A 57,671-nucleotide genomic window follows, 5' to 3' on the forward strand; every position below is an offset into this window, starting at 1 on the left:
CGGGAGCTTGACGCACAAATCCGCGGATTTACGCCAGCTCCGGGATGTTGGACGACGTGGAATGGTGACCGGGTCAAGGTTGGTCCAGCTGAACCCGTGGATGTTGATCTTTCCGTTGGTGAAATTCTGATTGGCGACGATGTTCTCCTCGGCACTGGTGAAGGTGCGCTTCGTTTGGAGAAGATAGCTCCTCCTGGAAAACCCTGGATGGATGCGGGGGACTGGGGCCGCGGAGTGCGTGAGACGGTAGTCTGGAACTCATGACTGAACGCCCCGATAACTGGCGCCCCGCGCGCATGCAATCCGATCCCGCCCGAGTTGTTGCCCTCGATGTCCTGGAACAGGTACGCGATGGGGCATACGCGAACATTGCGCTTCCCGCGACTCTTAGACGAGCGGACGTTCGGGGCCGGGGACGAGGCTTTGCCACGAACTTAACGTATGGCACGCTACGCATGCAGGGGCGGTGGGATGCGATTATCTCCCAGTGCGTTCAGGGCCGTCCTTTCGATGAGATTGATCCCCTTGTTGTCGACATCCTGCGGCTCGGTGCCCACCAGATCCTTGGACTCGACGTGCCGATCCATGCCGCGATGAACGAGACCGTGAACCTCGCCCGCAACGAGGTTGGCTCTGGTGCCTCCGGCTTCGTCAACGCGGTTATGCACCGCATTTCCGAGCGGACAAACGAGGAGTGGGACCAGGTTCTCGCGGAAGTCCTGGGAGACGAGGGACCTCACGCTATTCTTGGTGCACAGACCTCCCACCCTGCGTGGATTCTTGACGTGTACGAGAAATCCCTTGAAGCATCGGGTCGCACGACCGAGGATCTCGGCGACCTGCTTGCCGCCAACAACGAACCCGCACGTGTTGCTATTTCCGCCCGCGCTGTTTCCCGCGAGACCGTTCTTGCCGATGCTGAAGAAGCACGCGCCGTCACGACCGACGGTGTGCTGATGCCTGAGGCAATTGTGTTGGAAAAGGGTAACCCGGGTCGCATGCGTTCGATCCGCGATCATTCCGCGGGTGTTCAGGACGAAGGATCGCAGCTCGTTGCATACCTGACCGCGGGTGCTCCGCTTGAGGGAAGCGATAGCGAATGGCTTGACATGTGTGCTGGTCCCGGTGGCAAGACCGCCACGTTGGCTATGCTCGCAGCCGACCGGGATGTCACGATCTTTGCGAACGAGCTTCACGGGCACCGCCTCGATCTTGTTGCCGATGCTGTTGACCCGTTCGACAATGTTGTTCTCCGCGAGGGTGATGGTCGTACGCTTGCGAAGGAAGAGCCGGGTCGTTTCGATCGCGTTCTCGTTGATGTTCCCTGCTCCGGCATTGGAGCCCTCCGCCGCAGGCCGGAGGCCCGCTGGCGCAAGACCGTCGAGGACGCTGAGGGTATGCGGGAACTTCAGATTGGGCTGCTTGAAGCGGCACTCGATGCAGCTCGGCCGGGTGGCCTGGTTTGCTACTCCACGTGTTCACCGGACGTTCGGGAAACGCGAGAGATTGTGGACACGGTGCGTGACAGGGTCGACGTCCTCGACACTGTGGAGATCGGCAAGGATATGGTTGTTCCTGGGACCCTTGATTCGATCACCGGACCGTACATGCAGCTGTGGCCTGATATGCATGACACTGACGCCATGTTCGCTGCACTGCTCATCAAGAAGTAGGAAGAGGTAGCCATGAGCATTCTCATTTCACCGTCGATCCTGAACTCCGATATCGGCAATCTTGCCGGGGAGCTGGACAAGATCTCGGGAGCTGACTGGGCACACGTGGATGTCATGGACAACCACTTTGTTCCCAACCTGACCTGGGGTCTTCCCGTCATTGAGGCCGCTAAGAAGTATTCGTCGATTCCGATTGATGCCCACCTCATGATTGAGGACCCGGACCGCTGGGCACCCGCCTACATTGAGGCCGGCGCAGCATCCGCCACCTTCCATGCCGAGGCCGTCAAGGCCCCAATCCGGCTTGCTCGGGAGATCCGTGGCATGGGGGGCCGAGCAGGACTTGCCCTGAGCCCGGCTACTCAGATCGATAACTACATCGACATTCTTGACGAGTTCGACATGGTTTTGTGCATGACCGTAGAGCCTGGTTTCGGTGGGCAACCGTTCCTTTCCTCCGTTATGCCGAAGGTGGAGCGTCTGCGCGAACTCATTGACAAGAAGGGTCTCGAAACCTGGATCCAGGTCGATGGCGGAGTCAGTGCCGACACGATTGCTCAGGCAGCCGAAGCCGGTGCCAACAACTTCGTGGCCGGCTCCGCTGTCTACAAGGCGGAAGACGCAACTCAAGCAGTAACCGACCTCCGTGAGCTTGCCAGGAAGCACAGCCACTGACACTCATTTCACCCACCTAGGAGAGAAGCCTGAGCCAACGCTCAGGCTTCTCTCCTACGGGAGCTCATGCTCCATCCAAGACATCGCAAAAGATGGGACCGTGCACGGGAATAACGCGAGGCCGACTTCGCTTTTCGTGGCAAAGCTCCTGGGGATAAGCAACTTTTTGTGGATAATTCGACGCAATGCTTCTTGAGGGGCCCGCTCGTGGATCTCGGTATCCGTTGAGGAAAGCTCTGCAAAAGTTTTTGCTCCCCTTGCTCGCTGTATATCCGTGGACTGTGCTCGCTCATAGCGAGACGTGGGCACGGTCTCAGCCTTTCCCGTTTGCTCAGTGCTACGATGGTCTTGTGTTTCGGGGTCGGTGAAAATCCGAGCCGGCGGTTAAAGTCCGCGACCCGCGCAAGCGGCTGACGAGGTGAAACTCCTCGACCGACGGTCAAAGTCCGGATGGGAGGAACACGTTAGGCTGTCACGCCCTAAGTGCGTGACGCGTGCCCGCTGTCCCCGAAATGCGCGGAGGACAGGTGCGGCGACTAGCTCCCATCATTTTCGGGCTTGCTGTCATAGCTCTTTGGTGGGCTGTTGCTGAAAGCGGCATCATCGAATCCTATTTCCTGCCCCACCCAATCAAGGTATGGGACACTCTCGTGCTTGGGTGGACCGAAGGCGATCTGCGCCCTGCAACAGGAGAAACGATAACTGCAGCCGGTTTGGGCTGTCTCGTTGCCGCTGTCCTTGGTATCCCGCTGGGATATGCGATCGCCAAGTCGAAGGTCGTGGCCTCAACGTTTGGACCGTACCTGGCTGCCTCACAGGCAGTTCCTGCTGTCGCCCTAGCACCGCTGCTAGTCATCTGGATTGGGTACGGACTGCCGTCGATTACCGTGCTGTGTACGATCCTCGTCGTTTTCCCGGTTGTTATCTCAACCGCCCTCGGTATCCGAGAGCTCGACCACGAGGTTATTGACGCCGCTCGGCTCGATGGTGCCGGAGGCTGGGACCTGTTCCGCAGGATTGAGATGCCGCTGGCGATGCCATCCGTTCTTGCCGGCATTCGCACCGGCTTCACACTTTCCATTACCGGCGCTGTTGTCGGCGAGATGGTCATGGGCGGGGATGGTTTGGGGGCCGCCTTGGCGGCAGGCCAGGGGTCTACCGCCAACGTGGCTCATCTCTTTGCGGTTATCGCAGTACTTATTGCTCTTGCTGTCACCATTTATCTCCTCCTCACACTGTTGGAGCAGATTTCGGACCGGAACAGGGGTTCTTAATGAAGAAAACAGGTCTTAAGAAGCTCGTCGCAGCATTCGCGACCGTATCGATGCTTGCAGCGTGTGGGGGAGGAGACGAGGAGGACTCAACGATCACCGTTGGGCTTACCTATATTCCCGATGTTCAGTTTTTCCCGTTCTACGTCGCGGTAGAAAACGGCTACTTCGAGAGCGCCGGTGTTGAGGTCGATATCCGCCACCACGGGGCCCAGGAGTCGCTGTTCACGGCACTCGCAACGGGAGAGGAAGATGTGGTGTTTGTCAGCGGCGACGAAGTTCTCTTTGCTCGCGCTGAAGGCATGGATGTCACGTCCATCATGACGCTGTTTAGCGAATACCCGTCGACACTCATTGTTCCGCAGGACTCCGATATCGAGACCCCCGCCGATCTCGAAGGACGGTCAGTTGGGCTCCCAGGGGAGTACGGCTCCAACTATTTCGGCCTGCTCGCAATGATCGATGCCTACGATCTGGAGAACGTGGAGGTCGAGTCGATCGGTTTTACTCAGATGGCGGCGCTGTCCAGAGGAGACGTTGATTCCGTCATCGGCTTCGTCAACAACGATGCGGTTGCCATGGAATCCCAGGGCTTTGACGTTCGTACCATCGATCTCGCCCCGGATTTGCCCCTCATTGGACCCGGCCTTGCGGTCATGGAAGAGAATCTTGGTGAGAACGAAGACGAACACCGGGCGATCATGGCTGGACTGCAAAAGGCCGTGGAGTTTGCGGAAGAGAATCCCGAGGAGGCTCTCGACATCGTGACGAAGTACGTGCCGAGCATGACCGACCCGGAGGTCCGTGAAGCGGCCACGCTCACGTTCAATGCAACTCTTCCGCTTTACGTGGGTGACGGCAAGGTTGGCACCCAGGATGTCGAACGCTGGGAAGACATGTCGGAGTTCATGGTCGATGCTGGACTCATTGAGGAACTCGTTCCTGTCGATGAGGTCATGACCACCGAAATCACGGGCTGAGGCACGTATAAGGCTCTCACGAGCGGAGACGACTGGCTGATGCGAGCACCAGTGATGCAGTAACCAGGCTGGTGTCCAATCACCTGCTCATGCAGGGTAGGTACCGATGAGGCCGCTTCCTGACGTAGCGCGGGAATTGCTCAATATATTGAGCGGTGGTCGCGCCCGTCCCGCGGGACGGGTGTGACCCCTTCCTTGAAAGGCCGTAGGATTGAGGCGTGAAGAACTTCGAAGAACTGTTTGCTGAGCTGTCCCGCAAGGCCGTGGAACGTCCCGAGGGGTCGGGAACCGTGGCGGAACTTGATGCTGGGATTCATGCCATCGGCAAGAAGATCATCGAGGAGGCGGGCGAGGTGTGGATCGCTGCAGAATACGAGTCTGACGAGCAGGTTGCCCTCGAAGCGTCCCAGCTCCTTTACCACCTCCAGGTCATGCTGATCGCGAGGGGCATCACCCTCGACGACGTCTACCGCTACCTCTAAGGAAGAATCCGTGCTGCGAATTGCCGTCCCGAACAAGGGATCCCTGTCCGAACCCGCTTCCACTCTTCTGAAAGAAGCTGGCTACCGTCAGCGTCGCGATATGAAGGAGCTCGTGCTCCTCGACGAGGTCAACGGAGTTGAGTTCTTTTTCATTCGTCCCCGCGACGTTGCCGTCTACGTCGGCGCAGGAACCGTTGACGTTGGTATCACCGGACGTGACCTGCTCGTCGACTCTGAGGCACATGCAGTCGAACATCGCGCACTCGGTTTCGCTCGCTCCACGTTCCGCTTCGCAGCGCCCGGCGGTTCAATGTCGACGATCGATGATCTTACCGGCAAGCGAATCGCCACCTCCTATGACGTGGTCGTTCGTAAGCACCTCGAGGAGAAGGGCATCGACGCTACCGTCGTCCACCTCGACGGCGCAGTGGAATCCTCGGTGCAGCTCGGCGTTGCCGATGCGATCGCCGATGTTGTCGAGACCGGCTCAACCCTGCGGGCCGCTGGCCTCACCGTGTTTGCCGAGCCTCTCATGACGTCCGAGGCTGTCCTTATTCGCCGTGCGGATGCTGTTCCCGAAGGTCTGGAGATTCTCGATCGCCGGATCCAGGGCGTTCTTGTCGCCCGCGGGTACGTTCTTATCGACTACGACATTCACGCAGACCGCCTGGAAGAGGCAGTCGAGCTCACGCCCGGCCTGCAGTCGCCGACCGTTTCGCCGCTACACGATGGTGAATGGTTTGCGGTGCGTGCCATGGTCAAGAAGGACGACCGCAACAAGGTCATGGACGGGCTGTACGAGGTGGGGGCGAGGGCTATCCTCGTCACCCCGATCCTCGCATGTAGGCTGTGACCCGCGCTTTCCGCCCCAGGTTCGCAAGGATCGTCTGCATGGTGCTGGCGGTGGCTCTTATCCTGGCCACTGCCGCACTATTCGCCGTGTCCCCGTCCTTCGGGATCTACGAATTTCATGCGGTCGACTACATCGGTACCATCATCTTTGTGGCGCTTCTTCTCGGCCTGCTATGGATCCAATACCAGGTGCGGATCGAAGTGTACGACTGGGGTATTCGCGTCAAGAACCTGGTCCGCTCCCACGAGCTTGAGTGGCCTGAACTCATTGCCGTCGAATTTGGTGACGGTCCGTGGGTTCGAATCGACACCACCTCCGGCGAAACGATCAGCGCCATGGCAATCCAGAGCTCAGATGGTGAATTCGCGCGGAAGGAAGCGGTTCGGCTCGCCACCCTTATCGACTACCACTCCACCCCGAAGAAAATGATTAGCGCCAGTTCTCGGCGCCGATCAACCCGCACCGGCAATCGAGTGCTGTCCAACGAGCACGGATACTTCAGCGCTCTGTAGCTTGTGCCCAGCACCGAGTGGTCTGCAAAGCGTACTCACCGCCTGCGCTCAGCGGCTGCTTGTGACGGGAACGTCGAACAGATTTTTACAATACGTCCGCCTTTTCGCACACTATTGCTGACGAAAAGCGGCTGATCTGCGTCCTCGGATTGGCAGAGATTGCCCGGTCACTGTCCTATAGTCAACGGGTGAATAAGACCGAGAGAATCTATTCGTTCCTCATGGATAGGAACAACGATGCAGAGGACGAGCTTCCCGAGGCGGTACGTCAGAACGTGCCCCGGAACGGCCTGCGCCAGGTTCTCGGTAACTCTCTTCAGTCATCCGGCGACCAGATCGTCAACGCTTCAACCGTTCTGCCGTGGCTGTTCTCAGTTCTCGGGGTACCGGCTGCCCTCACTGGTTTCCTCGTTCCCGTACGGGAATCCGGGTCAATGCTCCCGCAAGCATTCCTCACTCCTCTCGTTCTTAAGGTCACCTACCGCAAGTGGGTTTTTGTCACCGGGGCGCTTGTCCAGGCCCTATCCGTGATGGGAATGGCCGGGACAGCGGCGCTCGCCGAGGGCATGACCGCGGGTGTCCTGGTCCTCCTGTTCCTCGTCGCGTTCTCCCTCGGCCGTTGCCTGTGCTCGATCTCCTCGAAGGACATTCAGGGCAGGACGATACCAAAGGGCGAGCGCGGACAAATCAATGGCCTGGCAACCATGGCCTCGGGTCTCGTTGCCATCACCCTCGGCGTGGCAATCCGGATCATCGGCGGCGGGGATCTTTCGGCCTCCCAGCTGGTGTGGCTACTCGTCGGTGGTGGGATCCTCTGGTTTCTCGTGGCGCTGGTTTATGCGGGAATCAGGGAGCCCGCCACCGAGAAGACCACCAAACCCTCGAAGACCGAATCTGATTCTTCGACAAACAAGTCGGGCAACACAAACAATCCCGGCAACACCAGCAAGCCAGACGACACAGGCGCCGCTAAGAAGGACTCCGAGCGTAACTGGTTGAGTCAGGTGGTCCACCTGCTTCGCTCCGACAAGCCTTTCCGCACCTTCGTCATTGCCCGTAGCCTCTTGCTTGTCTCGGCACTGTCGCCACCTTTTATCATCACCATGTCGATCCAGTCGGGAACAAGTGCCCTCGCCGGCCTCGGTGGTTTCGTCATTGCCTCCGGGGTAGCGAACCTTGTTGGTGGCAGGATCTTCGGTCGCGCCGCAGACAGGTCAAGCAGGGACCTCATGAGCTTCGGCGCTGCGCTTGCCTCCACCATCATTATCCTGACAATCCTCGCTCTGACCATCTTCGATATCTCCGGTGAATCCTGGATTGGCGCAGCCATCTTTATCGCCAGCTACTTCCTGCTCCGGCTCACTCACACGGGTGTGCGGGTTGCTCGCAAGACGTACCTGGTGGATATGGCGGAGGGTGATCTTCGGACCACCTACACGGCTGTCTCGAACTCAGCGATGGGAATCATTCTTCTCCTCGTCGGCGGCGTGAGTTCCGCCCTCGCCATCGTCCACATCAACTGGGCGCTCGGCTTCCTAGCAGTCATGGGAATCTTAGGAATCTTCGCGGGCAGGAAGCTACCCGACGTCTCACGTCAGGACTGAGACACTCAGCCCAGAGCCGCTATCGGCACACGAGCAAGCATCGTCACGGAAGTTACTCGGTGTTGGAGTTCTTCTTCGCGAGCACGATGTCGGCGGCGAGCACCCCGCCTGCGCCGGCGAAGGCAAACGAGGCATAGTCTTCATCGAGTCCTCGTCCCATGGTCCGCAATGGAACCGGGGATTGTTCGAGGGCTTTCCGAATGCCTGTCACCTCTGTGAGGGTGAGTCTGCCGGTGGCTTCCAGCAGTGGATAGCTCTCTTCGATGCTGGCACGTGTTTCATCGTCGATGGCTTCGCGGGTCGTGGGAACGAGAGCCGGCGTGAGTGCCACTTTGGTGTAGGCCGTGAGCGAGTGGTGCGAGATGCCCCGGTGCCGTGGCCTCGCATCGGCCCCCGAGACTCGCAGGGTGGCGATTGCCGTGCCGTCGAGGGCATTGATGGCGTTAATCGCTTCGCCGACAGCGGTTCCGGAGAATCCCCACGGTGTGCCCGTGCCGATGTTGCCGGGGCCCTGGACGATGATGGCGAGATCTGCTCCGACAACGTGCTTGGCGGTGAGTAGCGCCGTGTGAACGTTCACGGCCTCGTACTTACCGCCGAAGGACTGGCCTGCCGTGATGGTTTCAATGTGCCCACGGTCGACGAGGCTGGCAGCCGTCCGTGAGAAGGCCAGTGGGAGTGCCGCCGTGTCGGTGTGAATGTAGGCGATGGTGAGTTCGGGGAGCGGTGCCGTGCCGCGGCAACTATTGCGGGTAGCGCCGAGTGCAGATCGGCGACAACGCACGGCATGCCTTCCACGCTCTGTGCGTCGCAGAGGGTGTGATGATGGGGTGATTCCTGCTCGTCGACTCCGAGGACCATCGTCTGCTGGGGCGTGTAGCGAGCTTTCACCATGTGTCCCGGGCCGGTGCGCGGGGCGGGAGCCGATCGAGCGGTGCCACGACGAACAGATATCCGCCTGTTCCCAGGCCCCTGTCGACCGCGGTGGAGGAGAGAAGGACTCGTTCACCAACGGCAATATTGCCGACGAGGTCGGGGTAGGCGAGGGCGCGCATTCGCTCACCGTCACAGTCAACCCACCATTCGGCCGCCCCATGCCAGGAGCGGCCAGGTTCAACAACAGTTCCTTCACGCCAGGTCATCACCGAACAAGCCTAACCTGGGATAGTGTTGTGAACGTGACGAAGACACGTACATACGATCCGGGTAAGCGCATGTTTGTGCTTCTCGCTCATCTTGTTGACCGTCCACGCCTGCGGTCGGAGCTATACGAGCTGGGCTACGAGAAGTCGGGTGCTGACCGGGCAAAGGCTTTGAACAGGGATATCACGAAACTCAGGGAGTTCGGCTATCCGATTACTCACGACGAGGGCGAAGACAATGATCCGCTGTACTCGTTGGACCGCGACGGGCTCATTGGCGTTGATTTGAGCTCGGCCGATCTTACGTTGCTACGTCTTGCTGCTCAGTCGCTGACCGGTAAGGACGAGTTACACAAGGTTGCGCGCCGCACCGTTCAGAAGCTCCTCGGCGGAGCCTTCGTGACCGACGATCAGGCAACCGTCCGGATCACGTTGCCGGAGATGGGATACCTGTTCGACATTGTCGAAGCCATGGACCGCAGGGCCCCTATCGTCATCGAATACGAGAACCCGCGCACCCCGGAGCGCCGCTTCTACATAATCGAAGTAACCGGCGTGTGGGAAACCCTCGGCTCCTTCTACTGCAAGGGAAACCGGGTAGCGGTTGGTCCCACTCGGGGTGACATGACCGAGTGCGAGCCGGTTGAACGCAACTTTCGGTTCTCCCGAATCAAGAACGTCGAGGCGCTTGAGTCCACCGGTTACGAGGCCAATCCTCAGCTTAAACGAGCCTTCGATCCGGTCGACACCTCAATATTCCTCGCACCCGAGGCAGGTAATCACCTGCGGGACAAGAAGCGGGAGCGTGGCACCGACGGCAACGGGTGGACCGAGTATGCGTTTGAGAACGCCAACTGGCCACGCCTGCTCGACCAGCTCGCAGTAATCGGAACGGGTGCCCGGTCAACCAATCCTGATTACCGGGAACGCCTCGAACATATTGCGGGTTTGGGGAGTCATGAGGAAACCAGACGTCGTCCTGTTAACGGCAATCACGACTTTTATCGCTAACCGGGGTGAGACCACCCCGGGGGAGATCGCCGAGGTCTTCGACATCAAAGTTGATGAAGCCATCGAGGCGATCAAGATCATTAACCTAACCGAGGTAACAGACCGCGCCGGCAGGTATTTCCTCGATTTCCATGTCGATGCGAAGGAAACCGAAGACGGCACGGATGTCATTTATTCGGCCGATGATCGGATCACTTACTTCCCCACGGACTATGACGATCCCCGGGTCTATCTGACGCTGGGGGAGTCCGCCGTATCGATTGAGATGATCGACCAGCTGCTCAAGCTGTCGGCGCAGGGATCCGAGTCTGCGCAGTCGCTTCTGTCGGTGCGGGAGAAGATCCGGCAAGCTGTCGGCGGTTCGATTGGTGCCGAGCCGCCCACGCCAAGGGGATCGGATCAGGTGCTGGAGACCGTGTGGACATCGCTTCGACAATCTCGCATGTTGGCTTTCGACTACCACGGTCCGGCGGAGTTCGGTGAGCGCGTGACGCAACGGTTGGTGATCCCCTGCGCCGTGGTGTCTGAGGCAGAAGGCTACCTCGCGGCCCTGCAGGGTAAGTCGCACGACTTGCGCTGGTTCCGCCTGGATCGGATGTCGAACGCTACTGTCGGTGAGGAGTTCACGCAGACGGACGCGAACCGGGCTCGACGTAAGCTCCGGAACCACCCGGAGCTACACCCCACCGAGGGCGACGACGTCGTGTTTCGGGTGGAGCCGCAGGCAATTTGGTTCGCTGAGTCCACCCCGGGTGCGACCGTGACCGACAACGGCGACAGTATCGACATTACGTTCCGGGCGGTCTCGCCGACGTGGGTGCGGAACTCCGCCATCAAGGTCGGCACGGACCTCATCGACATCTTCCCCGCCGAGGTGAAGGACGAGGTTGTCAAGCAGGCTCGCCGGATTTTGGAGATCCAATGATCGCCTGGATTGTCGCAATTGCCCTGGTTCTGTTTGGACTGGGGTATGCCGGGTGGGCGACGTGGCGACTGTTCCGGCTCTACTGGGGCGGACTTGCCAAACTTGGCGAATCCGTTGGGGAAGCGGCCGAACGGATGAGCTCGGTGCAGGCCCCAATTATTCCGCAACGGCCGAAGGAAACGCCGTTGGAGACCCGCGCCCGGATTGCGGGAGAACGAGAATGTGGCCGAGCACGCAGGCTGGCTGGGACCATTGGGCGATGGCGGGGAGATTTGTCCGTTTAGACTCGGGTTACAATGTAACTGTGAACACTAGGGAGCGCTCATGAACCTCAGCGGCTGGGAAATTATCATCATCCTACTCGTCCTCATCCTTGTCTTCGGTGCTGCAAAGCTTCCGACGATCGCATCGTCGGTCGGCAAGTCGATGAAGGTCTTCAAGAAGGAAGTGACGGAGCTTCGCGACGACACCGATCCGAATACCCCGCCCAAGCAGGCGGACCAGTCCGGATCGAATGTTCCGCAGTCGAGCTACGACGCAACCTCTCCCCAGGTCGGGGATAAGGGACAAGACCAGACCAAGCAGTGACTGAACGGATCACGAAACGCCGTGATCCGGAGGGACGCATGCCTCTCGCAGAGCATCTGCGAGAGCTCCGGAACCGGCTAATTTATGCCCTTATTGGCATTGCACTCGCCTCTGTTGTCGGGTGGTTCCTCTACGATCCGCTTGCGGCGATCATGGTGGAGCCCCTCGACGGGATCAACGAACGGGGCGGTCATGCCGAGCTGAACTTCGGTTCCGTCGGCGTCGGCTTCGAACTGCATTTGAAGATGGCGGCCTTTATCGGCCTCTTCATCTCTTCCCCGTGGTGGATCCTTCAGGGCTGGCTCTTTATCGCCCCTGCACTGAAGCGCAAAGAGAAAATCATGGCGCTGAGCTTTACGGGCGTCGCTGCTCTTCTCTTCCTGACCGGCGGATTGCTTGGCTGGATGATCCTGCCGAGAGCTGTCGTGATTCTCACGGGCTTCGCGCCCGAGTTCGCGGTGAACCTGCTGGACGCGAGAATCTACTACCGGTTCTTTATGCAGATCATCGCCGCTTTCGGCGTCAGCTTCCTGCTGCCCGTGGTCATGGTTGGCGTGAACTTCCTTGGTCTTATCAAGGGCACGAGCTACCTGAAGGGGTGGCGGTGGGCTGTCATTGGATGTGCGGTCTTCTCCGCACTCGTTAACCCGCTCCCTGACGCATGGTCGATGCTTACCATTCTGCTTCCCATGCTTTTCTTCTACTTCATCGCTACCGGCCTGTGTATCCTTCACGATAGACGCAAGGCTAAAAGGCGGTCCGCCGAACTCGGCGAGCTCCTGGGAGATGAGAGCGAAGGACAGGATTGGATTCAACCCTAGGTCTGGTTATTAGTCCCACGGCTGGAAACGGCCGTGGGACTTCCGTTGGGAAGATCGTTCGTGACCGGCTATTTGACGCCGGTCATCGTGTTATCCCGCTGGGCGCTCCAACAGTCACAGAAACCCACGAAATTATTTCTTCCGCTGTATCCAGCGGTCAGATCGACGGCATCGTCACCATGGGAGGTGACGGAACCGTTCACCTTGCCGTCCAACATCTCGTCGGCACCGACCTGTTCCTCGGACACGTGCCGTTTGGTACCGGTAATGACATTGCCCGCGACCTTGGCCTCACCACCCGGTGGGAGACCGGTCTCGACATACTTGTGGACGCGCTCGAAAGTCGTGAGCCCTCTGTTATTGATGCCCTCGAGATCACCGGATCCCACGGCACTTCCTACGGTCTTGCCGTCGTGTCCGCCGGTGTCGATGCCGTCGTCAACCAGGCTGCCAACACGTACACACGGCCCCACGGACACGCCCGGTACCTGCGAGCAATTGTCTCGGAACTGCCCAAGTACAGTGCCCGCACCTACCGGATTGAAACAGACGGCAAAGTGGCGGCCGGAGAAGCGATCCTCGTCGCGATTGCCAACCTCACCTCGATCGGAGGCGGCCTCGCCATCTCACCCCGGTCCGTCTTCGATGACGGGATGCTCGACCTTATCGTGGCGAAGAAGCTCAGCCTTTCCGAGGTTGGCAGGATCTTCCCGAAACTCTACAAGGGCAAGCATCTTGAGGAAAACGTCGTTCATACGAAGCGAGTTTCCGAGGCGACTCTGTCCACTCTTGGCGAGGGCATTACCGCCATGGTTGACGGCGAAGAGATCGGGCCACTTCCGGTTACTGTGCGAGTACGTCCACGCGCATTGAGGTTCCTCCGCTAGCCTAGCCACGTGGGCATCTACCTCGACAACTATCGTGACGCTGCATTAGCTTCCGGAATCGAACTCGACGATTTCCAGATCGATGCGGCAAAAGCACTCGAGGAGGGCCACGACGTTCTCCTCTGCGCACCCACGGGTGCAGGCAAGACAATGGTGGCGCTTTTCGCGGTTGAACTGGCTTTTGCTTCCTCCACCACCTGCATATACACGACGCCCGTCAAGGCGCTTTCGAACCAAAAGTACCGGGAGCTAGCTTCCCGCTACGGCAGCGAATACGTGGGCCTCATGACCGGTGACGTCACGATCAACAGGAACGCCGACATTGTTGTCATGACAACCGAGGTGCTCCGCAATCTGCTGTATGCGGGGGAGGACATGACGAAGCTCGGCTACGTCATTCTCGACGAAGTCCACTACCTGGCTGACCCTGAGCGCGGGCCTACCTGGGAAGAGGTTATCCTCGAACTCGACCGCTCCGTCCGCATCGTCTCCCTCTCAGCGACCGTCGCAAACGCCGACGAGTTTCATGCCTGGCTGGAATCGGTACGCGGCAACACCACCCTGGTCCAAACATCTCACCGGCCCGTACCGCTCCTCCAGCAGGTTGTCGTCGGGAGGAAGCTCCACGACCTGTACGAAGGTGGCCCCTCCGCCACCCTCGGTGCCGGTAGAAACCCGAACTCGGGCGCTTTGCGCGCCATGGATCGGGCTAAGCTTCCCGAGCGCCTCGGACCGGGCCAGCGGCAACGCCTCCTGAGGCTCATGGACGATCGGGAACTCCTTCCCGCCATCGAGTTCATTTTCTCCCGCAAGGGCTGCGACAACGCCGTCCAGGACCTTGTCCGGGATGGCGTTGCGCTCACGAACAGGCACGAACGGAAACTCATTCACCAGGCCCTCGACCCGATCCGCGAAGAACTGTCCGAGGAGGACAAGGCCGTTCTGCGATTCCGGTCCTTTGAACGGGCCCTTGCCAACGGCTACGCCGCACACCACGCCGGCGTCTACCCGCCCTTCAAAGAACTCATTGAGAAGCTCATGCAGCGCGGCCTCATCAAGATCGTCTATGCCACGGGCACTCTTGCGCTTGGGATTAATATGCCGGTGCGGACAACCGTTGTTGAACAGCTGACGAAGTACAACGGTACGGAGTTCACCGACCTCACCGGTATTGAATACACCCAGCTGATTGGCAGGGCGGGCCGCCGCGGCAAGGACGACATCGGCCACACCCTCGTCTACGCCACCGCGGACATGGACCCCGATGTTCTGCTGTCACTTGGTGCGGGCGAACTTGAGCCTCTCATGTCGGCGTTCTTCCCGTCTTACAACACGGTTGTTAATGTTCTGTCCGAACACGACTATCAGAGTGCACGCGCGCTCCTGGCTCGTTCGTTCGCGCAGTTTCAGCGGAACCGCGAAGTCGCGAAACTTGAGGTGACCCGCGAGCGCGTCCGCCAAGCTCTGGACAAGGAGACCGCGGCACTCGAGGGGCTTTGCGAGCACGGGGACGTGGCCGAATATGCGCAGATCCGGTCCCGTGCTGGCCGAGCGTCGTCCGCCGCCCGTAAGAAAGCCAAGAAGGCCTACCGCCAGCGCGTCGCCGACTCCTTCGAGTGGGCCTACGGCGGTGAAGTTGTTGCCTACGCTTACGGCACGTCCCTCGAGTACGCATACGTCACCCAGGTTGATGGCGACAGGCTCCGGGTGGCGACATGGATGGGGGACCTCGTGTGGCTTACCCCGGACGCCGTTCGATCCGAGCTCCGTCACGTTGGTGACTGGGTGCTACCGGCGGGAATGAAGCTACGCGACCCGGAACACCGCGAGGTGCTTGGCGACCAGATCGTTGACATGGTGGAGGAACGCGTCGAAGTGGGGCTCGACGATGATCTGCTCCGTTCCTGGGACAGGGGAGCGGTCCGGGAAATCCCGGAACTGCTCGAGCATCCCGTCCACTCGTGCCCCGACCGTGACGAACATATTGAGGCGGCCACCGCCTACCTCTCCCTATCGGCAAGGCTGGAACAGCTTGCGGAGGTCTCGGAGTCCTACGACGACTCGGTTGGTGCCGAGTTTGACGCGACCTGCGATCTGCTTGCCGTTCTTGGGGTGCTGAGAGGCGAGCGCGGCGCCTACGAGCTCGGTGCGGGGGCGCGGCCGCTCCGTTCCCTTCATTCCAACGCTGACCTGCTGATCTATGAATGCTTGAAGGATGAGCACTTCGCAGGACTCTCTCCCGCCATGCTCGCCGGCATGCTCTCGCCCTTTGCCTTCAAGGACCGGCGCGGACGCTCCCGTCCACCGGCCGATCCACTCGCGTGGCGGGTGATTCGGCACAACCACGATTTCCTCACGGAACTGGAAGAACGATTTGGCCTCGACCGCCAACCCGAGCCGACACCGCACCCAACGAGTGCCGTGGTTGCCTGGGCCGAGGGGGCGACCCTTCAAACCTGCCTCAACATGAGCCAGTACCTTCCCGGTGACTTCATTAACGGTCTGCGCCGCACCACCGATCTGCTGACGCAGGTCATGCACGCCGCGGAGGGCACGCCGACAGCCGATACTGCCGCGGCCGCGAGGCGCCTGCTCGAACGTCCGGGAGTCACGCAGGCCATCTAAGTACCCCGCAAAAGCACGCGGGACCACCGGGCCTAGCGGGCTCGATCAGGGTCTTCTACTGGGGTTCCCATGCGCCGATGCGGCGGCGGTTCTGGCACCTTCGCTCACGTATTGGTGGGCATGCCGGAAGAAATCCGGATGTTCGGTTCATTTTCTTGGGCGGCACCCAAGTTATATGTTCCAAGCCACGCGGTGTTCTTCTCTCGCGCGTCGGCTTCGACAGGTTATGCGCAGGCGCGCATTGAAGCCCACCAAGCTTGAAGAAAGCCGGGTAAAGCACGAACGTTCTCATGTCACTTACCGTGCGGTATAGCGACGTTATCGGGTTGTTGAACACTTTTCGTTGAGACAAGACATCGAACAGGTATCATCTGTTGGCCGTCCGTTCATGAGATCTTGGCAGTCTGGTTGGGCTCGGCTTCTAGCGTTGAAACGCAATTACTCTTCTGCAGAAAGCAAAGGTATGTCGAAGAAGAAGTTCGTGGCGTCCAGCGCCGCGGCGGCCCTCGCGGCCAGCATCATTGCCCTGACCGGACCGGCAGCTGTCGGTGCCCCCGTCGACGCGAAGGACAGCCTGGATTCGCCGGCTCTCGTGTCGACGAATGAGTCTCCGACGGTTGTCGATGGAGCAACGGTTCCCCTGGAAGCCCGCGACGGCTTCCGGGTCCTCCCGTACCTCCAGCGCCCCGCCTCGGACGAGATGACCATCAACTGGTTCTCGGAGACCGGCGGCACGTCGACCATCACCGTTAAGGGCCCGGGCCTTCCCGAGGCCGGACTGACACTCGATGTCGAGGGCATTCAGAACCCCGTCAACAGCTACCAGGCTGGCGAGCTCAATCAGGGCGACCTGTCCCGCTCCACCGTTGGCGGCACCAACAAGAAGGGTGTTCTCCCGCAGGGCAGCTGGATTCGTGCGGACAACCCGTACAAGCACTCCGCTCACATTGAGGGACTCTCCCCGGACAGCACGTACACGTACTCGGTGAATGAGGACGGCTACGTGCACGAGGCATCGTTCGATACCTTCCCGGTGTACGGCTCCGACCTGACCGAACCGATCCACATTATTGCGTACTCCGATACGGAGACGGACCAGATTGGTCGCGTCACCTACCGCGAATGGGTTGAGACCCGCACCCTCGCAGAGGGCTCCGAGGACCGCCCCGAGCAGAACTCCGCATGGGATGCGAAGTACGGTTCCGCAACCCGCGACGGCAACTGGGCAGTAAACTACCCGGTGACCGAGGATGAGGCGCAGCGCTTTAACAACGAGATCATTGCGCAGCAGGATCCCGATCTTCTTCTCATTGCAGGCGACCTCACGGAGCGTTCCTCCTGGCAGACTCACTGGGACGAGTGGTTCCGCTACTTCGCGGGTGACCAGGGTCAGCTCCTCGAGTCCGTTCCCTCCGTTACCTCGCTCGGTAATCACGAGGTTTACGGCTACTGTGCAAGTGCCGACGACTGCACGCCTGTCATGAGGGCGCGTGCCGCCTACAACCAGGCAATCGACACGCACGGCTCCTCAAACGAGCACTCGCTCGACGCCTACCACCGTGTCGACTACGGCCCGGTCACCGTTATCTCACTCGACTCGACGAACGGCACCGACCAGAACCCGAACGACGAGACCCGTCCGCCCCTGATGTCCGGTGACGACTCGGATATCACCCCCGAGCAGTACGGCACCGACACGCAGAATGCGTTCACCCGCGACCAGTACGAGCGGGACTTCCCGCTGGCGGTCGATGAAGGCTGGTTCCCCGGCGTGAACCGCGAGGACCCGGTCGATCAGCCAAACTTCATGCCCGGTTCCGAGCAGTACGTTTGGCTCGAGGGCCAGCTGCAGGAGGCTCGCGCCAAGGGTCAGACCATCATCGTTCAGTACCACCACGTTGCCTACTCGAACGGCACCCATGGCACGACCATGAACCACGAGCAGGCCACCGATGCTCAGCCCGGTACCCCGATGAGGCACCTCCAGCCCATCTTCGAAGAGTACGACGTTGCCGCCGTGATCTCCGGTCATGACGAAATGTTCCAGTCCTCCTACGTTGATCTCGACGAGGATGGCGTTGGCGTCTACCACTGGGACGTCGGTGTTGCTTCCGACGGTCTGCGTGGCGATAAGCTCATTGCCGACCCCGAAGGTGGCGAGGAGCGTGTTCCGCTGAACTTCAACACGTCCTCCACCTGGATGGCTCAAGTTGATGAGCCGGAACTGTGGGAAACCAACGAGGCGGGCGTTAAGAAGCTGGTCTCCGGTGGTAAGCACTACGGTCACCTCGACATGGTCATCGAGCCCTACACCGGCACCCCGCTCGACTCGGGCGAGACCCCGGCAGCAGAACTCATCATGACCCCGATCGCGCTCTTCCCGATTCTCGACGACAACCTGGACCTCACAACCGTTGAGCGTCGCGAAATGCTGTCCGGTCAGCAGTCTGTCTACCTTGACGCCGACGGCGTTCCCATGGAGGGTGAGCCCACCGAGGCTCCCGTCGAGCCGGATCCGCTTCCGGAAGGTAACGCCTTCGCTCTCGTCAACGACTGGGAGTCCACCACCCACGACGTAGCATTCGCCTACGGACGCATCGGCGACGAAGTTATCGTCGGCGACTGGGACGGTAACGGAACCGACACCCTCGGTGTTCGCCGCGGCCACACCTTCTACCTCAACAACACCCTCGAGGGAGGCATCGCCGACGTCGAGTTCAAGTACGGCCGCGAAGGTGACGAGGTTCTCGTCGGCGACTGGGACGGCAACGGAACCGACACCCTCGGCCTTCGCCGCAGCCACACCTTCTACCTGCACAACACCCTTGAAGGCGGCAACGCCGAGGTCGAATTCAAGTACGGCCGTGACGCCGATGAGATTCTCATTGGCGACTGGGATGGCGACGGGTCCGACACGATCGCTGTTCGCCGCGGGATCACGTTCTTCCCGAACAACGCCCTCCAGGGCGGCGACGCGGAGACCGAGTACCGCTACGGACGCGACGGTGACGAAGCCTTTGGCGGCGACTTCGACGGCGACGGAACCGACTCCGTCTCGCTGCGCCGCGGCAATGTCTTCTACCTCAACAACGCCCTTCATGGCGGCCCCGCCGAGACCAGCATTGCCTACGGCAAGGCCGATGACGTTCTGTTCATCGGTGACTGGGACGGCGACGGCACCGACACCCCCGGCGTGAACCGCCCGAACTAAAGCTGACCGAGTCCACAACCGGCCCACGTCAGCTAACGCCCTCCGGCCCCGTCCTAACCGACCGGGGCCGGAGGCCTTTTCCGGGGCACCCAACCGGTTCTACGCACAGTTCAGGAACAACTCCTCCGAAGTTTTGTGGTGGAATGACATCCGTGCACACAGATAAGGAGTTTTGCTCGTTCACATCGCGAATCGTCGACCTCTGAGCACCGTGCTGATCGCCCTATCTTTCCCGCCAAAACCGATCGTTACCCGTGCTTTCACGACTCGCCGAAGAACGTCGGACACGCTGATCTTGGGGCGTGGTGATGGGGAGTGTGACAAGATCTTCACAGCCTGGCTTGCACATCGGCACCATCCCTCTTACCGTAGATGTGACGCACGGTTTTCCGTGTATCCCGTCGCCTCTTCGGTAGAAAACGTTGGACACTAGTCCACCGGTCCGAGGGAGAGGCGGCGGGATTTTTTTCGGTAGTGTTAAGGAGTGCGTTCGCTCCTGCTTCTCCTCGTCGCCGCGCTCGGCGGTGGCCTCATGTGGGCTTCCTTTGATCCGATCGATGTTGCGGCCCTCGCTTTCCCCGCACTCGTCCTTCTCGCCCTGGCTGTCCGCGACAGAAGTATGCTGTTTGGCTTTCTTGCGGGAACCGTATGGGGCCTCGCCTTCTTCCTGCCGCTCGTGTCGTGGTCGTGGACCGCGGTCGGGGAGCCGCTACCCTGGGTTGCCCTCTCCATATCCCAGGCACTCTTTATCGGACTTACGGGTGGAATATGGGCGAGGGCCTCGACCATGCCGACAATCCCGGCAGCAATTCTCGGAGCTTTCGCCTTTGCCGGCACTGAAGTCATCCGAACCAACTTCCCGTTCGGTGGTTTCCCGTGGGGAATGGTGGCCTTCTCCCAGGTGGGAACCCCGCTCCTGCGCACGGCGCCCTATATTGCTGCCGTCGGCGTCACCTTCCTGACCGTCGCACTCTCGCTCCTGCTCGCCTTGGGAGTTCGCTTCCTGTACGAGGGCCCTCGCGTCGAGGGCCTGATCCTGGTTCTCACCCCCGTACTTGCCGTGGCCCTGTGCGTATCCATTCCGCTCCCTGTGCGAGGCTCTGAGACGCTCCGAGTTGGCTGGGTACAGGGAGGCCCGGACGTGGGGGAACACGACTCTGGGAGGGCTTTGAACGTCACCTTGCGGCACGAAGAGGAGACGATGAGGTTACTGGAATCGGAGCCCGAACTTGATCTCATACTCTGGCCCGAGTCAGCATCCGATCGGGACATTCGCACCACCCCGGAGGCTATGGAAATAGTTCAACGAGTCAGCGCAGCATCGGATGTTCCGCTTCTTCTTGGTACCCAGGAATACATTGATGATGGTCGCTACAACGACTATTCCCTCATCTTCGAAGGGAAGTTCGTCGACCACTACTCCAAGTCCCGGCCCGTGCCGTTTGGCGAATTCATTCCCATGAGGGACTTCTTCAGGAACTTTACGGACGCCGTTGACCAGGTCAGCACCGACATGCTTGCCGGCGAAGGGCCCGCGGTTCTCGATGTTCCGGTGGGGGAGCGGACGGTGGCTCTAGCAGTTCCCATTTGCTTTGAAATCGCGGTCGACCAGGTCGTGCAAGATGCCATTAATGGCGGCGGCACGGCACTCATTGTCCCCGTGAACTCCGCTTCGTTCGGTGACAGCGCCGAGTCGTTGCAGCAGATGGAGCAGACAATCTTCAGAGCGGTCGAACACTCCCGATCAGCCGTCCAGGTTTCCACCGTTGGCGTCTCCGGTGTTGTCATGCCAAACGGGACCCTGGTCGCCCAGTCGGACAAGCTGGAAGCCGCTTCCGGTGTCTACGGGATCCCGCTTCGGGACGAACTCACACCCGCAACCCGATATGGTCACATCTATAGGATTGTTGCCCTTATCGGTGCCCTCCTGTCGCTCGTATGGGCGATTGCTCGTCGGAAGGAACGTTCATGAGACCGGTCGTCATCATCCCCACCTACAACGAGATCGACGCACTGCCGTCGACTCTCGACCGGGTGCGGAAGGACCTCCCGGAGATCGACATGCTTGTGGTCGATGACAATTCACCGGACGGGACTGGCGACTACGCGGATCAACGGGCGGAAGCCGATGACCGTATCTCCGTGCTACACCGCCCCGGCAAAGGTGGTCTTGCGGCCGCTTACATAGCGGGCTTTGGGTGGGCACTGGAACACGGCTTTACTCACCTGGTGCAGATGGATGCGGATGGTTCCCACCGCGCTCACGATCTTGTCACCATGTTGGAACGAGCGGCGCAGAGTGATGAGCCCGATCTCGTTATTGGCTCCCGCTGGGTTCCGGGCGGGGGAGTCGTGAACTGGCCGATGTCCAGGCAGCTCCTGTCTCGACTCGGCAACCTCTACAACCGGGTAGCCCTTGGTTTGCCCTATACCGATATCACCGCCGGTTTCCGCGTGTACCGAGCCGACACGCTCGCACGGATTGACCTCTCAGAGGTCGCGATCGTTGGCTACTACTGGCAGACCGACATGACCGAACGGCTCCACCGGGTGGGAGCTCACATTGTGGAATCTCCCATCACGTTCCACGAACGGGAAGCCGGGCAGTCGAAGCTGTCGTCCAGCATTTTCTTCGAATCGCTAGCCGAATCAACGCGCCGTGGCTTCCGCCATCGCACCGGCCAGGTCAAGAGGATGCTGACGAACTAATGCGTCCGTGAAGTGATAGTGGCTCTGTGTAGAATAGGGGCTTTGTGTAGAACTGAGCGCTGGCTGCATTGTGCCCGGGCAACAGGTCACGTGTAGACAATCTGTACGCTTCCCTGACAGCGCGGGTCTCGGTTCGTCCGCGGTGACGAGCTTGTTGCGCGGGATAGGTCTTTATGGGTCTTCGATTCAGGTCGTTTCGCATTCCAGCGAATCTAATTTTCAGGCATGAGAAAGGCCCGGGAGTGTGATCTGCTGATCTGCTCCCGGGCCACAAAGTCGCTGTCGACTACATGCGGCTTCTCATGCCCCGCTTGTTGATGAGTGCCATGCGCTCCTCGAGGAGCTCTTCGAGCTCTTCCATTGAGCGACGCTCGCACAGCATGTCCCAGTGGGTGCGCTGCGGCTTGGCCTTCTTGGTGTCTTCCGGTTCCTCGGCGTCCTTGAGGAGTGCGTTAGCACCGCAGTGGCATTCCCAGACGGCAGGAATCTCGGCCTCTTCGGCGAAAGTCTTGTGGAAGACGTGTCCGTTGGGGCAGGTGTATTCGTAGTCGGAACGCGCCACAAAGCGTACGCCCTCGTCTGTTTCCAGCGAGGATGCGCCAATCTTCATACCGCGTAGTGAACGTTCAGCCATTCTTCTCCTTTTATCTCCATTCTCTGCAACGCATTTTAGCTCTGTTTTGTTCCAAAGGAATCTGCGGCCCTGATAAGACCGAGATGGGAGAAGGCCTGAGGGTAGTTCCCGGCGAGTCTGCCGTGGGCTGGTGAGTACTCCTCGGCAAGCAGCCCCAGCGGGGATGCAACCCCGACAAGCCGGTCCATGAGGTCCTTCGCTGCGGCTTCTCGGCCGGTCTTGGCCCACTGCTCAACGAGCCAGAACGTACAAATGAGGAACGGATATTCGTTGCCTGTCAGCCCGTCCTTGCCGGACTGGGTGCGGTACCGGTGGAGGAATCCTTGATCGTCAACGAGGTCTTCCTCGATCTTTGCCATGGTGGACAGCATGCGCGGATCGTTGTAGTCCAGGTAGCCAACCTGGGGAGTTGGAGGAGGGAAGCATCAACCTCGGTGGAGCCATAGGTCTGGGTGTACGAGTTGATTTCGTCGTTCCATCCCTTTTCTTCAATTTCGTCCGCCAACCGGGCACGAAGTGCCTTCCAGTGGTCGACGGGACCATCGAAGCCGTGGTCTTCAACGGCCTTGATGGCACGATCAAACGCCGCCCATATCATCACTCGGGAGTGCGTGAAGTAGTGCAGGTCGCCTCTCATCTCCCAGATCCCGTGCTCCTTGCGGTCCAGGTTCTCTTCCGCGAAAATCAGAAGCTCCTTTTGGAGGGCCCAGGACCGGTGATCGTCAGCAACACCCGCCTTGCGGAGTTTGTCGAGTGCGATCATGACCTCGCCAACGACGTCGCCCTGGAACTGGCCTGCTGCACCGTTGCCGATTCTCACGGGTGCGGAGTTCTCGTAGCCGGGCAAGTGGTCAAGCTCGAACTCGGGAAGATGCCGTTCCCCGCCGAGCCCGTACATGATTCGAAGAGAATGGGAGTCGCCGGCGATGGCACGCAGGAGCCAGTCCCGCCATGCCCTCGCGCCGTCGGTGAAACCGTGAGCGACGAGCGCCTCAATGGTCAGTGAAGAATCCCGTAGCCATGTGTACCGGTAGTCCCAGTTTCTTGAGCCCCCGAACTCTTCTGGAAGGGACGTTGTCGCGGCCGCGACGATGCCTCCAGTTTTCGTGTCGGTCAAGGACCGCAGGATAAGGAGGGAGCGAACGATCTCGTCGGCGTACGGCCCTTCGGCATCGATCCGGGACGCCCAGGACGACCAGTTGGCTTCCGTGACGGTTTCTAGCATGTCGATCGGTTCGAGCTGTGGAGCTGGCTCATAGCTGGGCGACCACAGCATGTGCCAGGATTCGGCCTCGCCTTCGCCGAGGGTGAATGTGCCGCCGTGCGAATAGCCTTCCGGATCGGGCAACGGGCCCACGAGGTGGATGGCCGTTGGACCAGCAATAGCCGTGAGGCAGGGCTGTCCGTGTAATTCTGCTCGTTCTACCCACGGAACCGAAGCACCGTAGTTGAATCGGAACCGCAGGTCGTGAACGATCTCAACAGTACCTTCCGTGCAGGTAGCGGTTCGGACCAGGTCCGAGGACGTCATCTCGCCAACGTTGATTGGCATGAACTCCGTGATCGTGACCTTACCGGTCGGCGTTTCCCATTCGGAGTCGAGAATAAAAGTGTCGCCACGATAGGTCCGCGACAGTAGCGTGCCATCTCGAGGAGCCATCAGCCATCTGCCGTGTTCCTCCGTTCCAAGAAGCGCCGTGAAGAGCGCCTCCGAATCAAATCGAGGAAAACACAGCCAGTCAATCGAGCCGGCCTCGGAAACGAGGGCGCCGGTCTGACCATCGGAAAGGAATGCGTACTGTTCAATCGGTGTCGAAGCCATCCCTTTCACCCTACTGATCCAAGGGCGTTTTTTCAGTAGGGTTTAACCGTGAGTGAACGCAACGACCATTCGTCCAACACAGTAAACTCAGCAAGCCAGCCCGCTACCGAGCAGCAGGAACAGGTACGCGCTGGAAACAATTCGAGTCCCGCGACAACGATAGCGATCGTCGGGGGAGCGGGCGATCTTGCTAAGAAGCTCCTCTTGCCGGGCATCGCGGAGTACGCCGCAATGTCGGGAACGAACGTGCGAATCATTGGCGCCGATATGGCTGACGATGTTGACTATCCCGCATACTTCGCCGCAGCCCTGGAAGCCTCCGGGACGCCTACTGAGACCTTATCTTCCCTCATTGCGCAGTCGACCTATTTCCAGGTTGATGCAACCTCCGCCGCAGATCTACAGAAACTCATGGACGTTGCAACAGAGCAGCAGGTTGCTGGCCCAATTCTTTACTTCGCTCTGCCACCGATGATTACCGCGCGTGCGCTCAAGGCACTCGAGGGCGTGAAGCTACCCGATGGCGTTGTTCTCGCACTTGAAAAGCCGATCGGGGAATCCTTGGAGACCGCGCGAGCCGTGAATGAACAGTTGGCGAAGCTGGTTGGCGAGGAACAGATTTTCCGGGTGGACCATTTCCTTGGCTTGTCCGGGACTGTCAACATCGAGGGCCTCCGAGCGAGCAATATGCTGATCGATCCGATCTGGAATGCTCAGCACATCGATGAGGTCCGGATCGTTTTCAACGAAACAATCGGGCTCGAGGACCGTGCTGCGTTCTATGACAAAACCGGCGCTGCTGTCGACATGATCCAGTCCCACCTCATCCAGGTCATGTCCCACGTCCTGGCAGATGAAGATACGAGTCCGTCGGAGATTCTGCGCATGTCGAAGGCCGTTGAGGCCAGGCGGGGGAGATACACGGCGGGAACGGTTGGTGGCAAAGAGCTGCCTTCCTACGTCGATGAGCCCGGAGTCGAACCGTCACGGAATACCGAAACCTGGGCCCGCATCCAGCTCGCAGTCGATACCGACAGGTGGCGGGGCATCCCCATCATCTTGGAGTCCGGCAAGGGAATCGGTCATCCCCGCAGGGAAATTTCAGCTGTCTTTCGGCAAACCCAGGATGGCGCACCAGCTAATGTTTTGCGGCTTTCGTTCGAGTCGGATGAACTCGGTATCGAGGTTAATGCGAACGATCCGTCCGATCCCGATGCCTCGGAATGGAATGCTCGCATCACGCTTTCATCAGGGCTTGTGCCATCGAAGCTCGGTGCCTACGGCCGCGTTGCCAGGAGCCTGCTAACCGGAGAAAAGCACCTGCGTCTCACGGCCGCGGCAGCGGAAGAAGGATGGCGCATTATTGAACCCGTCCTCGAGAGCTATGACAGTCTGCCACTTGAGGAATACGAGGCGGGGACAACCCCGGGGCAGTAGTTGTCCTATGTGCCTGGTACTCTTCCGCTCTAGGGTTCTTTGTGACAGAGAATCTCGATGGGAAGGATATGGCGATGGCACAGCATCCGGCGGACAGCCACGACACCATTCGCGTGCGCGGCGCACGTGAAAACAACCTGAAGAATGTTGACCTGGACCTTCCCAAAAGAAGGTTGACGGTCTTCACCGGAGTATCGGGTTCGGGCAAGAGCTCGCTCGCCTTCGAAACGATCGCTGCCGAATCAAAGCGGCTAGTCAACGAAACCTATTCCGCCTTTATCCAGGGCTTCATGCCGTCCAATGCTCGGCCGGACGTTGACCTGCTCGATGGCCTCACGACCGCGATTGTGGTGGATCAGGAGCGCATGTCGACGAACCCACGGTCGACCGTGGGAACGGCAACCGACGCCAACGCACTCCTTCGTATCCTGTTCAGCCGGATTGCCGAGCCCCACATTGGCGGCCCCCAGGCATACTCGTTCAACACGCCCTCGGTCAGCGCCCAGGGCGGCATTACCGTTCAAAAAGGCAACAACCCCAAGCGGCAGCTCGCCACCTACAACGTAACCGGGGGAATGTGCCCCACCTGCGAGGGCCGGGGAACCGTTTCTGATCTGGATGTTGATCAGATTATCGATCGCAACCTTTCGCTCGAGGAAGGTGCGATCACCGTTCCCGGATATAAAGCTGGAGGATGGGCGGTGCGCCAGTTCTCCGAATCGGGCTTCGTTGATCCCGCCAAGAAGATCAAGGACTACACCAAACAGGAGCTCCACGACCTGCTGTACCGGGAGCCATCCAAGGTGAAATTCCAGGGAATCAACACCACGTACGAGGGGCTCGTACCGAAGATCAAGACATCCTTCCTGCAGAAGGACCGGGCTTCCATGCAGCCCCACATTCGCGCCTTCGTGGATCGCGCCGTGGCCTTCACCGCATGTCCGGACTGCGGTGGCACCCGGCTTGCCGAACACGCGCGCACATCGACGATTGAAGGCAAGTCGATCGCCGATGTGTGCGCTATGCCGATCGTTGAACTAAGAGACTGGGTGAAGGCCCTCAAGGTCACCGGCATCGGCCCCCTCCAAGACAACCTCACCGGCATCCTCGATTCCTTCGTCGACATCGGCCTGGGATATCTGGCACTCGACAGACCTGCCGGTTCCCTTTCGGGTGGCGAAGCCCAGCGAACCAAGATGATCAAGCACCTTGGCTCAGCACTCACCGACGTTACCTATGTCTTCGATGAGCCGACCGTCGGACTTCATCCCCACGACATCGACCGGATGAACAACTTGCTACTGGCGCTACGAGACAAGGGGAACACGGTGCTTGTGGTCGAACACAAGCCGGAAACCATCGCGATTGCCGACCACATTGTCGATATTGGCCCGCTCGCAGGCTCCCACGGCGGTGAGATCATCTATGAAGGGGACCTCAAAGGGCTGCAATCCTCTGATACCGTGACGGGCAAGCATCTGGCAGACAAGGTTGCCCTCAAAGAGACGGTGCGTAAACCGAGTGGCGCCATCAAGGTACGCGGGGCTGACACCCACAACCTGCAAAATATCGATGTTGATATACCGCTCGGCATCCTCACCGTCATTACCGGTGTCGCAGGTTCTGGCAAGTCCACCCTGCTGCGAAAGTCTCTTCCGGAAACGGAAGGACTGGTTTACGTCGACCAGTCGGAGATAAGAGGCTCCCGCCGATCCAATCCCGCCACGTACACGGGGCTACTCGACCACATTCGTAAGGCATTTGCTAAAGAGAACGGCGTTAAGCCGGGTCTCTTTAGCCCGAACTCTGAGGGTGCTTGCCAGGTATGCAAAGGCCTGGCAGTCGTCTACACCGAACTGTCGTTCTTCGAATCGGTATCTTCACCGTGTGAAGCCTGCGGGGGAGATCGCTTCCAAGACCACGTCCTCGACTACGAGTACCACGGCAAGAACATTGCCGACGTGTTCCGGATGTCGGTGGGGGAGGCAGCCCAGTTCTTTGCCGAGGCCGGCCCCAAACCGGCATCCACCATTCTCGACCGCCTCGTCAACGTCGGTCTCGGGTACGTCGCCCTCGGCCAGCCACTATCCACCCTGTCGGGCGGTGAGCGCCAACGGAATAAGCTGGCGGTGCAGATGGCGGAGAAGGGTGGAATCTACGTTCTGGATGAGCCAACCGCGGGTCTCCACCTCGCCGACATTGAGCAGCTTCTCGAACTCTTGGACCGCATGGTCGACTCCGGGATCTCGGTCATCGTTATCGAACACCACCAAGCCGTTATGGCACACGCCGACTGGATCATCGATCTTGGTCCCGGTGCCGGTACAGAAGGCGGTCACATTGTCTTCGAGGGAACACCATCTGAGCTTGTGACCAGCGCAACCACTTTGACGGGTAAACACCTGGCCGAGTACGTCCAGAAATAGTCAACGATCATTTTTAATGACGGTCTGAATGAATAGTTTAGATCTGACGAGACAAAAGCGCGATATCTCGCCAAAACATGCCGTTTACCGGAGAAGCCGGGATAAACTGGAGCGGTTACCAACCCCGGTGTCGAAGCTGGCACCTCGAATGCAAGGACAGTGGTTCTGTGAAGACCGTCGACCGGCCGTATCATCATGGCAACCTACGAAATGAGCTCATTCGCGTAGGGCTCGAGCTCGCAAGCGAAGGCGGTCTCAACGCCGTTGGTCTTAGGGAAGCATCGCGAAGGATCGGTGTATCCCCATCAGCCGCCTACCGCCACTTTGAAAGCCAGGCTGATCTTGTCCAGGCTGTACGTAACAGGTTGCTGGAATCCATGGACGAGAAGCTGCAACTCGCATTGTCCGAGGTCGAGGGGGAGGACGTAGTAAGCAGAATCCGCGCCCTCGGAGTTGGTTATTTCAAGTTTGCGCTCGACAACCCGAAGCAATTCGAGGTCTTCACCTTCGTCTTCCCGCTCGCCGAGGACTGGGCCACGGCAAGTGGCCGACCCATGCAGATCCTGACGTCGCTCATGAACGAGGTTAAACCCGATGCGGAAGACCTCTTTGCCGAAGCCGTCCCGGTGTGGGCTGCATTCCACGGAGCAACCTTCCTGTGTACCCTCGGCTCACTTCGCAATCACAGCGACGAAGAAAAATGGGCGGTTCAGGAAAGTACCGCCGATCTTGTACTACGGGGCCTCAACCTCATTCCGTAAACAGCAAAGCGTCCATTTCATAAGGGCGGCAATTCGATTCACGATCCTACGGTAAGAGCACGTCAGAGACCGCTCACGGTTAGCACGGCGACCGCTTTCAACTGAACATGATGTCTTCGTGCACAGCACGGCTGTCGGTAGGTCCACCCCGATCACGGCGCAAATTAGAGTTACTCACTGGTATCTAGAACTGCCCGACAAAATCTTTGTCGATTCCGTCCGATCGAGGATCACCACAACTATGGGAGGGGGTGGGCCACCTACGAAAGGGATTAGAATGATTCGATTCTTGAGCTAGGACGAACCTTCAGCGGCGATGCGGGTATGCGCTAATCAGACAGGTCCGGCTCGTACCTAAGCACGTCACCCGGCTGGCAGTCGAGGACTTCGCAGATTGCCTCGAGTGTGGAGAAGCGTACTGCACGTGCTCGCCCGTTCTTTAGAACTGCAATGTTCGAAGGTGAAATGTCGATAGCTTCAGAGAGGTCACCGACGCTCATCTTCCGTTTAGCGAGCATGACGTCCAGGTCAACGACGATTGGCATCAGATCACCGCATCCAACTCGGTCCGGTTGCGGACCGCCTCAACAAGCAGACCCCTCATGACAAGTAGCAGGAGTACGACTGCCGCACCGAGGGGGAGAATAAGCACGAGTGCCATGAGGAAGATGGGGCCGCCAAATCCCATGAAGAACAGCAGGTGTGCAAGTAGGCCAGTGACAATGATGATTGAGATGGCGATGCTGACAATGAGCTGGTTGACACGTTTGATCGACTTATCCTGGAAGATCGTCCGTTCCTCAACCATGCTGAGAAGTTGCCAGACGATAATGACGGCGGCTTGAAGTCCGACAAGGGCGAGAACAGCGCCGATCGAATAAGGCACAACCAGCGGTTCCACCTCGGGAGTAGTGGCTCCAATTTCAATCATCATGAACACGGCATAAACCTGGGCCAGGGCCAGGGAGAACAGCAGGAACACGAGTGCAGCTTTGAGAGCGCTGGTTAAACTGTCGGGAATCATAACCTGAGAATAACTCGATATCTATCGATAAACAATAGATTCCTATTAATTAACGGAAACTTCGTCAATAGTTTGTCCGAGACAGACCGGTAGATCCTCAATTATTGAGCAGCGAGATTCTCAGCCAGTGCCCGCCGGCCCTCGCAAAGGAGAACCGGTAACCGTCATGCGTTTCGACTGTTCGGACCAGCCCTCGTCGAGGGTTTGTACGCAGAACTCAGGCGCTATCGGGCTCTGCACCGCGATTCCAAGATCAGCGTCGATGTCGCGTTTGGCGCCGATAAAAACAGCACGCAAAAGGCCTCTGTCCGGGAATAACAGTCGCGAGAGGATCTTCTTCGCCCAAGGCAACATTTCAACGCAATTCCGATAATGCATATTATGTCATTTTACTATTTGAATGGCGCCCGCTTCTTCTCTTATTCGGGAAGCACCACTCCTCCGCTCGGTTTCTCGTCATGACGCGGTTGGTTGTCACAATGAGAGATCAGTGTGCGCGTCGAGTGTTAGCGCGTGCGGGCTCGATCGAGTCGCTGCTTCTCCCAGTCGGCGCGTAGTACCGACATCTGCACGACGTCGTAGCGCAGGCCTTTCCAGGAACGTGCTTCCGGGATTCGGGAGCATTCCTTCAAACCGAGTCGCTCGCCGGTCTTGATCATGGGTTCGTTTCCGGACCAGGTGCTGAGCGTAACGACGTGCGCGCGTGTGTGGTTGAAGGTGTGATCGATCCAGAGCCTGCCGGCTTCGGTGCCGATGCCTTGGTTGCGGTATGTGGGGTCGTAAATGACGATACCGATATCCCACCAGCCACCTCCCCTGGGCGGTAATTCTGAGCGATTAACTGTTCCCACGCGTTGCCCATCGGCCTCGATGATGGAGCCGAACCTCGTGTTCAGCACCTGGGCCTGCTTGAACTCTTCGTAACTCAGTCTCCTGATGTGGTCGTGCAGGAATGGAGAATCCCATTGCTTCCATTCCGCATCATCTAGTTCATGGCGCCAGTGCCACAGCCACGGCCAGTCGTCCTCATACTCCCTCCTGAGGTTTACCTTCATAACAACAGATTAGTCCGAATGGCGCCCTACGGGGGTATTAGCGGAAACGATCGATCATGCTGGTTCTCCGATTTAACGGTATCCGTGGTCGTTACATGCACGATAAGGGGCCTGGAGTAGTTAGAGCACTACCCCCACGAGGGCACCGATCGCGTAGGTGATGAGCATGGCTGCCAGTCCCCCGATGACGACTCGGACGATGGCTCGCCCAACGGGAGCACCACCTAGGCGTGCGGAAGTTGTTCCGGTAATAATGAGTGCGATAACAACGGCGACAATCGTCGCAACGACTCGAACGGAGTCTGGCGACGCCACCATGGCGATCAGCGGAATGATAGCTCCAACAACAAAGGCGATCATGGAGGCCCAGGCAGCGTGCCAGGGATTCGTTAGTTCGTCGGCATTGATCCCTAGCTCGTAGCGAGCGTGTGCTCCGATGGCGTCGGAATCGCTCAGCTCAGCAGCAACGGCAAGCGACGTTTTCTTGGATAATCCTTCTCTTTCGAAGGTGTGGGCAAGGCTCAGGCGCTGGTTCTCGGGATTCTCATCAAGGCGTTTTCTCAGTACGTCGATTTCCGCTTTCTCGGTATCGCGCTGACTTGAAACAGAGACGTATTCCCCCACGGCCATAGATATCGCGCCCGCAACCAGACCCGCAACGCCCGATGCAATGAGTGCCTGATCAGAAACCGCGGCACCCGCCACTCCCATGACGATGCCGGCAGTGGAAACAATGCCGTCGTTTGCTCCGAGCACACCGGCACGTAGCCAGTTGAGCTTGCTCGATAGCCCGTCTGCCTTTGACTCGATATCGGTTACCTGTGCCATGGTGTCCTCCACTCCCCCTCAGATGCTTGGCAATCACCTGCTCAGTCCTGAGCCTAGGCTCATAATCGGTTGTTGTCACCGAAGGGAAGGCTCACCTTTCACTGTTATGGAGTGGTTTTAGGCTACCCTCATCGGCCTGTCATAACTGTTTGTCGAACACCGAATCGACAACGGTAAACCCCGCCATCTATCGATACTTGTTTCGCTTGTGACGGCGGCACCGACAGGAGCCAGGACCTTGCCGACAGCGACCGAACCGACGCAACTTACGGGCCTCGAGTTCATAAGTGGCAACATGGTGCATTCCCGCACACCGATACGGTCATTCTCGTAGTCTGCCCATATGACCTGGTTTAAGCACGAGGCGTCTATCATCGATCGCCCAAAGATTGAAGAAATGTTGCTTCGCACGGTAGCGGAGTCGAGGGAAAGGCTCGGAATTGAGAGACTCAACCGGGTACTTCTCCTTCCGCCCGATATTACCCGAGCGCATGCTGGAGTCGGCTGGATGACCGAGTTTCTCTACCACCATCTGACCGAGGCGGGTGCCGATGTTCATGTGATTCCGACGCTCGGGCAGCACGTGCCACACACGCCCGAGGACAACACGTGGATGTTTGGATCCGTTCCCGAGGAAAAGATCCATGCCCACGATTGGAAGAACGGCGTCACCCATCTGGGCATGATTGAGGCGGAGTTCGTGAAGGAGAAGACGGGCGGGCTTGTTGACTGGGAGATCCCGATCGACCTGAACACCATGACGGTCACTGAGGACTGGGATCTCATCATCAACATTGGGCACGTCGTCCCTCACGAGGTTCTTGGCTTCGCCAATCACAACAAGAATTATTTCATTGGGCTTGGCGGTAAGCGTCTGCTCGGCGGCTCCCACATGGCATCAGCCGTTTACGGCATAGAAAACAACCTGGGTAACCTGCTTACACCGGTCCGTGCCTGCTTTAACGAAGCCGAGGAACGCTACCTTGGCCACCTTAAGGATGTCTACATCCAGGTCGTCATGGACTATAACGATGACGGGGAACTGGTCCACACAGGTGTTTATGTTGGTGACGACCTTGAAACCTACTACGACGCAGCACGTGCGTCCCTTGCGCAAAACATTACGCAATTCGATAAGCCGGTAAAGAAGATCGTGGCTGTCATGCAGGCGGACGAGTTCCGGGCAACCTGGGTTGCCAACAAGGCCGTGTACCGCACTCGCATGGCAATTGCGGATGGTGGGGAGCTTCTCGTTATCGCCCCCGGCGTTGAGCGTTTTGGGGAGCAGCCCGAAGTGGATGATCTTGTCCGTAAGTACGGCTACATAAGTCAGGCCGAAGTCCTTGAGCTCTTCGCAACACAGGAGGATATGCAGGACATCCCCCACGGTACAGCGCATCTTGTTCATGGCTCCTCCGAGGGCCGATTCACCATCAGGTATGCGCCAGGAAAACTGACCCGGGAAGACATTGAATCTGTCGGCTACGAGTACATGGATGTGAACGAAGCCCTCAACCGGTATAACCCCGAAGTTATGAAGGATGGCTGGAATACCATGCCGGATGGTGAAGACGTCTTCTATATTTCCACGCCGTCAGCTGGCCTGTGGGCGACAAAGGACAAACTGGCTCAGCGCGCAGATCACGAAATGCACAGTTAACACCGCACTCCCCCTTCTACCCCGTCTTTCTACCCCGTCCTGAGAGTCGTTGGGGAGGAGAAATCTTTTCTTCCTCCTCCCCAACACCTTCCCGCCACTCCCCTGGCTGGGCGTTATTCTCGCCGTTGAAATTCGGGTGCCAAACGGTGGTCGGGTGGCCGCGGCACACATTCTCTAGGACGTAGATCCCGTTTGCTGACCCAAGGTTTCACAGAAAAATCTGTTCTACGCAGAATTTCTTGGGCTTTGCCATCAGTTGCCATCACGACTGCAACAATCCGCGCGTACTTTAAGAAACCGGACAGAAACTCTCCCCCACTGCGGTTTATGGCGAAGGTAACACTGCTACCAGCGCGACTTATCGACTGACAAAGCCCGAGGATATAGGGCTAGTTTGCACCGAAATTCACCGGTTTGAGCTACTTACATGACATGAAATGGCTCGGCATGGCAACACACGGCAACACGGCGGAATTCAGCTCTTGGGTAAATAGTATGAGGGCACGAAGCTACCAACGATTGTCAAATGCATTCCAGATACTGACAATCCCCACAGTGTCGGTAGCAGCGAAACGCAAGGAAGCGAGGCGCTATGAGGCGACATACACGATTGATAGGGGCGGCGGCTGGAACCGCGATGCTCCTGGCAGCGTGCAGTGGCACTCTGGAACCTGGACAAAACGAAGGGGACGTCCTCCATCTGGCATTGAACCAGACAGAGACCCACCCTTCCTATATTGCTTTGGACCACTGGGGTGACTACTTGGAAGAGAACACCGACGGTAGGTGGACTCTGGAGATTTACCCCAACGAGACGCTCGGCGCACAGGCCGAGGCTCTTCAGCTGGTTTCCGATGGGTCGGTGGAATTGGCCATCGTCTCCGGCCCCCAGCTCGAGAATCTGAACAAGGATTTCATCGCACTGAACCTCCCCACCACCTTCGACAATATTGATCACCAGATGAAGGTGCTGGCGGATGACGAAGTCGTGGGCGAGCTCTTTAACTCGTTGCGCGAGACCAATAACATTGTTGTTCTTGGTGGCTTCACACAGGGTAACCGTTCCGTCTACACGACGTTTGGTCCGGTTGAGACGCCCGATGATCTGAATGGCATGAAACTGCGTGTCCAGGAATCGGAGCTGAACCTGGCCATGGCGGAGGCACTCGGTGCCTCGGCAACTCCGATGGCGTACGGCGAGCTCTATTCCGGTCTTCAGTCCGGAGTCGTTGATGCTGCAGAAAACAACGAGGTTTCTTACGCAACACAGCGTCACTACGAGGTTGCGCCGCACTGGTCGCAGACTAACCACCTGGTGGGTCTCGACTATCTCATCATTAACTCGACAATGCTGGACTCCATGACCCATGAAGATCGGGAGATCTTCATGGGGGGCTGGGATGAGGCGCGTGCCCTCCACGTCGAGCTGTGGCTCGAGGCCACCGATGACTCAATTTCCCAGGCCGAAGAAGATGGCGCCACGATCCATATCGTTGACGAAACTATCTTCGATGAGGCCCTCGAGCCGCTCGTCGATCAGTTCCTCACGACCGATACTCAGCTTGAGGTTTACGAAGGGGCCCGCGCCCTGTCCGAGAAGGATGTGGAGTAATCATGGCTCTCCTAAAGAAAACTCTTGACAGAATTCTGTACGTCATTGTGACGATCCTGTTCGCAGCCCTTGTTGTCATCGTTGTCTGGCAGGTCTTTTCCCGCCAGGTCCTCAACGATCCCTCCACCTGGACCGAGGAGGGTGCCCGGATCACGTTTGTGTGGTTGGGTCTCTTCGCGGCAGCCCTGGTATTCGGTGAGCGCGGACATGTCGCGGTCGAGTTCCTCGTCCGTAAGCTCCCGGATAATTCGGAGCGTGCGGTGGCAACCTTTGTTCAGGTTGTGATCCTGGCCTTCGCCGTTATTGTTTTCATCTATGGCGGCTACCGAGCCTCTCAGAACGCATGGAACCAGGAACTTTCTGCTCTGCCGTTCACCATGGGCCAGATGTATCTAGCCCTGCCCATCAGCGGTGTTCTCATCGCCTTCTACTCGATCTACTACATCATCGGCATGGCCCTCAAACTTGAGGAAGCGTACGGCGACCACTCCGACGAAGACGTCGAGGTTGCTCTCGATCCTGAGACCGCCGAAGCCGCTCGAGCCGAGTCTGAGCTGGTCGATCCAGTAACGCCGCGCTCGCCCGATACGTCTAAGGAGGCATGATGGATCCGAATACCCTTGCTGGTCTTATCCTCATTGTTGGCATCATCTTTGGCATTGTTGTCTCGATCCCAATTGCCGTCACCATCGGTGTCTCGACCATGCTCGCGGCGGTCCCGCTGCTTGGTCTCGAGCAGGCATCGCTTGTCACCGCCCAGCGCATGTTTACGGGCATCAACTCGTTCCCTCTGCTCGCGATTCCGCTGTTTGTTTTGGCGGGCGTGATCATGAATAACGGCGGTATTGCCGGCAGACTCGTTGACGCCGCAAAGGTGCTCACGGGTCGCATGCCGGCGTCGCTCGCACAGACAAACATTGTTGCCAACTCCCTGTTTGGTGCCGTCTCTGGCGCTGCGGTGGCCTCAGCCGCCGCTGTCGGTAACGTCATGCATGGCCGCATGGTCAAGGATGGCTACGACAAGCGCTTCGCCGCTGCCGTCAACGTCGCCGCGGCGCCGTCCGGCATGCTCATCCCGCCGTCGAACACCTTTATCGTCTACTCGCTGGTCTCTTCAACATCGATTGCGGCGCTGTTCATGGCGGGCTTGATTCCCGGCATCATGTGGGTCCTTGCCTGTATGCTCGTCGTTTATCTGTACGCACGAAAGCAGCCGGGCCGTCTTAAGTCCGAGGAGCGCGTGTCGTTCACGGACGGCATGAAGATTATTTGGCGCGCAGTTCCGTCGCTCCTCATGATCGTCATCGTTGTCGGTGGTATTCTCGGCGGCCTCTTTACCGCAACCGAGTCCGCCTCGATTGCCGTCGTGTACTGCCTCATCCTGTCGATGGTTTACCGCACCATTAAGATCAAGGACCTTCCCGATATCCTCGTCGACGCCAGCCGCACGACAGCAATCGTCATGATGCTCGTAGCGGTCTCCACGGCCCTGTCGTTCGTCATGTCCTTTGCCCGCATCCCCGAGCTCATCTCCGATGCTGTTCTGGGAACAACGGACTCGACCGCAGTTGTCCTGCTGATCGTCACAATTATCTTGCTTCTCGTTGGCACCTTCATGGACCCAACCCCCGCCATTCTCATCTTCGTTCCGATTTTCCTTCCGATCGTCACGGAGCTGGGTGTCGACCCGGTCCACTTCGGTGCACTCGTTGTCATGGCACTGTCGATTGGCGTAATCACGCCGCCTGTCGGCAACGTCCTCTTCGTCGGTGCTAGAGTCGCAAGACTCCGGATCGAGCCTGTCACCGGCAAGCTCTGGCCATTCCTCATCGCAATTGTTATTGCGCTGTTCATCGTGGTCTACGTACCGGTCCTGTCGACGTGGCTCCCAACAACCATGGGACTCCTATAGCCATCGCGACACACGCTGCCTTACGCGTTTAGTGGTGGGGTGGTTCGGATTCGTTCCGGGCCATCCCACCACTTCGTCTATCCACCAGGTTTATCGACGACACTGCGCTCATCTTCACAAGCCACTCGGCTGACAGCTCTGCCAAGCTGATGAAAGCCGCGCATCCCCGCCAAGCCGCTGTCCAGCTCAGGTAGGGATGCAGCTGGTCCTCTCCCCCACCTCTTCCACGAAGCCACGAAGATGATCGGCTGATATCCCGCCAATATCAATCGTGAATCAACCGTGTCTGTGTATGGAATTGTTTTGCAAAATACCGCGGATTATTCCCGGAATCCCCCCTTAGTGAATTCCTCGACAATAGTTTCGCTTTTAACTAATTCCATGTTTGGATTAGTTCGTTAGTTCATCTTGAAAGGAAGACACATGAAGGTTGGAATCATCCTCGGTTCGATCCGCGAGGAGCGAGCAGGCGAGCAGATTGGCAAGTGGGTTTACGATGAGGCTGTCAAGCATGGCGGCGCCGAGTTCGAGCTTGTTGACCTGCGGGAGTTCAATGTTCCCCTGCTGACCTCGTCCACGCACCCGGCTATGGCCAACGGCAAGTATGATTCCGCCGAGGTTCAGGCGTGGGGCGACAAGATCAACGAGTTTGACGCCTATATCTTCGTGACCGCCGAGTACAACCACGGTGTCCCGGGCGCCTTCAAGAATGCCTTTGATTCCATCGCCAACGAGTGGATGAACAAGAGGGTGGCATTCGTCGGCTACGGCGCCGCTAATGGTGTGCGCTCGATCGAGCAGTGGCGGACCATCGTTGCGAATATGAACATGTGGGACATCCGTTCCACGGTCGAGCTGAGCCTGTTCCTTGACTTTGGTGACAATGGCTTCGAGCCGCTCGATCGTCGCCCCGGTGAGCTCGGTGTTCTTATCGACCAGCTTGTCGCCTAGTAGCGACTCGGTGCTTGGCTGAGCTTTCATCCAGCATTGAAGAGGGTGCGGCACGGAGAATATCTGTGCCGCACCCTCTTTGAGTTTTCGACATGGCAGGTCATCGCCCGCTGTTTTCTTCAGGCGCGCAGCTAGCCCTGCATCGTTCAGCACTGTCTAGATCGGCCCGATAGACCGGCTATGGCCCAGGACTTTAGGTCTAGACATCTTGGTTTTCCGGGATTTCCCTGTGCTTTACCTGGTAACTTTTGGTCGCACGTACCCCAATTCATACCGCCGCAATTGGGCACCAACTATTGTTGAAGTCATGGATTTTGTCACGAAGGAACGCTCAGACCTCATCAGCACATTCGAACGGATCGGGCCCGATGCGCCAACGCTGTGTGAAGGTTGGGATACAGAAGATCTTCTTCGGCACATGGTGACCCGAGAGATCTACCCCCACATCACTCTCGCGGCAAAGGTGCCGTGGAACTTCTCCGATGCGATTCGTGAGAAGAATGATCATCTCGAAACCGCATCCTTTGATGAGCTGCTCGATATCTACCGCAAGGGTCCCCAAAAGTATTCTCCTCTGCAGGTTTCTGCGCTCAACCGAGCCTTCAACACTCTCGAGTATGTGATCCACCACGAGGACATCCGGAGGGCGCAGACACCTGAGCTGGGTCGGGTCCTGGATGACGAAGATCAGAAGGCCATCTGGGGTTCTCTTAAGACAACCGGCCAGGTGTCATTCGCTATGGCACCGGTGCGGATCATTCTCCGCTCCCCGAGCATGGTGAGTTCACCGCACTCACCACCAAGCGTCACGAGAACGCCGTGACAATCGTGGGCACGCCTCTTGAGCTCGCGCTCTACACCTTCGGTCGGTCCGTCGCCCAGGTCGAGCTTGAAGGCGATCCCGAGGATGTTGAGAAGGTTAAAGGCATGAAGAATACCCCGGACGAGTAACGCAATGAGGAACTCGTTGGGAAGCTATGTCGGAGGGCGGGGGAACGATATGCCGCTCTCCGTACTTGCCACAGTCAGCCGCGGTGCACGGTAGCTCGGCGCGTAGCTCTCCCCGGCAGATCTGTGCGCTGTCAGCGTCTGATGCTCGGTCATGGATAGCCGCCCGATTATCTGCCGGAAGGATTGAGCGTGGGAATGTGGCTACCAGCCGCTCAGTAGTCCACGCACATATCCACGTACAAGAGGCCGGTACGACGTAGCCCCGCCGAAGCGGGGCTCACTCAAGCATTCTAGAGGCTGTCGTTATGAGATATTGCGGCGGGCGCGGCGCTCAGCCAGCTCGTCCTTCACGTTGGCTGCCATTTCCTGCTCGGCCTTTTCGGTGGGGAGCTCGGACAGCGAGAATTCGATCTCCTGCCAGACGCGACCCAGTGCGATTCCGAATACGCCCTGGCCACCGTTGACGAGATCGATCACTTCGTCGTTCGAGGTGCACTCGTAGACGGAGGCACCGTCGGACATGAGGGTGATCCCCGAGAGGTCCTGAACGCCGTACTTGGACAGCTGGTTGATTGCGACCCGGATCTGCTGGAGCGATACACCGGTGTCGAGAAGACGTTTGACAACCTTCAAGACTAGAATGTCGCGGAAAGAGTAGAGACGCTGTGTTCCCGAGCCTTTCGCGCCCCGAATGCTCGGGGATACAAGGCCGGTGCGGTCCCAGTAGTCGAGCTGCCGGTAGGTGATACCGACAACCTTGCTGGCAACCGGTCCACGGTAACCCTCGGTCTCGTCCAGCGGCTTGTCCTCACCGAAAAGCGAGGGCTGGAAGAGCTGGGGATGTGCGGCTTCGTTCACCACGGCCTCCAATTTCTGTCTAACTTCACCTAACGTTAGGCTCCCAGGATTGCTCGGTCAATCACCTGGGCCATAAACGATTCGGCGTGTCGCACCTCAAGCTTACCTTGAGATTTATCAGTCGAGTTCGACTTCGATGTTCTCGACGAGAAGTGCCTGGTAGAGCTTGACCACGAGGGCCGACATCTCATTTCCCTGAGCGAAAGCACGCTCCCGTGCAACTGGTGACTGCTTCGCCAGTTGGGCTGCTAGTGACGTCGTAATCATCGTGGCGTGATTGTGTGCAGAGTTCTTAACTGCTCTGATATTTCTCAGATCAAGTCCGAGGTCGGTGATCATCTGCGAGTAGCGGACGATGTCGACGGCGTGGCTCGTGAGGCGACCGCGGGGGTCAACTTCGACAACGCCGAGGCGTGCCAGTTCCTCGATGTCCTCGACAGGAACACCCGTGAGTTCGGAAACCTCCGCCTTGGTCAGTCGCGTGCCCGGCTTGGGACGGGGAACATCATCGTGCTCGACGGCACGCATGCGTCCGGGGTGGCCTTCGCCGGCGCGACCGCTGTCAAGCTGGCTGAGGAGCTCACCTATCTGCGAGAGAGGCAGGTAGCGATCGCGCTGCTCGGTGAGGATGAACCGAAGGCGCTCGACGTCGGCACGCGAGAAGAGTCGCTGGTTCGATGATGTCCGGTGCGGGATCACGAGATCGATGTTCTCGAGGTACCGGATCTTCGACACGTTGAGCATCGGGAATTCGGCGCTCAGTATCTCTTTGACCTCACCGATCTTCAGCGTCGGTTCGTGAGAGACGTCAAAGGGCCACGAAACCTGCTCCGGATCGTGGCTGTGAAGGTGCTGTGTTGCTTCGCCCATTACTGGGCGCGGTTCGGGGAGGCGTGGAAGGTCATTCGGTACTTGCCGATCTGTACCTCGTCTCCGGTAACAAGTCCGACTTCGTCGATACGCTCACGGTTCACGTAAGTGCCATTAAGCGAGCCGTGGTCACGCACATAGAAGGTGCCTTCGTGGCGCAGGAACTCGCAGTGCTGGCGGGAGACCGTCACATCATCCAAGAAGATGTCGGATTTGGGGTGACGTCCCGCCATGGTCGACTCGCTGTCGAGAAGGAATCTCGCACCCTGGTTGGGGCCGCGCTGGACGAGGAGAAGAGCCGAGAACGGCGGAAGAGCCTGAACGGCAGCAAAATCCTGCTCGCTCATTCCTACCCTGCGTGCATCGAGCTCGCCAGTGTCTGGGGAGCCGGATAGTGCAGAGAACTGTGATGTTGCAGTGGGATCATTCCCGTTGCTTGTCATCGCGACCTCCTCGCCGTTACCGCTTTGTAATATACTACCTGGTTTTGCGGGAAATTTCCCATGGCCACTTTTGTCGTTCAGGGTTCGTTCAAGGTGTCCGTGGTCTAATTCTCGCGCTTTCTACTGCCAAGCCGCAATGATGGGACGCAATATTCTTCGAGCAGTTTTCTCCGCACCCCGATCAATATCCAGAAAGTGGCGCCATAGCCGGGAATGTCACCTTCGTGAACATCGTCGGCACACTCCGGTTTAGCCCAGTGGGCAGGGGGCTCTTTTGGGTTTCGCGGGCTCGCACAGCAACGCGCTTTCCAGCGCGTTCACGAGCGTCTTGTGAGGCTACATCGGGATTGTTATCAAGAAGTAATCTGTCCCCCGCTCCGCGGGCTTGCGGAAACGGGGGACAGAATGCCCACTTGGTTGACGCGGGGTACGCTCTACGTCTTTGTTACGGCACAATTCTCGCAGTGTTAAGAATGTGTGCCCGGGCTGGTTTGGCGGTGCGTTAACGTTCCTCCGGTAGGAACCTCGTCGTGCCTGCGAAGGTGTCACGAACACGCTTGTCTCGCAGCCGAGAATCGAGGCCGTCGAGCACGATCTTGCGGAGGGCGGAGGGTGCGTTCGCGCCGTCGCCTTCGAGCCACTCCTGGGCCTGTTCGATTGTTTCCTCTCCCTGCGGGAACAGGGCGTAGAGGATACGCTCGGCGAGCTCCTGGGTGCGTTCTCGCCAGACCGGGAGCGCGATCGAGAAGAACGGGTATTCCTCGGCTTCGTAGGTGGCGGTGGCACCGGCGAGCAATGCCGACATGCGGTTATTAGAGAGGGACTCTTCTAGCGCCCTGCGGTAGGCCTCGCGGCGGTTGCCGGGGATTGAAGCGACCGCCTGGGAGTGAGCGACAATATCGGCTTCGCTGGGGTTGATGAGCTCGGCTTCGAGGTCCGCCTCGCTGACCGAGCCTGTCGAGGCAAGGCCGATGAGTAGCTTCCACCGTTCGTCACGGTCACCGCGGACGGTGTCGAGCGCTTCGCGTAGCAGGTCTTCAGCTTCGGGGAGGGCCGCGCCAGCGACGGCGAGGGCGGAGCGCCACAGGTAGATCCGGTCCTGATCTTGGTCGTCTATCGCCACGCGCCATGAGTCGTCGCAGATGCCGAGCCAGATGGTGCGCGCCGTGTCAGGATCCATTGTGTAGTGCTCGACGATGTACTGGCAGTTGCGGATCATCTGGCCAAGCAGAGTGGAGTCAGGTTCGGAGTGGAAGCGGCTGACTGCTTCGACGTACCGTGCCGGGTCCAGTCGGCTATCGCGGACGGCCTCCCACAGGCCAGACCAGACAACGCTGCGCGCGAGTGGATCGGCGATCCGGGTGGTGAGGACCGTTTCAAGCTGCTGCTCGTCGAGAGCGACGATTGCGTAGGTTTGCGCTTCGTCGTTCGGGATGATGACATCGCCCTCGAGATCGACTTCTGCGGTGTTGGTCAGTTCCACGGTGGTGCTGTCGACGCGGACGAGCTCGGCCCCTTCTCGGGAGTATCCGCCCACGCTGATCCGGTGGGGGCGCACAATTGCTTCGCCGGACAGCGGCTGAGTACCCGTCTGGTTAAGCGACTTTCCGTTGACCTCGATGAAAGAGGCTCCCGTGGTGTGGAGCCACTGCTCGGCCCAGGCACGCAGGTCCCGGCCCGACGTTTCCTCGAGGGCAACAAGCAGGTCATCGAGGCTGGCGTTGCCGAATTCGTGGCGCTTGAAGTAGATTCTTGCGCCTTCGAAGAAAGCTTCTTCGCCCACGTAGGCGACGAGCTGACGCAACGTTGCGGCACCCTTGGCGTAGGTGATGCCGTCGAAGGCCTGGTCGGCTGCTTCGAGATCGACGATGTCGGCGACGATCGGGTGGGTGGTTGGGCGGTTGTCGTTGAGGAATGCCCACGCGGCGCGGCGGGCGGTGAAGGCAACCCAGGCTTCCGTGTATTCGGTTGCCTGCGTGGAGGCCCAGGCTCCCATGTACTCGGCAAACGATTCCTTGAGCCACAGATCGTCCCACCAGACCGGGGTGACGAGGTCACCGAACCACATGTGGCTCATTTCGTGCAGGATCGTGTTGGCCCTGCCGGCGCGCTGTGCGCGGGTCGACTGGCCACGGAAAATGTACTGCTCGGTGAAGGTGACAAGCCCCGGGTTCTCCATGGCACCGAGGTTGTATTCGGGTACGAACACCTGGTCGTACTTGCCCCACGTGTAAGGGTAGTTGAAGGCCTTCTCGAACACGTCGAGGCCGGACAGGGAGATGTCGAAGATCTCTTCGTGGTCAAGATACTCGGCCAGCGACTGACGGCAGAAGATGCCGAAGCGCGGGTCCTTTTCGGAACGGAGCTCGTGATAGGGACCGGCCACCAGGGCCGTGAGGTACGTGGAGAGCCTCTTGGTGGGTGCGAAGACGTGTCGCACTCCCCCGTCGACCTCGGTAGCCGAGACCTCTTCGGTGTTGGTCAACACCGTCCATTCTTCCGGCGCTGTGATCTCGAAGGTGAAGGAAGCCTTGAGGTTGGGTTGTTCCATCGTCGGGAAGACGCGGCGGCAGTCGGCTGGCTCGTACTGCGTATACAGATAGACGGAATTGTCGACGGGGTCGACGAATCGGTGGAGGCCCTCGCCCGAGTTGGAGAAAATGCCGCGAGCATGCACGGTCACCGTGTTCTCTTCGGCGAGGCCCTTGAGGTAGATGCGGGACCCGTCCCAGTCGACCTCGGTGTCGGTGCCGTTAATGATGACCTTGGAGACTTCAACGCCAATAAAATCGAGGAACGTTTCGTCCCGTTGCCCGCTAAAGGTCAGGGTTTCTTCAATGTCGAAGGTGTCTTCGCCCCTCACATCGAGGAGCACCCGGTAGGAATCGATGGTGAAATTGCTTCGTGTCGCCGCTTCTTCGCGTGTTAGGTTCTCAGTCACCGTGTCATCGTAGAACGATTGACACAGTCTTTACCACATCTCGGTCCTATAGTTTCCCGAGCGTTGAAGTGGGCGTACTGCTTTTACCGAACTACGATAGGACGCACAGAAGAAAGGCCTGAGCATGATCATTGGTATCCCCGTCGAGATCAAAGACGACGAAGCGCGCGTTGGTCTCACGCCCGCAGGAGCGGCAGAACTGACGGCCGCCGGTCACACCGTCCTCGTCCAGTCGGGCGCCGGCATGGGAGCCCGTTGCTCCGATGATGCCTATCGAGATGCTGGAGCCGAAATCACGGACTCCGCCGAAGAGGTCTGGAAAAACGCCGAGTTACTGATCAAGGTGAAGGAACCGATCGGGCACGAGCTCGAATATCTGCGTGAGGGGCTGACGGTCTTCACCTACTTCCATCTCGCAGCTGACGAGGAACTGAGCCGCCGGGTCGTTGACTCCGGTGTCACGGCTATCGCGTACGAGACTGTCCAGCTTCGGAATAAGTCCCTTCCTCTTCTCATGCCGATGTCCGAGATCGCGGGCCGTCTCGCCCCGCAGGAGGCCGCCCACCAGCTTATGAAGCCTTTCGGTGGTCCCGGACGCCTCATGGGAGGCGTTCCCGGCGTGCCGCCCGTACGTACCCTGATCCTCGGTGCGGGCACCGTTGGTTCTCACGCAGCGAAGGTCGCCGTCGGCATGGGAGCAGACGTGACAATCATGGATGTCAACACCGAGAAGCTGCGCGGACTTGACCGGGAGTACGGAACCAAGATCCGCACCCACACGTCCTCCCCCGCACACATCCGGGATGAGGCGGCCCTCTCCGATGTCATCATTGGCACGGCATTGATCCCTGGTGCCCGCACACCCCAGCTCGTCACCGAGGACATGTTCGACAGTCTCAAGGACGATGTTCTCCTCGTTGATGTCGCAATCGACCAGGGTGGCTGCTTCCAGGGTTCCCGCCCCACCTCCCACCACGACCCGGTGTACCGCACCGATAACCGGATCTACTATTGCGTGGGTAACATGCCGGGCGCCGTGCCAGTTTCCGCCACGACGGCCCTGACGGACCAGACCCTGCCCTACATCAAGGCCCTTGCAAACGGACCGTTCGCTGCCATGAAGGAACGCCACGATCTTGCCCTCGGCCTCCAAGCGACCCGGGGCAAGCTTGTCGAGAAGGGCGTGGCCGAAGCGTTCGATCTGCCCCTCACCGAGCTCGAGACCGTTCTTGATAACGCCGCCGACTAGATTGAGTCTCCGCAACGACCAGCGGAATAAAACAAACTCATAATCGAATCGACTGATAAGTAAACAGTCGGCGGTGCCCAGGGGTGCCGCCGACTTTGTCTACAACATCTGAATCACGTTCCCCTACACATGTTGGCCTTCAGGGCCGGACGGTAAGGAATTTATCTCACGGCGTGAATCATCCACGGGTCGCCGCTCCAATCAGGTGGTCTGGACGACAGAAGCGTTGTAGGTTGGAGAGGTGAGTAACGTAACCGTAGCAATCTCCCCGGACTGGACCATCGATCTCGACATCCCTGGCATCACCGTCCTGGAGTGGGATTTTAAGTCGCCCCCGCCCGCCGATCACATTGACATTGCTGTCGCACCCCACGCCACCACTCCCGATCTTGTCGAGCGGGTTGCCGACACTGGCACGAAGCTCCTGCAGCTTGGTTCCATTGGATACGACTCGATCCCGAAGGAACTTCCAGGCGACCTACTCGTTGCTAACGCTGCAACGGTTCACGAGACCGCGACCGCAGAGCACACCATGGCAATGTTGCTGTATGCGGCCCGCGAGGTGGACCGCTCTCTGGCCTCCCAGAGCGAAAAGACGTGGGACCAGTTCGACACTCTTGGTCTTGCGGACACCACGATCGTTCTCGTCGGCATCGGTGGCGTCGGCACCGCAATCGCCCAGCGCCTCGCCCCGTTCGAGACCAACGTGATCCGTGTGGCCTCCCGCCGCCGCGAAGACATGTACGGCCAGGTGTACGATATGAACGACCTGCCGGAACTCCTCCCCAAGGCCGACTCCGTTATCGTTGTTGTCCCGCACAACGAGCAGACCGACAAGCTCGTTGATGATGCGTTCCTGTCAGCCATGCCCGATGGTTCAATCCTCGTGAACGTTGCCCGTGGCAAGGTTGCCGACACCGACGCCCTAATCAAGCACGCGGACCGTCTGCGTATCACTCTCGACGTGACCGATCCGGAGCCGCTTCCCGACGGCCACCCTCTGTGGGACAAGGCGCTTCTCATCACCTCTCACGTGGGAGGCAACACGCAGGCTATGCTCCCCCGCATGAACCGCCTCGTGCGCCGCCAGGTCGGCAACTATCTGACCAGCCAGCCGTTCGTGAACGTCGTGCGCGGCAACCAGCACGGATGACAACACCAGCGAGTATCTGATACTGACCTATCAGAGCCGTGTGGGCCGCAATATGCGGCCCACACGTGCGTCTTGGCGAGTGCTTGGGGCTAGGCTTCCGCAGAAGCTCAAGCCGGGTGCCCGACGGTGCTCATCAGGTAGCAGGATCCGGCTATGGTGATCAGCCAAATCCCGCTAACGGGTTATCAGTCGGTGATCTGTAGGAGCGCGTTCTCGATGAGTTCGGGCATGGCGGGGTGGATCCAGTACTGGGTGGATGCGATGTCGGCAGCGGTTTGTCCGGTCGACATGGCTTGGATAAGTATTTGGATGAGGGTGGGCGCGTGCGGGCCGATGATGTGGGCGCCGAGGATCTTGGTCGTGCCCTTCTCGGCAATGATCTTCGTGAACCCTGTCGTGTCCTCCATCGCCCATCCGTAGGCGATGCCGGCGTACTCTTGGCGGGCTACCACGATGTCATACCCTGCTTCTCGCGCCTGGTTTTCGGTGAGCCCAACGGTTGCGATCTGGGGGTGTCCGAAGACCGCGGAGGGGACGAAGCGGTGATCTGTTTCGATCATGGAATCCGGGTGGAGGAGGTTGTGCCGGACCGTCTTTGCTTCCTTGTTTGCCACATGCTTGAGCTGGTACTGCGACGACACATCTCCGAGGGCGAAGATTCCGTCAAGGACTTCTCCGGCCGGGTTTAGAACGCGCTGGTACGTGTCGACAGCCACCCGGCCGTCGGTGCGCATGCCGATCCCGGCGGCAGCGACGTCAAGATTGTCCGCGTTCGAGACCCGTCCCGTGGCAACGAGGATCTCGTCGGCGGTGACCGAGCTGAGCACGCCGTCAACCGTACCCGTGATTGTCACGGAGCCATTCTCATTGCGGACGACCTTCGATGCGGCAAAGCCCAGCTTGACGTCGTACGTGTCGCCAGCAAGTCGCGTGTACGTCTCGGCTACGTCGTGGTCCTGGGCCCGGAGCATGACCTGAGAGCGGGCAATCAGGGTGACGCGAACACCGAGGGACGAGAATACGTGCGCCATCTCAGCCGCAATAAACCCGGATCCCAGAACGATCATCGTGGCAGGCAGTTCCTCGAGCCTCATGACCGAATCCGAGGTGTGGGCGCCAATGGCTTCAATTCCTTCGACGTCGGGGAACGACGGTCGCGAACCGGCTGCGATAACCACACGGTCGGCGGTAATCTCTTCATCCCCATTAGCCGTGGCCACCACCATGGTTTTCGGACCGGTGAAGTGGCCGACGCCGCGGTACACGGTCATGTTCCGATTGTCCTCGTGGGTCACCCGATACTCTTCGCCCGACTCGGCAATTGGGTCGATGCGACCAAAGATGCGGTCGCGAATCGCGGGCCAATCAACCGAGTTCAGTGTCTGATCCACACCGAACCGGGCAGAGTTTGCAGGAGTGGCAGCAACTTCGGCAGTGTAGGCAAACATCTTGGTCGGGATGCAACCGACGTTGAGGCAGGTGCCGCCAAAGGTTCCCTTCTCCACGAGTGCAATGGACAGGTCATGAAACTCTGGGCCCGGGAGCGAGTTACCTGAACCGGTGCCAATAAGGAGCAGATCGTAATGGGTCATATGGACACCCTAGCCATATGCTCAGCCACAGCCCTAGAGCCCCGCTCTCATTACGGTCTGGGCGAACAGCCAAGGCGAACCCAGTATCGAATTAATTGGGGATGACTATCCGCCCTCATTTCTTATCTGCACGTTTGTACAGCTCTTCTTAACCACACGCGTGCACATCTCTTCTTAACCGCACATTTGCAAGTGGCGTTTACTGCGGAACCGTGAAGAAGGTGTTCGTTCTTGGCGGTGCATTTATCGCCGTTATCGCGTGCTCACCGATCCGTGCCGGCTTCGATCTCCTCCCCTAGGAGGCTCTCTCGCCGTCCACTCCGAAACTATCCACGATGGCACGCCTCACGTACTCGACAGCAATGCGGTGCAGCACGTGGATAACGTGAGCTTCTTACCTGCCCCGTGGATGATGCGGCCAGGGCCACCCCACGTCGAGCCGATTATCATCGTGCCCGCCTTCGTGAATGCTCCGTTGGCCAGCCTCGAGGAAACCGCCGCGTAACAACGATACGGCGCCGACAAAGAACGTCGGCAGCTAAATGCGGACTATGCCCCGCTATCCAGATCACCTATCAGAGTGCGGGTTACCTCGTGGGAGGGATTGTCGAGAACCTCGTCCCGATTGCCGATTTCCACGATCTTGCCTTCAGCCATGACCGCAATGCGGTCGGCGACTTGGCCGATAACGCCAAGGTCGTGGGAAATGAACAGCTGGGTAAGCCCGCGGGACTGCTGTAGCTCATCAAGCAGATCAAGAATCTCGGCCTGGACCGTGACGTCAAGGGAAGATACTGGCTCGTCGGAAACAAGGATTTCTGGCTCGGTTGCCAACGCTCTGGCAATTGCAACGCGTTGACGCATGCCACCGGAGAGGTGAAGGGGACGGCGATGCACGGTCTCGTGCGCTAGGCCCACGTCGTCAAGAAGTCCGTAAACCTTCTCCTTCGTGGCCTCGCTAGCCCTCTTCCACGATGGTTCGCCGCCGAGAGAAACAGCATCCGCGAGAATCGAACCAACGCGGGTACGGGGATCGAAGGACGACAGTGCGTCCTGGTAGATGATTGAGATCTTCGACCGGCGCTGACGCCGTTCCTGTTCGGGGATATCCGACCAGGGCTCGCCCAGAAGCGTGACTTCACCTCTTGTCGGGGTGTCGAGTCCCAGGAGGAGACGAGCAAGGGTTGTCTTGCCCGAGCCGGAGGCCCCGACAAGCCCAAGAGTCTCCCCCTTTTCCAGTGCCACACTTACTCCGTCGACCGCGTGACGGTCAGGTAGAGAACCCTTGCCGGGGAAGATCCGGACAAGGTTTGTTCCTTGAAGTACGGCCTTGGCAGGAGCTCGAGCCGGGCGCGTTGCTCGCATGGGGACGGATTCGATGAGCTGGCGGGTCTTTCGATGCTCCGGTGCGGTGAGCACCCGGCTCGCCGGGCCTGATTCCACGATTTCCCCGTCCATCATCACGGACACATCGTCGGCGATCTGTTCGACGATGGAGAGGTCGTGAGTGATGAGAAGGAGGGCCTTCCCCTCGTCCCGCAAGGAACCCAGCAGGTCAACAATGTGACGCTGAACCGTACGGTCAAGAGCCGTGGTCGGCTCATCCGCAATTATGATCGGCGGGTCGGCCGCGATTGCTGCGGCAATGAGCGCGCGCTGGCGTTGCCCACCGGAAAGCTGTTCGGAACGCTGGCGTGCTCGGTGCTGCGGATCGTCGAGCCCGACCTTGGTGAGTAGCTCTACTGTGCGGAGCGGAATATCAGCGGGCTTGGTATCCGTGGAGAGCCGCAGAGCATCCCCCACCTCCCGGCCGATAGGACGAAGCGGATCGAGCGAGACAAGAGCATCTTGGAGGACGAGGCCGATGTCTCGGCCCCTGGCCTTCGTCCAGGTTCTGTTCTTCGCGTCGATCATCTCCTGATCGTTCAGGCGCAAACTGCCGGTCACCGAGGAACCGGTTCCCGCCAAACCCAGGAGACTCCGGGCGGTGACGGATTTACCTGAACCTGATTCGCCGACGAGGGCGAGGCATCGTCCGGGGACGAGGTCGAAGGAAACTTTGTTGACCACCTGGCGATCGAACGAGACCGAGAGGTCGCTTACGGAGTAGATCGGTTCCATCATGCCCTCCTCGACGCTGCGGAGATCGCTCGTGACAGAACAGTTGTCGATACGGCGGTCAGGATGATGGCGAGGCCCGGGAAGAAGGTTAACCACCAGGCGCTCGAGGTCAGGTAGGTGCGACCAGCATTCATCATTGCTCCCCACTCGGGCGACGGTGGTGATACGCCAAGGCCAAGGTAGGACAAGGATGATGCCCACACGACTCCCTGGCCGATGCCAAGGGTGGCGATGACAAAGAGTGGGACGACCAGGTTCGGGAGGATCCTCCTGCGGAGGATCTGGCCCGGTGTGCGGCCGAGTGCACGATCCGCCTCGACGTAGCCGGAGCGAGCAATCTTTACCGTCTGGGTGCGGATCATCCGGGCGTATCCGGGTGCGGTGGCCAGGCCAACGGCAATCGTGGATGTGACAACGCCGGGGCCAATGGCCGTGATGAGGAGGAGGGCGAGGACGATGCCGGGGAGAGCGAACAGAACCTCGATAAAGCGGCTGAGCGTGAAGTCGAGCCAGCGGGGACCGAGTGCAGAACCAATGCCGAGAATGATGGCGAGAATGAGACCTATGCCCGTGGCTGCGACGCCGATGACGAGGGAATCACCGGTGCCGTGAACGAGGCGGGTAAACGTGTCTCTCCCCGACTCGTCGGTACCGAACCAGTGCTCCGCTGATGGTGCCTGGAAGCCGGAACCGGGATCAACGGCGAGCGGATTGCCGGGAGCAATGAGTCCCGGGAAGAAGACACAAACAAGAAGCAGGGCGATAAACGCGGCGGACAGCCAGCCTCCCCAGCCGAGACCGGCACGGGACTTTGTTTTGGCAAGAACCGGGACGCTCATGCGGCCTTCCCTACCCTCGGATCGACAGCGGCCTCAACGAGATCAACGACAATGGTGACAAAGCAGTAGACGGCCGCAATCACCATGAGAATTCCGATAACGAGCGGCATGTCCCGTACCCCGACGGCAGATAGCAGGGTCTTACCGATTCCCTGGCGTGCGAAGACTTCTTCCACCACAACGGCACCGGACATGAGCGAGCCAAACGCCCATCCGGCCAGGGAGATGGCGGGGAGGATGGCGTGGCGGAGCAGGTGGCGGCGGAACAGGCCGATGGTGGTTTCACCGCGAGCACGAGCGGAGACCGCAAACGGCGCCTCCATCGCATCCATCATCGATTCCCGCATCACCTGCCCCAGGAAACCTGCGGTGGGTAGTGCGAGCGTGAGGGCTGGAAGCACAATTGAGATTGGGTCTCGGGTACTGACGGGAGGGAGGACACCCAACCAGGTTGAGAAGAAGACAATGAGGACGATGGCAAGCGCGAAGTGCGGGAGCGCAGCCGAGACAACCTCGATCATGGAGATGATCCGCCACGGGAACCTGCCAAAGACGCTGATGAGAGCCATGACAAGAGCGAGGGCCCAGGCGAGACCGAGGGCCGCGAAAGCCAGCGTCAGGGTTGCGGGCAGCTGCTCGGCAATGACGTCAATGACGGGGTCGTCGAGCGAGAAGCTGATTCCCCAGTCGAGAGTGAAGATCGACTTCAGTTGGATGAGGTACTGGATGACGAGGGGCTTGTTGAGACCGTGGGTTTCGATCGCTAGCGCCACCGCCTCATCCGAGGCATTGGAGCCCGGGCCGAGGATCGCATCGACCTCGTCGCCGGGGATCGCCTTCATCGCTAAGAAGACGATGGTGGCTACGGCCCAGAGGACAAGAATGAATCCTCCGAGCCGTAGTCCGGTCGCTTTCGCGACTCGTGTCACTCGTTAATCCAGGCGTCAGCGAACCACGGAGTCGACAGGTTTGTCTCGAGCCGCAGCCCCTGGACGTCCTCGGAGTACAGAACGCGGGTCTGCCAGTCGTACAGCGGCATGACATAAGCACCGTCAACAATAATCTGCTGAGCCTGTGCGTAAAGATCGGCGCGCTCGGCCTCATCTGTCGTCTGGTTCGCCTGTTCCAGAAGTGCATCGAGCTCATCGTTACGGACGTTGATGTTGTTGGCGTGGTAGCCAGACGGCGCGGGTTCGATGCCGTCGGAGTGGAAGATGATACGCATCACGTCGGGGCTTGACTTGCCGTACGGGGCGGTAATCGCATCGAATTCCCAGGCGCCGGCCGCCGCGTACCAGGAGGCCAGATCCATGGGATCGATCGTCACATCGAAGCCGACCTCGCGGGACTGGGCCTGAATCTGTTCGATGAGCGACTGCTCGGCAGGGATTGACTGGTGCGTTGAGACGGGGATCCGAACGGTGAGCCGTTCGCCGTCCTTGGTGCGGATGCCATCCTCGCCCATCTCCCAACCGGCCTCGTCAAGCAGTTCGTTGGCGATTTCCTGATCGCAGTCGAACGCACCATCGTCGTGGCTGGTGCCGTGCGGGGTGCTGGAAGCAACCATGCTCGTCGACCGCTCTACCGTCCCGAAGAACAGCGTTTCGACACCCGTTTCGATATCGGAGGCGTGCATGAAGGCCTGGCGGACAAGCGGATCGGAGAAGGTGTTGCCGCCGGTGTTGAGCTCAAGGCGGGTGGAGGCACCGGAGCGGACACCAAGCAGGTCCTTGATCGGGCCGTCGGAGGCCCGGGCCTGAGAAATCGTGTCGGGTTGGGCCGAGTCGATGACGTCGACTTCACCGGCCTGAAGGGCAGCATAGCGGGAGGTAGCATCCGGCATGAACCGGATCTCCAGTGTCTCCAGGTAGGCGGGACCTTCGTGATCGGCGGTGGCGGGTGCGCTGTTGTAGTTCTCGTTGCGCGTGTAGGTGATCGAGTGCTGCTTGCTCCATTCGGAGACGATGAACGGGCCGGTGCCGACCGGGGATTCGCAGTTCTCTTCCATGCCGCGCTCCATGGCGGTCGGTGACTGCATGGCAAGCCAGGTCTGTGCGAAGGATTCCATGAGAGCAGCATCCGGCTCGGTCATGTGGAACACGGCCGTGTGAGCACCGACAGGCTCGACCGATTCGACGTGCTCCAGGGCCAGGTAACCGGTTGAGGACTCGGTCGCAGGGTCCTGCAGATGCTCAACGTTTGCCTTCACTGCCTCGGCATCAAACGGGGTTCCGTCGGTGAACTCAACATCCTCCTTGAGCGTGAAGGTCCAGGTCATGCCGTCTTCGGACATCTCCCCCGACTCCGCAAGCCACGGCTCGATCTCGCCCTCTTCCGTCATCGTAAACAGCGACTCGGTGACATGAATACCCGCGATCTGCTGAGGCATGTTGCCGCCAACGTGAGGGTCCAGGCAGGTGGGTTCGGCGTCGCCGGTAGCGAAGGTGAGAGTGCCACCGTCAATGGGCTCTCCCCCGTTGCTTTCGCCATTATCCGTTTCGGATGAACAACCCGCTAGAACAAGACTGAGTGCGGCAACAAGTGGAAGGGCCGTGGAACGGCGGAAGCTCAACATTCGATCACCTTAGGAGCGCCGGGTGGACGCACAAACTCTGTGGATAATACGGCTCTCATCTTAGATTGAAAATCCAACAAAAATCACGGTTGCCCACGTTATGACCTCTTGCGTGGCGAGCATCATATGTGTACATGCCCGAGAGTCCAAATTGGTCACGGGCCGCACGTCGTGGAAGGGGAGGAAGCAATTTGTCGCGGACGAGTAGGACGAGCGGCTTGAGCACTCCCAAGGCGCACGACCTATCCAGGCCGCATGAAGAAAGTAAGCATCGCTCAAAGAGTGTCCACATCCTCCGACACGCCGATTCGGACACGCTGAGATAGATCGAGGCAATTTCGCCGGTGAGAGTGCTGGTGAATCCGTCAGGGAAACGCCGACAAAACGCGAGAGGTGAGCCCTCCCGCTTGCCCTTCCTGCCATCGCCGACTCCCGCGCATAACCGTGAGAACCCGAAGGGCAGCATGCGCGTAAGTGCGTTCTAGCGCCAATTGCGAGCATTTTTCCACGAGAGACGGGGTTTCATTCACAAGCCTCCAACAGCAAAGTGAACAGATTTAACTCTAGACGGCCATAACCCGATGTAAACGATGTACACAGTGCCTGATCGGAAACAAGTCGACCTGTCATGAATGTTGACGTACCTTAAATGACATATACATGGCGGAACTTAAGTACTACCATGATGTGAATTCAGTGACGAATGAAAAGGATGATCGGCACCGTGAAAGCTTTCGTCGTGCCCCGTGCGATGAGGCACGATGCTGAGGGATGTGAGGACATGAGTGCAGACGAGAGCCCAAGGGAGAGAAAAGCGAGAGTTATGGCCGGACATTTGGACCGGCTCGATCGATTGCGCCGAATATTAACACTGAGGTCGGCGATGACGTCGGCCCATATGAGAATCATGTGGCTGTTTACGGATGGCCGGACGCGCACGCTCAAGGAGATCGCCGAAGGTCTCCAAATCGAACAGTCAACCGCAAATAGACAGGTCAACGGCGCCTTGGAGAAGGGGCTGCTGTCACGAACCAGACCGGACCGAAGAACCGCCTACCAGTTCAAACCAACCCCGGAAGGCCGGGACCTTTACGAACGTAGCCTCGAATACGCCCTCGATGTTTATCGCACGGCGCTCGAGGCCCTTGGGCCGGACCGGCAAACATTCGAAGAGGGCATGGGCGCCTTCATCGACGCTTTTGCCGACTGCCTGGGCGCAACCGATGCCGAGGGTAACGTAACGCCCCACTCCCCCGTTACCGTCAAGTGGTGACGCCGGAGTTCTACCTACCCGTCATAAGCCAAGCAACAACAGAAGGCCGCTCACCATCCCCGCACGGCGCGGGAATGGAAGGCGGTCTTTCTGCATACCCGTCTTCCTGACTGCAGGTTGTTCATGACCGCCGAGCTCCTTCCCGAACGCGGCCTGTCATGGGGGTATGGCGAGGCCCAATATGGCCAAGTGAGGGCAATTCATACGCGCGGCAGAGACTAGCCCTGCCCTATGTTGTTCAGGAGAGTGTGCAATTTGGGGAGTTCACCCCGTCTGCAAGGCAGCCTCGCGGTTACTTCGGATAACCGATTCGATTACCCTAACGTGGTGACTCCTCTGAACATTCGCATTAGCCTGCCCATCACAATTCTGTACCTTGTGCTCGGTGCAGTGTTTCTGAGCATCGCGATCTTTGGCGACCGGCCGATCTACTTTTTCGCCGGCCCGATCTTCCTCATCCTTGGTTGCCTCGTTCGGTTCATCCCGACAGTTCAGATCAGCCGCCACGAACTGAAGGTGAAGACACCGATCGGCATCACGACCGGCACCTACCCCGTTCGCTTTCCGGGCGACCTTGCCTTGGTTGACGGCAAGCTGTGGCACGTACCGACAAACTCGAAGCTCGTCTCCCTCAAGTTCGGTTTCGACAAGAACGACCTGGCCAAACTCCAGGCCCAGCTCACGGGCACCGCCGGGGCGCCCCCAACCCAGGGCGGTCAGCAGGGCTGGCAGTCATCGGTCGGCCAGCCTCAGCAGCCGGTCGCCGAACATCAGGGCTTTTACCAGCAGGTGTCTTATCCCACCCACGGTGCTTACCAAGGGCAGGGAACGTATCCTCAGCAGGCTTCGTACCAGCAGCCTCCAGCCCCGCATGGCTACTCCCCTTACCAGCCCAGCCCCCAGCAAGCACCGCAGTCTGGTTGGCAGGCGTCGGGAACCGGGCTGGGGTCGGAGCATTCTCCCCAGAACGACTATCGGTACATGCCTCCCCAGGGTCAGTAACGCTTCACCGCGAACCAATGCATTGGCTGACACAATCGAATGGTTCCTAACCGGCGCGGTCGTATAGGTGGCCGCACCGGTTTATCTTGACACTTGTTCTGGGCGCCGTTTCAGCACTCGATTCACAATCCAGTAGCCCGGGAGGTTTGCCCTTTGCTCCCGATAAGATCGGGCGAGGAGGCATGGAGATGAACGAATTCAGTAACGATAATCGCGGAGGCACCGGCACTCTCACGGTGATTGCCGGGCCAATGTTTTCCGGCAAGTCGGCTCGCTTGCTGGAGATCGTGAAGGGCTTTGCAGTTCACGAAAAGATCGTTGCTGTTTTTACTCACGCCATCGATACTCGCCGCGGGATTGGTGATATTTCGACGCATGATGGTCGGTCGATCCCGGCGATACCCGTAACCCAGGCCCGCGACATTCTGCCGTTCGCCGAGGTCGCGGAGGCCGTGGCAGTTGACGAGGCACAGTTCTTTGGAGCGGAGCTCATGAATGTGGTAGACGCACTCCTCGATCGAGGCGTCGATGTCGTGGTCTGCGGCCTGTCGGTCACGTTTGACGGCAGGCCGTTCTCGCCGATTCCGGAGCTCATGGCAGTCACCGAGCGCGTTGAGAAGCTCACAGCGGACTGTTCGGTATGCGGGGCACCTGCCTCCTTTCACCAGCCCGCTTCCAACCAGGACTTAGGCGATCCTCTGGAGATTGAGGAACGTCAGGTGGGTGGCGCCGAGGCCTACGAAGCCCGGTGTCGACGGCACGCCACCAGGCAGTAATCCGCTCCTCCGTCGCACCTGAGCAAGGTGAATCTTCGTCGCCCGGCGAGACCGTCCTGCGGCGCAAGTAGCTTTCGGCTGTCCGGTGGCACATCGTTACCGAGTCGATTATGAGTTGGCAGTATCGACGGGCAGTGCCGGGGCACCCTTGGGGCGCTCCGGCACTGTTTCATTACACTCCTCGTTCACGGCACTTCGCGAGTTTGTTAAGCCTTCAACCTGTACTTCAAGTTCTTTGGCAATATCGTCGATACTGCGCGAATGCGGTTCTGCCTGTCCTTCTGCCATCGTCTCCCTCACCTGTCGGATGATGTCTGCGCCCCGTGGGGCGTACTTCATAGGAACTTTTCTTCCGGTCACGTGACCGGCCGGGCGGTGGGAGGCCCTTCCGGCGGTGAGCATCCCCGCCTCCCGGAGGGCCCAGCGCCTTCCCTCCTATTACCTGGGGTTACCGTGAGTGTTCCCGCGTCATAACCTGGGTTCAGTCTGAACGTTTCCCGTAGAGGTGGCGAGCATCACCTGGTGAATTCTTTACTCTCCTCCAAGCGCTCACGCCCAGCGGAAAGCTCTCTTCCCGAGCATCCTGTAAACCCCTCAGTTCCCATTCCGGCATAGGTTCACGCTTAGGTACCCCGGATCTCTGCGTACGCCCTGGCTTCGACCCCTACCCGCTAGTCTTGCGGTGTTCCAAGATCGCGTAGACCGGTCCAGCGCTTGCGCAGGAGATGCGCAACGGCCTTGGGCTTCCGATCGCAGGTGAAGGCGCTCTTCTTGTTACCGTCCACGCGGACGATCCCATGTCCGGTTTGGAAGTCGGCAAAGTTCCACAGGTGCTCGCCCTGCACACCGGGGTGGAGGTCGAACAGGCCGAGATAGGCTTCGACGATCTCGACCTGAAACTCTTCCGACCACATGGCTCCGGTAAGCGAGTGAAGGC

The 57,671-nt window shown here is 59.1% G+C and carries 51 protein-coding genes, 2 pseudogenes and 1 riboswitch (2 of these 54 only partly in view); of the genes and pseudogenes, 34 read left to right on the forward strand and 19 right to left on the reverse strand.

Translation table 11 applies throughout. From position 1 onward, the window contains the following. From fmt to EJ997_RS03420, 9 genes are all read left to right on the forward strand, one after another. Positions 1-264: the final stretch of a methionyl-tRNA formyltransferase gene (gene fmt, locus EJ997_RS03380; RefSeq protein WP_126703337.1), read on the forward strand. It extends 645 nt beyond the left edge of the window; only the last 264 of its 909 coding nucleotides appear in the window; its start codon lies beyond the left edge, outside the window; the stop codon is at positions 262-264. Next, complete coding sequence (locus tag EJ997_RS03385) at positions 261-1,673, forward strand: transcription antitermination factor NusB (RefSeq protein WP_206501781.1); 1,413 nt, start codon at positions 261-263, stop codon at positions 1,671-1,673. Before fmt ends, EJ997_RS03385 begins: the two co-directional genes overlap by 4 nt. A 12-nt stretch (positions 1,674-1,685) precedes the next feature. Beyond that, on the forward strand, positions 1,686-2,348 hold the full coding sequence (gene rpe / locus EJ997_RS03390; protein ID WP_126703338.1) for a ribulose-phosphate 3-epimerase: 663 nt from the start codon (positions 1,686-1,688) through the stop codon (positions 2,346-2,348). Positions 2,349-2,695: 347 nt separating this feature from the next. Beyond that, positions 2,696-2,814, forward strand: a riboswitch (FMN riboswitch). Positions 2,815-2,875: 61 nt separating this feature from the next. Next, positions 2,876-3,622, forward strand: a complete 747-nt coding sequence (locus tag EJ997_RS03395; RefSeq protein ID WP_228201565.1) for an ABC transporter permease — start codon at positions 2,876-2,878, stop codon at positions 3,620-3,622. Beyond that, on the forward strand, positions 3,622-4,599 hold the full coding sequence (locus EJ997_RS03400) for an ABC transporter substrate-binding protein (RefSeq protein WP_126703340.1): 978 nt from the start codon (positions 3,622-3,624) through the stop codon (positions 4,597-4,599). The genes EJ997_RS03395 and EJ997_RS03400 overlap by 1 nt, the downstream gene beginning before the upstream one ends. A gap of 218 nt (positions 4,600-4,817) precedes the next feature. Then, positions 4,818-5,081, forward strand: coding sequence for a phosphoribosyl-ATP diphosphatase (locus EJ997_RS03405; protein WP_126703341.1), 264 nt, complete (start codon positions 4,818-4,820; stop codon positions 5,079-5,081). 10 nt (positions 5,082-5,091) lie between these two features. Next, a complete protein-coding gene (hisG, locus tag EJ997_RS03410; protein WP_126703342.1) occupies positions 5,092-5,934 on the forward strand; it encodes an ATP phosphoribosyltransferase in 843 nt (280 codons plus the stop codon). Then, entirely contained in the window at positions 5,931-6,446 is a 516-nt protein-coding gene (locus EJ997_RS03415; protein ID WP_126703343.1) for a PH domain-containing protein, read from the forward strand. The genes hisG and EJ997_RS03415 overlap by 4 nt, the downstream gene beginning before the upstream one ends. Before the next feature lie 188 nt (positions 6,447-6,634). After that, positions 6,635-8,050, forward strand: coding sequence for an MFS transporter (locus EJ997_RS03420; protein ID WP_126703344.1), 1,416 nt, complete (start codon positions 6,635-6,637; stop codon positions 8,048-8,050). Between the two features lie 52 nt (positions 8,051-8,102). On the opposite strand, the pseudogene EJ997_RS13710 reads toward EJ997_RS03420, so the two are convergent. Both EJ997_RS13710 and EJ997_RS13720 read right to left on the reverse strand, forming a co-directional pair. Next, positions 8,103-8,944, reverse strand: a pseudogene (locus tag EJ997_RS13710) (DUF3866 family protein). Beyond that, a complete protein-coding gene (locus tag EJ997_RS13720) occupies positions 8,938-9,192 on the reverse strand; it encodes a DUF3866 family protein (RefSeq protein ID WP_265936847.1) in 255 nt (84 codons plus the stop codon). The pseudogene EJ997_RS13710 and the gene EJ997_RS13720 overlap by 7 nt, the downstream one beginning before the upstream one ends. Positions 9,193-9,228: 36 nt before the next feature. Here EJ997_RS13720 and EJ997_RS03430 point away from each other — a divergent pair, with 36 nt between their 5' ends. The 10 genes from EJ997_RS03430 (at position 9,229) to EJ997_RS03475 (ending at position 21,969) form a co-directional block, all read left to right on the forward strand. Then, a complete protein-coding gene (locus EJ997_RS03430; RefSeq protein ID WP_126703345.1) occupies positions 9,229-10,203 on the forward strand; it encodes a helix-turn-helix transcriptional regulator in 975 nt (324 codons plus the stop codon). After that, positions 10,151-11,128, forward strand: coding sequence for a helix-turn-helix transcriptional regulator (locus EJ997_RS03435; protein ID WP_126703346.1), 978 nt, complete (start codon positions 10,151-10,153; stop codon positions 11,126-11,128). Before EJ997_RS03430 ends, EJ997_RS03435 begins: the two co-directional genes overlap by 53 nt. Then, entirely contained in the window at positions 11,125-11,412 is a 288-nt protein-coding gene (locus tag EJ997_RS03440) for a hypothetical protein (protein ID WP_126703347.1), read from the forward strand. The genes EJ997_RS03435 and EJ997_RS03440 overlap by 4 nt, the downstream gene beginning before the upstream one ends. Positions 11,413-11,452: 40 nt before the next feature. Next, entirely contained in the window at positions 11,453-11,716 is a 264-nt protein-coding gene (gene tatA, locus EJ997_RS03445) for a twin-arginine translocase TatA/TatE family subunit (protein ID WP_126703348.1), read from the forward strand. Then, positions 11,713-12,537, forward strand: coding sequence for a twin-arginine translocase subunit TatC (tatC, locus tag EJ997_RS03450; RefSeq protein ID WP_126703349.1), 825 nt, complete (start codon positions 11,713-11,715; stop codon positions 12,535-12,537). The genes tatA and tatC overlap by 4 nt, the downstream gene beginning before the upstream one ends. Then, the gene (locus EJ997_RS03455) at positions 12,522-13,424 is read left to right on the forward strand and encodes a diacylglycerol/lipid kinase family protein (protein WP_126703350.1); all 903 of its coding nucleotides are present in this window, start codon (positions 12,522-12,524) and stop codon (positions 13,422-13,424) included. The genes tatC and EJ997_RS03455 overlap by 16 nt, the downstream gene beginning before the upstream one ends. A 9-nt stretch (positions 13,425-13,433) precedes the next feature. Next, a complete protein-coding gene (locus EJ997_RS03460; protein ID WP_126703351.1) occupies positions 13,434-16,049 on the forward strand; it encodes a DEAD/DEAH box helicase in 2,616 nt (871 codons plus the stop codon). 463 nt (positions 16,050-16,512) lie between these two features. Further along, on the forward strand, positions 16,513-19,260 hold the full coding sequence (locus tag EJ997_RS03465; protein ID WP_164719762.1) for a metallophosphoesterase family protein: 2,748 nt from the start codon (positions 16,513-16,515) through the stop codon (positions 19,258-19,260). A gap of 484 nt (positions 19,261-19,744) precedes the next feature. Next, positions 19,745-21,232 (forward strand): apolipoprotein N-acyltransferase, encoded by a 1,488-nt coding sequence (gene lnt, locus EJ997_RS03470; protein WP_126703353.1) that lies wholly within the window; start codon positions 19,745-19,747, stop codon positions 21,230-21,232. Beyond that, positions 21,229-21,969 carry a polyprenol monophosphomannose synthase gene (locus EJ997_RS03475; RefSeq protein WP_126703354.1) on the forward strand — a complete coding sequence of 247 codons (741 nt, stop codon included), beginning with the start codon at positions 21,229-21,231 and terminating at the stop codon, positions 21,967-21,969. The genes lnt and EJ997_RS03475 overlap by 4 nt, the downstream gene beginning before the upstream one ends. A 286-nt stretch (positions 21,970-22,255) precedes the next feature. Here EJ997_RS03475 and EJ997_RS03480 read toward each other — a convergent pair whose 3' ends face one another. Both EJ997_RS03480 and EJ997_RS03485 read right to left on the reverse strand, forming a co-directional pair. Next, positions 22,256-22,603: an RNA polymerase-binding protein RbpA gene (locus EJ997_RS03480; protein WP_126703355.1), complete on the reverse strand. Its 348-nt coding sequence runs from the start codon at positions 22,601-22,603 to the stop codon at positions 22,256-22,258. Between the two features lie 35 nt (positions 22,604-22,638). Further along, positions 22,639-24,425 (reverse strand): annotated as a pseudogene (locus EJ997_RS03485) (glycoside hydrolase family 15 protein). A gap of 48 nt (positions 24,426-24,473) precedes the next feature. On the opposite strand from EJ997_RS03485, the gene EJ997_RS03490 reads away from it, so the two are divergent. The 3 genes from EJ997_RS03490 to EJ997_RS03500 all read left to right on the forward strand — a co-directional run bounded on the left by EJ997_RS03490 (position 24,474) and on the right by EJ997_RS03500 (position 29,049). Beyond that, on the forward strand, positions 24,474-25,862 hold the full coding sequence (locus EJ997_RS03490) for a glucose-6-phosphate dehydrogenase (RefSeq protein WP_126703356.1): 1,389 nt from the start codon (positions 24,474-24,476) through the stop codon (positions 25,860-25,862). Between the two features lie 74 nt (positions 25,863-25,936). Beyond that, positions 25,937-28,288 carry an ATP-binding cassette domain-containing protein gene (locus EJ997_RS03495; RefSeq protein ID WP_228201566.1) on the forward strand — a complete coding sequence of 784 codons (2,352 nt, stop codon included), beginning with the start codon at positions 25,937-25,939 and terminating at the stop codon, positions 28,286-28,288. A 167-nt stretch (positions 28,289-28,455) separates the two neighbouring features. After that, on the forward strand, positions 28,456-29,049 hold the full coding sequence (locus EJ997_RS03500; protein ID WP_206501787.1) for a TetR/AcrR family transcriptional regulator: 594 nt from the start codon (positions 28,456-28,458) through the stop codon (positions 29,047-29,049). Between the two features lie 329 nt (positions 29,050-29,378). On the opposite strand, the gene EJ997_RS03505 is transcribed toward EJ997_RS03500, so the two are convergent. The 4 genes from EJ997_RS03505 to EJ997_RS03520 form a co-directional block, all read right to left on the reverse strand. After that, on the reverse strand, positions 29,379-29,594 hold the full coding sequence (locus tag EJ997_RS03505; protein WP_126703358.1) for a helix-turn-helix domain-containing protein: 216 nt from the start codon (positions 29,592-29,594) through the stop codon (positions 29,379-29,381). Then, entirely contained in the window at positions 29,594-30,073 is a 480-nt protein-coding gene (locus tag EJ997_RS03510; protein ID WP_126703359.1) for a DUF2975 domain-containing protein, read from the reverse strand. Before EJ997_RS03510 ends, EJ997_RS03505 begins: the two co-directional genes overlap by 1 nt. Positions 30,074-30,579: 506 nt before the next feature. Continuing rightward, entirely contained in the window at positions 30,580-31,128 is a 549-nt protein-coding gene (locus EJ997_RS03515) for a GNAT family N-acetyltransferase (protein WP_126703360.1), read from the reverse strand. Between the two features lie 120 nt (positions 31,129-31,248). Beyond that, the gene (locus tag EJ997_RS03520; protein WP_126703361.1) at positions 31,249-31,956 is read right to left on the reverse strand and encodes a VIT1/CCC1 transporter family protein; all 708 of its coding nucleotides are present in this window, start codon (positions 31,954-31,956) and stop codon (positions 31,249-31,251) included. A 343-nt stretch (positions 31,957-32,299) separates the two neighbouring features. On the opposite strand from EJ997_RS03520, the gene EJ997_RS03525 reads away from it, so the two are divergent. The 7 genes from EJ997_RS03525 (at position 32,300) to EJ997_RS13730 (ending at position 39,042) form a co-directional block, all read left to right on the forward strand. Further along, on the forward strand, positions 32,300-33,616 hold the full coding sequence (locus tag EJ997_RS03525; RefSeq protein WP_126703362.1) for a lactate racemase domain-containing protein: 1,317 nt from the start codon (positions 32,300-32,302) through the stop codon (positions 33,614-33,616). 706 nt (positions 33,617-34,322) lie between these two features. Beyond that, a complete protein-coding gene (locus EJ997_RS03530; protein WP_206501789.1) occupies positions 34,323-35,228 on the forward strand; it encodes a TRAP transporter substrate-binding protein in 906 nt (301 codons plus the stop codon). A 2-nt stretch (positions 35,229-35,230) separates the two neighbouring features. Next, positions 35,231-35,833 carry a TRAP transporter small permease gene (locus EJ997_RS03535; RefSeq protein ID WP_126703364.1) on the forward strand — a complete coding sequence of 201 codons (603 nt, stop codon included), beginning with the start codon at positions 35,231-35,233 and terminating at the stop codon, positions 35,831-35,833. Further along, complete coding sequence (locus tag EJ997_RS03540; RefSeq protein ID WP_126703365.1) at positions 35,830-37,140, forward strand: TRAP transporter large permease; 1,311 nt, start codon at positions 35,830-35,832, stop codon at positions 37,138-37,140. Before EJ997_RS03535 ends, EJ997_RS03540 begins: the two co-directional genes overlap by 4 nt. Positions 37,141-37,563: 423 nt before the next feature. Continuing rightward, positions 37,564-38,091, forward strand: a complete 528-nt coding sequence (locus EJ997_RS03545) for an NADPH-dependent FMN reductase (RefSeq protein ID WP_126703366.1) — start codon at positions 37,564-37,566, stop codon at positions 38,089-38,091. Positions 38,092-38,398: 307 nt separating this feature from the next. After that, a complete protein-coding gene (locus EJ997_RS03550) occupies positions 38,399-38,914 on the forward strand; it encodes a maleylpyruvate isomerase family mycothiol-dependent enzyme (RefSeq protein ID WP_126703367.1) in 516 nt (171 codons plus the stop codon). Then, positions 38,911-39,042, forward strand: coding sequence for a hypothetical protein (locus tag EJ997_RS13730; protein WP_265936841.1), 132 nt, complete (start codon positions 38,911-38,913; stop codon positions 39,040-39,042). Before EJ997_RS03550 ends, EJ997_RS13730 begins: the two co-directional genes overlap by 4 nt. Before the next feature lie 303 nt (positions 39,043-39,345). Here EJ997_RS13730 and EJ997_RS03555 read toward each other — a convergent pair whose 3' ends face one another. The 4 genes from EJ997_RS03555 to pepN all read right to left on the reverse strand — a co-directional run bounded on the left by EJ997_RS03555 (position 39,346) and on the right by pepN (position 44,154). Further along, positions 39,346-39,903 (reverse strand): MerR family transcriptional regulator, encoded by a 558-nt coding sequence (locus EJ997_RS03555; RefSeq protein WP_206501791.1) that lies wholly within the window; start codon positions 39,901-39,903, stop codon positions 39,346-39,348. Positions 39,904-40,017: 114 nt separating this feature from the next. After that, positions 40,018-40,770 carry a transcriptional regulator FtsR gene (gene ftsR, locus EJ997_RS03560; RefSeq protein WP_126703369.1) on the reverse strand — a complete coding sequence of 251 codons (753 nt, stop codon included), beginning with the start codon at positions 40,768-40,770 and terminating at the stop codon, positions 40,018-40,020. Next, positions 40,770-41,213 carry an FHA domain-containing protein gene (locus tag EJ997_RS03565; RefSeq protein ID WP_126703370.1) on the reverse strand — a complete coding sequence of 148 codons (444 nt, stop codon included), beginning with the start codon at positions 41,211-41,213 and terminating at the stop codon, positions 40,770-40,772. Before EJ997_RS03565 ends, ftsR begins: the two co-directional genes overlap by 1 nt. Positions 41,214-41,715: 502 nt before the next feature. Then, positions 41,716-44,154 carry an aminopeptidase N gene (pepN, locus tag EJ997_RS03570; protein ID WP_126703371.1) on the reverse strand — a complete coding sequence of 813 codons (2,439 nt, stop codon included), beginning with the start codon at positions 44,152-44,154 and terminating at the stop codon, positions 41,716-41,718. Between the two features lie 124 nt (positions 44,155-44,278). Here pepN and ald point away from each other — a divergent pair, with 124 nt between their 5' ends. Both ald and EJ997_RS03580 read left to right on the forward strand, forming a co-directional pair. Then, positions 44,279-45,403, forward strand: coding sequence for an alanine dehydrogenase (ald, locus tag EJ997_RS03575; protein ID WP_126703372.1), 1,125 nt, complete (start codon positions 44,279-44,281; stop codon positions 45,401-45,403). 241 nt (positions 45,404-45,644) lie between these two features. Then, positions 45,645-46,556 (forward strand): NAD(P)-dependent oxidoreductase, encoded by a 912-nt coding sequence (locus EJ997_RS03580; protein WP_126703373.1) that lies wholly within the window; start codon positions 45,645-45,647, stop codon positions 46,554-46,556. A gap of 185 nt (positions 46,557-46,741) precedes the next feature. Here the strand turns inward: EJ997_RS03580 and EJ997_RS03585 are convergent, their stop codons facing one another. The 5 genes from EJ997_RS03585 to EJ997_RS03605 all read right to left on the reverse strand — a co-directional run bounded on the left by EJ997_RS03585 (position 46,742) and on the right by EJ997_RS03605 (position 53,683). Further along, positions 46,742-48,148 carry a mycothione reductase gene (locus EJ997_RS03585; protein ID WP_126703374.1) on the reverse strand — a complete coding sequence of 469 codons (1,407 nt, stop codon included), beginning with the start codon at positions 48,146-48,148 and terminating at the stop codon, positions 46,742-46,744. A gap of 549 nt (positions 48,149-48,697) precedes the next feature. Next, positions 48,698-50,272, reverse strand: coding sequence for a nickel ABC transporter ATP-binding protein NikE (gene nikE, locus EJ997_RS03590; protein WP_126703375.1), 1,575 nt, complete (start codon positions 50,270-50,272; stop codon positions 48,698-48,700). Then, positions 50,269-51,108, reverse strand: a complete 840-nt coding sequence (locus EJ997_RS03595) for an ABC transporter permease (protein WP_126703376.1) — start codon at positions 51,106-51,108, stop codon at positions 50,269-50,271. The genes nikE and EJ997_RS03595 overlap by 4 nt, the downstream gene beginning before the upstream one ends. Then, positions 51,105-52,037 (reverse strand): ABC transporter permease, encoded by a 933-nt coding sequence (locus EJ997_RS03600; protein ID WP_206501793.1) that lies wholly within the window; start codon positions 52,035-52,037, stop codon positions 51,105-51,107. Before EJ997_RS03600 ends, EJ997_RS03595 begins: the two co-directional genes overlap by 4 nt. Then, complete coding sequence (locus EJ997_RS03605; RefSeq protein ID WP_126703377.1) at positions 52,034-53,683, reverse strand: ABC transporter substrate-binding protein; 1,650 nt, start codon at positions 53,681-53,683, stop codon at positions 52,034-52,036. The genes EJ997_RS03600 and EJ997_RS03605 overlap by 4 nt, the downstream gene beginning before the upstream one ends. 883 nt (positions 53,684-54,566) lie before the next feature. On the opposite strand from EJ997_RS03605, the gene EJ997_RS03610 reads away from it, so the two are divergent. The 3 genes from EJ997_RS03610 to EJ997_RS03620 all read left to right on the forward strand — a co-directional run bounded on the left by EJ997_RS03610 (position 54,567) and on the right by EJ997_RS03620 (position 56,734). Then, positions 54,567-54,956, forward strand: a complete 390-nt coding sequence (locus EJ997_RS03610) for a MarR family winged helix-turn-helix transcriptional regulator (RefSeq protein WP_164719763.1) — start codon at positions 54,567-54,569, stop codon at positions 54,954-54,956. A gap of 327 nt (positions 54,957-55,283) precedes the next feature. Next, entirely contained in the window at positions 55,284-55,958 is a 675-nt protein-coding gene (locus EJ997_RS03615; RefSeq protein ID WP_126703379.1) for a hypothetical protein, read from the forward strand. A gap of 182 nt (positions 55,959-56,140) precedes the next feature. After that, a complete protein-coding gene (locus tag EJ997_RS03620) occupies positions 56,141-56,734 on the forward strand; it encodes a thymidine kinase (protein WP_206501795.1) in 594 nt (197 codons plus the stop codon). Between the two features lie 108 nt (positions 56,735-56,842). Here the strand turns inward: EJ997_RS03620 and EJ997_RS03625 are convergent, their stop codons facing one another. Together EJ997_RS03625 and EJ997_RS13735 are read right to left on the reverse strand one after the other, a co-directional pair. Further along, positions 56,843-57,022 (reverse strand): hypothetical protein, encoded by a 180-nt coding sequence (locus EJ997_RS03625; protein WP_126703380.1) that lies wholly within the window; start codon positions 57,020-57,022, stop codon positions 56,843-56,845. A 383-nt stretch (positions 57,023-57,405) separates the two neighbouring features. Beyond that, positions 57,406-57,671, reverse strand: the 3' portion of a protein-coding gene (locus EJ997_RS13735) for a glycoside hydrolase family 2 TIM barrel-domain containing protein (protein WP_323052640.1). The gene runs 157 nt beyond the window's last position; 266 of the gene's 423 nt are visible here — the last part of the coding sequence; the start codon falls outside the window, past its right edge — the gene reads right to left on this strand; it ends in the stop codon at positions 57,406-57,408.

Source organism: Flaviflexus ciconiae (assembly GCF_003971195.1).
In the GTDB taxonomy this organism is placed as follows: Bacteria; Actinomycetota; Actinomycetes; order Actinomycetales; family Actinomycetaceae; genus Flaviflexus; species Flaviflexus ciconiae.

Excerpts from the sequence above, each read along its gene's own strand:
- EJ997_RS03535 (WP_126703364.1), top strand. The coding sequence starts at position 35,231 with ATGGCTCTCCTAAAGAAAACTCTTGACAGAATTCTGTACGTCATTGTG.
- EJ997_RS03505 (WP_126703358.1), bottom strand. The coding sequence starts at position 29,594 with ATGCCAATCGTCGTTGACCTGGACGTCATGCTCGCTAAACGGAAGATG.
- ftsR (WP_126703369.1), bottom strand. The coding sequence starts at position 40,770 with ATGGGCGAAGCAACACAGCACCTTCACAGCCACGATCCGGAGCAGGTT.
- EJ997_RS03550 (WP_126703367.1), top strand. The coding sequence starts at position 38,399 with ATGGATTTTGTCACGAAGGAACGCTCAGACCTCATCAGCACATTCGAA.
- rpe (WP_126703338.1), top strand. The coding sequence starts at position 1,686 with ATGAGCATTCTCATTTCACCGTCGATCCTGAACTCCGATATCGGCAAT.
- EJ997_RS03585 (WP_126703374.1), bottom strand. The coding sequence starts at position 48,148 with ATGACCCATTACGATCTGCTCCTTATTGGCACCGGTTCAGGTAACTCG.
- EJ997_RS03435 (WP_126703346.1), top strand. The coding sequence starts at position 10,151 with ATGAGGAAACCAGACGTCGTCCTGTTAACGGCAATCACGACTTTTATC.
- EJ997_RS03475 (WP_126703354.1), top strand. The coding sequence starts at position 21,229 with ATGAGACCGGTCGTCATCATCCCCACCTACAACGAGATCGACGCACTG.
- EJ997_RS13720 (WP_265936847.1), bottom strand. The coding sequence starts at position 9,192 with ATGACCTGGCGTGAAGGAACTGTTGTTGAACCTGGCCGCTCCTGGCAT.
- EJ997_RS03595 (WP_126703376.1), bottom strand. The coding sequence starts at position 51,108 with ATGAGCGTCCCGGTTCTTGCCAAAACAAAGTCCCGTGCCGGTCTCGGC.
- EJ997_RS03465 (WP_164719762.1), top strand. The coding sequence starts at position 16,513 with ATGTCGAAGAAGAAGTTCGTGGCGTCCAGCGCCGCGGCGGCCCTCGCG.
- EJ997_RS03620 (WP_206501795.1), top strand. The coding sequence starts at position 56,141 with ATGGAGATGAACGAATTCAGTAACGATAATCGCGGAGGCACCGGCACT.
- EJ997_RS03610 (WP_164719763.1), top strand. The coding sequence starts at position 54,567 with ATGACGTCGGCCCATATGAGAATCATGTGGCTGTTTACGGATGGCCGG.
- EJ997_RS03525 (WP_126703362.1), top strand. The coding sequence starts at position 32,300 with ATGACCTGGTTTAAGCACGAGGCGTCTATCATCGATCGCCCAAAGATT.
- EJ997_RS03520 (WP_126703361.1), bottom strand. The coding sequence starts at position 31,956 with ATGGCACAGGTAACCGATATCGAGTCAAAGGCAGACGGGCTATCGAGC.
- EJ997_RS03565 (WP_126703370.1), bottom strand. The coding sequence starts at position 41,213 with ATGACAAGCAACGGGAATGATCCCACTGCAACATCACAGTTCTCTGCA.
- ald (WP_126703372.1), top strand. The coding sequence starts at position 44,279 with ATGATCATTGGTATCCCCGTCGAGATCAAAGACGACGAAGCGCGCGTT.
- EJ997_RS03495 (WP_228201566.1), top strand. The coding sequence starts at position 25,937 with ATGGCACAGCATCCGGCGGACAGCCACGACACCATTCGCGTGCGCGGC.
- EJ997_RS03545 (WP_126703366.1), top strand. The coding sequence starts at position 37,564 with ATGAAGGTTGGAATCATCCTCGGTTCGATCCGCGAGGAGCGAGCAGGC.
- EJ997_RS03400 (WP_126703340.1), top strand. The coding sequence starts at position 3,622 with ATGAAGAAAACAGGTCTTAAGAAGCTCGTCGCAGCATTCGCGACCGTA.
- tatA (WP_126703348.1), top strand. The coding sequence starts at position 11,453 with ATGAACCTCAGCGGCTGGGAAATTATCATCATCCTACTCGTCCTCATC.
- EJ997_RS03540 (WP_126703365.1), top strand. The coding sequence starts at position 35,830 with ATGATGGATCCGAATACCCTTGCTGGTCTTATCCTCATTGTTGGCATC.
- EJ997_RS03480 (WP_126703355.1), bottom strand. The coding sequence starts at position 22,603 with ATGGCTGAACGTTCACTACGCGGTATGAAGATTGGCGCATCCTCGCTG.
- EJ997_RS03605 (WP_126703377.1), bottom strand. The coding sequence starts at position 53,683 with ATGTTGAGCTTCCGCCGTTCCACGGCCCTTCCACTTGTTGCCGCACTC.
- EJ997_RS03385 (WP_206501781.1), top strand. The coding sequence starts at position 261 with ATGACTGAACGCCCCGATAACTGGCGCCCCGCGCGCATGCAATCCGAT.
- EJ997_RS03440 (WP_126703347.1), top strand. The coding sequence starts at position 11,125 with ATGATCGCCTGGATTGTCGCAATTGCCCTGGTTCTGTTTGGACTGGGG.
- EJ997_RS03625 (WP_126703380.1), bottom strand. The coding sequence starts at position 57,022 with ATGGCAGAAGGACAGGCAGAACCGCATTCGCGCAGTATCGACGATATT.
- nikE (WP_126703375.1), bottom strand. The coding sequence starts at position 50,272 with ATGATGGAACCGATCTACTCCGTAAGCGACCTCTCGGTCTCGTTCGAT.
- EJ997_RS03510 (WP_126703359.1), bottom strand. The coding sequence starts at position 30,073 with ATGATTCCCGACAGTTTAACCAGCGCTCTCAAAGCTGCACTCGTGTTC.
- EJ997_RS03515 (WP_126703360.1), bottom strand. The coding sequence starts at position 31,128 with ATGAAGGTAAACCTCAGGAGGGAGTATGAGGACGACTGGCCGTGGCTG.